General features: G+C 34.9%; 47 protein-coding genes and 1 riboswitch (2 of these 48 cut by a window edge). Of the genes, 17 read left to right on the top strand and 30 right to left on the bottom strand.

What is annotated here, in order from left to right; translation table 11 throughout:
• Positions 1-1,275: the 3' portion of an endonuclease gene (locus OMO38_RS05505; RefSeq protein WP_264749216.1), read on the top strand. It extends 519 nt beyond the left edge of the window; the window shows 1,275 of its 1,794 coding nt (coding positions 520-1,794); its start codon lies off the left edge, out of view; it ends in the stop codon at positions 1,273-1,275.
• Between the two features lie 180 nt (positions 1,276-1,455).
• Here the strand turns inward: OMO38_RS05505 and OMO38_RS05500 are convergent, their stop codons facing one another.
• The 3 genes from OMO38_RS05500 to namA are packed head-to-tail and all read right to left on the bottom strand — an operon-like array spanning position 1,456 to position 3,175.
• Positions 1,456-1,776: a CCC motif membrane protein gene (locus OMO38_RS05500; RefSeq protein WP_264749215.1), complete on the bottom strand. Its 321-nt coding sequence runs from the start codon at positions 1,774-1,776 to the stop codon at positions 1,456-1,458.
• Positions 1,777-1,808: 32 nt separating this feature from the next.
• Positions 1,809-2,090 (bottom strand): DUF2752 domain-containing protein, encoded by a 282-nt coding sequence (locus OMO38_RS05495; protein WP_264749214.1) that lies wholly within the window; start codon positions 2,088-2,090, stop codon positions 1,809-1,811.
• A gap of 32 nt (positions 2,091-2,122) precedes the next feature.
• Entirely contained in the window at positions 2,123-3,175 is a 1,053-nt protein-coding gene (namA, locus tag OMO38_RS05490) for an NADPH dehydrogenase NamA (RefSeq protein ID WP_264749213.1), read from the bottom strand.
• Positions 3,176-3,282: 107 nt separating this feature from the next.
• Between namA and OMO38_RS05485 the strand changes: the two genes are divergently transcribed.
• From OMO38_RS05485 to OMO38_RS05475, 3 genes are all read left to right on the top strand, one after another.
• Complete coding sequence (locus tag OMO38_RS05485; protein WP_264749212.1) at positions 3,283-3,765, top strand: cytidine deaminase; 483 nt, start codon at positions 3,283-3,285, stop codon at positions 3,763-3,765.
• 66 nt (positions 3,766-3,831) lie between these two features.
• Positions 3,832-4,009, top strand: a riboswitch (cobalamin riboswitch).
• A 33-nt stretch (positions 4,010-4,042) separates the two neighbouring features.
• Entirely contained in the window at positions 4,043-5,878 is a 1,836-nt protein-coding gene (locus tag OMO38_RS05480; RefSeq protein ID WP_264749211.1) for a TonB-dependent receptor plug domain-containing protein, read from the top strand.
• Between the two features lie 19 nt (positions 5,879-5,897).
• Positions 5,898-6,935, top strand: coding sequence for a DUF5074 domain-containing protein (locus OMO38_RS05475; protein ID WP_264749210.1), 1,038 nt, complete (start codon positions 5,898-5,900; stop codon positions 6,933-6,935).
• Positions 6,936-7,009: 74 nt separating this feature from the next.
• Here OMO38_RS05475 and OMO38_RS05470 read toward each other — a convergent pair whose 3' ends face one another.
• From OMO38_RS05470 to gldB, 9 genes are all read right to left on the bottom strand, one after another.
• Entirely contained in the window at positions 7,010-8,428 is a 1,419-nt protein-coding gene (locus tag OMO38_RS05470; protein ID WP_264749424.1) for a CCA tRNA nucleotidyltransferase, read from the bottom strand.
• 550 nt (positions 8,429-8,978) lie between these two features.
• Positions 8,979-9,527: an L-threonylcarbamoyladenylate synthase gene (locus OMO38_RS05465; RefSeq protein ID WP_264749209.1), complete on the bottom strand. Its 549-nt coding sequence runs from the start codon at positions 9,525-9,527 to the stop codon at positions 8,979-8,981.
• Positions 9,528-9,592: 65 nt separating this feature from the next.
• A complete protein-coding gene (tnpA, locus tag OMO38_RS05460; protein WP_264749208.1) occupies positions 9,593-10,021 on the bottom strand; it encodes an IS200/IS605 family transposase in 429 nt (142 codons plus the stop codon).
• Positions 10,022-10,265: 244 nt separating this feature from the next.
• Positions 10,266-10,769 carry a DinB family protein gene (locus OMO38_RS05455; RefSeq protein WP_264749207.1) on the bottom strand — a complete coding sequence of 168 codons (504 nt, stop codon included), beginning with the start codon at positions 10,767-10,769 and terminating at the stop codon, positions 10,266-10,268.
• Between the two features lie 68 nt (positions 10,770-10,837).
• A complete protein-coding gene (locus OMO38_RS05450; protein WP_264749206.1) occupies positions 10,838-11,287 on the bottom strand; it encodes a GNAT family N-acetyltransferase in 450 nt (149 codons plus the stop codon).
• Positions 11,288-11,512: 225 nt separating this feature from the next.
• Entirely contained in the window at positions 11,513-12,709 is a 1,197-nt protein-coding gene (locus OMO38_RS05445; protein ID WP_264749205.1) for a cystathionine gamma-synthase, read from the bottom strand.
• Between the two features lie 47 nt (positions 12,710-12,756).
• A complete protein-coding gene (locus tag OMO38_RS05440; RefSeq protein ID WP_264749204.1) occupies positions 12,757-13,278 on the bottom strand; it encodes a hypothetical protein in 522 nt (173 codons plus the stop codon).
• Between the two features lie 187 nt (positions 13,279-13,465).
• Complete coding sequence (gldC, locus tag OMO38_RS05435) at positions 13,466-13,792, bottom strand: gliding motility protein GldC (RefSeq protein WP_264749203.1); 327 nt, start codon at positions 13,790-13,792, stop codon at positions 13,466-13,468.
• A gap of 111 nt (positions 13,793-13,903) precedes the next feature.
• On the bottom strand, positions 13,904-14,890 hold the full coding sequence (gene gldB / locus OMO38_RS05430; protein WP_264749202.1) for a gliding motility lipoprotein GldB: 987 nt from the start codon (positions 14,888-14,890) through the stop codon (positions 13,904-13,906).
• A gap of 121 nt (positions 14,891-15,011) precedes the next feature.
• On the opposite strand from gldB, the gene OMO38_RS05425 reads away from it, so the two are divergent.
• From OMO38_RS05425 to OMO38_RS05410, 4 genes are all read left to right on the top strand, one after another.
• A complete protein-coding gene (locus OMO38_RS05425; protein WP_264749201.1) occupies positions 15,012-15,542 on the top strand; it encodes a GNAT family N-acetyltransferase in 531 nt (176 codons plus the stop codon).
• Between the two features lie 10 nt (positions 15,543-15,552).
• Positions 15,553-16,344 (top strand): NAD(+) synthase, encoded by a 792-nt coding sequence (nadE, locus tag OMO38_RS05420; RefSeq protein WP_264749200.1) that lies wholly within the window; start codon positions 15,553-15,555, stop codon positions 16,342-16,344.
• 107 nt (positions 16,345-16,451) lie between these two features.
• Positions 16,452-16,937, top strand: coding sequence for a ribonuclease domain-containing protein (locus OMO38_RS05415; RefSeq protein WP_264749199.1), 486 nt, complete (start codon positions 16,452-16,454; stop codon positions 16,935-16,937).
• A gap of 135 nt (positions 16,938-17,072) precedes the next feature.
• Positions 17,073-17,393 (top strand): barstar family protein, encoded by a 321-nt coding sequence (locus OMO38_RS05410; RefSeq protein WP_264749198.1) that lies wholly within the window; start codon positions 17,073-17,075, stop codon positions 17,391-17,393.
• A 73-nt stretch (positions 17,394-17,466) separates the two neighbouring features.
• Here OMO38_RS05410 and OMO38_RS05405 read toward each other — a convergent pair whose 3' ends face one another.
• The 3 genes from OMO38_RS05405 to pafA form a co-directional block, all read right to left on the bottom strand.
• Entirely contained in the window at positions 17,467-19,695 is a 2,229-nt protein-coding gene (locus tag OMO38_RS05405; RefSeq protein ID WP_264749197.1) for an ABC transporter permease, read from the bottom strand.
• Positions 19,696-19,698: 3 nt separating this feature from the next.
• Positions 19,699-20,604: an ABC transporter ATP-binding protein gene (locus tag OMO38_RS05400; RefSeq protein ID WP_264749196.1), complete on the bottom strand. Its 906-nt coding sequence runs from the start codon at positions 20,602-20,604 to the stop codon at positions 19,699-19,701.
• A 101-nt stretch (positions 20,605-20,705) separates the two neighbouring features.
• The gene (gene pafA / locus OMO38_RS05395; RefSeq protein ID WP_264749195.1) at positions 20,706-22,349 is read right to left on the bottom strand and encodes an alkaline phosphatase PafA; all 1,644 of its coding nucleotides are present in this window, start codon (positions 22,347-22,349) and stop codon (positions 20,706-20,708) included.
• Positions 22,350-22,598: 249 nt separating this feature from the next.
• On the opposite strand from pafA, the gene OMO38_RS05390 reads away from it, so the two are divergent.
• Entirely contained in the window at positions 22,599-23,669 is a 1,071-nt protein-coding gene (locus OMO38_RS05390; RefSeq protein ID WP_264749194.1) for a tetratricopeptide repeat protein, read from the top strand.
• A gap of 16 nt (positions 23,670-23,685) precedes the next feature.
• On the opposite strand, the gene OMO38_RS05385 is transcribed toward OMO38_RS05390, so the two are convergent.
• Complete coding sequence (locus tag OMO38_RS05385; protein ID WP_264749193.1) at positions 23,686-24,060, bottom strand: Fur family transcriptional regulator; 375 nt, start codon at positions 24,058-24,060, stop codon at positions 23,686-23,688.
• A gap of 85 nt (positions 24,061-24,145) precedes the next feature.
• Between OMO38_RS05385 and OMO38_RS05380 the strand changes: the two genes are divergently transcribed.
• The 4 genes from OMO38_RS05380 to OMO38_RS05365 all read left to right on the top strand — a co-directional run bounded on the left by OMO38_RS05380 (position 24,146) and on the right by OMO38_RS05365 (position 27,032).
• Positions 24,146-25,054, top strand: coding sequence for an NAD(P)/FAD-dependent oxidoreductase (locus OMO38_RS05380; protein WP_264749192.1), 909 nt, complete (start codon positions 24,146-24,148; stop codon positions 25,052-25,054).
• Between the two features lie 57 nt (positions 25,055-25,111).
• The gene (locus tag OMO38_RS05375; RefSeq protein ID WP_264749191.1) at positions 25,112-25,963 is read left to right on the top strand and encodes a GLPGLI family protein; all 852 of its coding nucleotides are present in this window, start codon (positions 25,112-25,114) and stop codon (positions 25,961-25,963) included.
• A gap of 30 nt (positions 25,964-25,993) precedes the next feature.
• A complete protein-coding gene (locus OMO38_RS05370) occupies positions 25,994-26,569 on the top strand; it encodes a Crp/Fnr family transcriptional regulator (RefSeq protein ID WP_264749190.1) in 576 nt (191 codons plus the stop codon).
• A gap of 73 nt (positions 26,570-26,642) precedes the next feature.
• Positions 26,643-27,032: a RidA family protein gene (locus OMO38_RS05365; RefSeq protein ID WP_264749189.1), complete on the top strand. Its 390-nt coding sequence runs from the start codon at positions 26,643-26,645 to the stop codon at positions 27,030-27,032.
• A gap of 495 nt (positions 27,033-27,527) precedes the next feature.
• Here the strand turns inward: OMO38_RS05365 and OMO38_RS05360 are convergent, their stop codons facing one another.
• The 4 genes from OMO38_RS05360 to OMO38_RS05345 all read right to left on the bottom strand — a co-directional run bounded on the left by OMO38_RS05360 (position 27,528) and on the right by OMO38_RS05345 (position 32,597).
• On the bottom strand, positions 27,528-28,454 hold the full coding sequence (locus OMO38_RS05360; RefSeq protein WP_229985640.1) for a malate dehydrogenase: 927 nt from the start codon (positions 28,452-28,454) through the stop codon (positions 27,528-27,530).
• A gap of 113 nt (positions 28,455-28,567) precedes the next feature.
• Complete coding sequence (locus tag OMO38_RS05355) at positions 28,568-29,119, bottom strand: biliverdin-producing heme oxygenase (RefSeq protein ID WP_264749188.1); 552 nt, start codon at positions 29,117-29,119, stop codon at positions 28,568-28,570.
• 14 nt (positions 29,120-29,133) lie between these two features.
• Positions 29,134-31,344, bottom strand: a complete 2,211-nt coding sequence (locus OMO38_RS05350; protein WP_264749187.1) for an ATP-binding protein — start codon at positions 31,342-31,344, stop codon at positions 29,134-29,136.
• 239 nt (positions 31,345-31,583) lie between these two features.
• A complete protein-coding gene (locus OMO38_RS05345) occupies positions 31,584-32,597 on the bottom strand; it encodes a nucleoid-associated protein (RefSeq protein WP_264749186.1) in 1,014 nt (337 codons plus the stop codon).
• A 672-nt stretch (positions 32,598-33,269) separates the two neighbouring features.
• Here OMO38_RS05345 and OMO38_RS05340 point away from each other — a divergent pair.
• Positions 33,270-33,668 (top strand): DUF7674 family protein, encoded by a 399-nt coding sequence (locus OMO38_RS05340; protein WP_264749185.1) that lies wholly within the window; start codon positions 33,270-33,272, stop codon positions 33,666-33,668.
• A 68-nt stretch (positions 33,669-33,736) separates the two neighbouring features.
• On the opposite strand, the gene OMO38_RS05335 is transcribed toward OMO38_RS05340, so the two are convergent.
• The 5 genes from OMO38_RS05335 to OMO38_RS05315 form a co-directional block, all read right to left on the bottom strand.
• Positions 33,737-34,228, bottom strand: coding sequence for a cupin domain-containing protein (locus OMO38_RS05335; protein WP_264749184.1), 492 nt, complete (start codon positions 34,226-34,228; stop codon positions 33,737-33,739).
• Between the two features lie 87 nt (positions 34,229-34,315).
• Positions 34,316-34,819 (bottom strand): SgcJ/EcaC family oxidoreductase, encoded by a 504-nt coding sequence (locus OMO38_RS05330; RefSeq protein ID WP_264749183.1) that lies wholly within the window; start codon positions 34,817-34,819, stop codon positions 34,316-34,318.
• Positions 34,820-34,942: 123 nt separating this feature from the next.
• On the bottom strand, positions 34,943-36,478 hold the full coding sequence (locus tag OMO38_RS05325; protein ID WP_264749182.1) for a RagB/SusD family nutrient uptake outer membrane protein: 1,536 nt from the start codon (positions 36,476-36,478) through the stop codon (positions 34,943-34,945).
• Between the two features lie 10 nt (positions 36,479-36,488).
• Positions 36,489-39,410: a SusC/RagA family TonB-linked outer membrane protein gene (locus tag OMO38_RS05320; protein WP_264749181.1), complete on the bottom strand. Its 2,922-nt coding sequence runs from the start codon at positions 39,408-39,410 to the stop codon at positions 36,489-36,491.
• Between the two features lie 403 nt (positions 39,411-39,813).
• On the bottom strand, positions 39,814-40,644 hold the full coding sequence (locus tag OMO38_RS05315) for an MBL fold metallo-hydrolase (RefSeq protein WP_264749180.1): 831 nt from the start codon (positions 40,642-40,644) through the stop codon (positions 39,814-39,816).
• A 270-nt stretch (positions 40,645-40,914) separates the two neighbouring features.
• On the opposite strand from OMO38_RS05315, the gene OMO38_RS05310 reads away from it, so the two are divergent.
• The gene (locus tag OMO38_RS05310; RefSeq protein WP_264749179.1) at positions 40,915-41,547 is read left to right on the top strand and encodes a class I SAM-dependent methyltransferase; all 633 of its coding nucleotides are present in this window, start codon (positions 40,915-40,917) and stop codon (positions 41,545-41,547) included.
• A 235-nt stretch (positions 41,548-41,782) separates the two neighbouring features.
• On the opposite strand, the gene OMO38_RS05305 is transcribed toward OMO38_RS05310, so the two are convergent.
• Positions 41,783-45,532, bottom strand: a complete 3,750-nt coding sequence (locus OMO38_RS05305; protein ID WP_264749178.1) for an nSTAND3 domain-containing NTPase — start codon at positions 45,530-45,532, stop codon at positions 41,783-41,785.
• A gap of 125 nt (positions 45,533-45,657) precedes the next feature.
• Here OMO38_RS05305 and OMO38_RS05300 point away from each other — a divergent pair, with 125 nt between their 5' ends.
• Together OMO38_RS05300 and OMO38_RS05295 are read left to right on the top strand one after the other, a co-directional pair.
• Positions 45,658-46,746 carry an AAA family ATPase gene (locus tag OMO38_RS05300; RefSeq protein WP_264749177.1) on the top strand — a complete coding sequence of 363 codons (1,089 nt, stop codon included), beginning with the start codon at positions 45,658-45,660 and terminating at the stop codon, positions 46,744-46,746.
• A 9-nt stretch (positions 46,747-46,755) separates the two neighbouring features.
• Entirely contained in the window at positions 46,756-49,122 is a 2,367-nt protein-coding gene (locus OMO38_RS05295) for a S8 family peptidase (RefSeq protein WP_264749176.1), read from the top strand.
• 79 nt (positions 49,123-49,201) lie between these two features.
• Here OMO38_RS05295 and OMO38_RS05290 read toward each other — a convergent pair whose 3' ends face one another.
• The 4 genes from OMO38_RS05290 to OMO38_RS05275 all read right to left on the bottom strand — a co-directional run.
• Entirely contained in the window at positions 49,202-54,070 is a 4,869-nt protein-coding gene (locus OMO38_RS05290; protein ID WP_264749175.1) for an NACHT domain-containing protein, read from the bottom strand.
• Between the two features lie 2 nt (positions 54,071-54,072).
• Positions 54,073-55,137: a ComEC/Rec2 family competence protein gene (locus OMO38_RS05285; RefSeq protein ID WP_264749174.1), complete on the bottom strand. Its 1,065-nt coding sequence runs from the start codon at positions 55,135-55,137 to the stop codon at positions 54,073-54,075.
• A 170-nt stretch (positions 55,138-55,307) separates the two neighbouring features.
• Entirely contained in the window at positions 55,308-55,601 is a 294-nt protein-coding gene (locus OMO38_RS05280) for a hypothetical protein (RefSeq protein WP_264749173.1), read from the bottom strand.
• 836 nt (positions 55,602-56,437) lie between these two features.
• On the bottom strand, positions 56,438-57,671 hold the 3' portion of the coding sequence (locus OMO38_RS05275; RefSeq protein WP_264749172.1) for an AAA family ATPase. Its footprint extends 1,094 nt past the window's final position; 1,234 of the gene's 2,328 nt are visible here — the last part of the coding sequence; its start codon lies beyond the right edge, outside the window; the stop codon is at positions 56,438-56,440.

The raw sequence follows: 57,671 nt of genomic DNA, 5'->3' as shown, positions 1-57,671 counted from the left end.
GTTTTCGAACCGATTGATGAGTTTAAGGGCGATGTTGCAAGAATGGTTTTCTACTTTGTGACAAGATATCAAAGTCAGCTATCATCATTCTCTTCCGGAAATATGCTTGGAGGTTCTGCTTTTCCAGGACTGCAAACCTGGGAACTTAATGTACTCTTAGCCTGGCATACACAAGATCCGGTTTCTCAGGCTGAAATCAACAGAAATAATGCTTCGTACACTTTCCAGGGAAACAGAAATCCGTTTATTGACAATCCAAATTATGTGAATCAGATTTGGGGCTCACAAACTCCGACTAATGACACCCAGGCTCCGACTGCGGTAACCAATCTTTCAATTCCGGCTAAGACATCCAGCAGTATTTCTTTGACCTGGAATGCGTCAACAGATAATGTTGCTGTAACTTCGTATGATGTTCACATGAATGGAAGTTTAAAATCTAATGTTAGTTCAACATCAACTATTGTAACAGGTTTAAATCCGTCAACAACTTACAGTTTTTATGTAAAAGCTAAAGATGCAGCAGGAAATGTTTCTGCTAACAGCTCCACGGTTTCAGCGACTACAAATGCAGGCACCACCAATCCTAATCCTACAAACTGTGTTAATGAAACCTTTGAAAATATCCCTACTTCAAGCGCATCATCGTACACTACAAAAACGTGGACCAACGGTGGAATTGCCTGGACGGCCACAGATTCAAGAAGCGACCAAACGATTTCAAATAAAGCCATTACGGTAAGGAACAGTTCATTAAAGTCAAGCAGTTTCAGTAACGGAATAACTTCTTTAACAGTGACTACACAATTAAAATTCAGCGGGAGTAACGGAACTTTTAATGTTCTTGTTAACGGTGTTAATGTGGGAATTATTCCTTACAGCACCACTGCAACAACCACTACGATAAGCAATATCAATGTTTCAGGAAATGTGGTGGTAAGTCTGGTGAATAACTCATCCAGCAACAGAGTGGCAATCGACAATCTAAACTGGACCTGTTCTGCGGGAACTGCAAAGCAGAGTATTGTGTCAACAGATTACAGTGAAACTAAAGAGCTGCAGGTCTACCCTAACCCTATTACCAATCAGGAAATTTTCGTAAAAGGAGAAACTGAAAATATCAACAAAGCTGTAATCTACAATCTTCAGGGTAAAGAAATGCAGACGATTGACCAACCTTTCAGAAGCGGAAAATCTATTAAACTCAGAAACCTTCAACAGGGAATTTATGTTTTAAAACTCGATGAAACGAGCCTTAAGTTTTTAATTAAATAAAATTAAAATATTATTAGATAGCGGCTTCTCAAATTTTGGGAAGTCGTTTTTTTTATTTAAATGAACACGATCTCCACAATTTCTATTAAAATCTACATCACTGTAAATAATTGCAACAATAACCTAAAAAACAAAAAACCGCATTGCTGCGGTTTTTTTTAGATATCGTTGACAAAGAAATTATCTTCCTATATTCTTAAATTGCTCATACTGCTGCATGTAACCATCTACACCTACTGTCGCAAGAATGAAGATAGTATAAAGAAGCTGAATTACTCCCAGAGCAAGCCCAATGATACATAAAATTCTTCCTGTATTCAAATTATTAAAATCTGAATATTCGGTTGGTTTTGCATCGTACAGCAATTTATCACTTTTGTACTTGTTTAATCCGATAAGTCCGCAAATAATACCAACCAAACCTGTACAACAACAGGTTCCTACAATTGATACGATTCCCAAGATAAGCACCGTCTGTGCATTTGGCAGTTTTTGATTCATAATTTGATTTTTTTAATGTTTAATATTTTGATTTAAAAATAATGTTTATAAAAATAAGAAAATACCATGATTAGTGAGTTAATAATTGCTAAAAATATTAAAATCTGACCATAATTTCTTTTTCGATCAATAAAATTGACAGCTACAAAACCAAAAAACAGAAGTAAAGTATATACTGCGGGAAACATATGAAATGCCTCGGTAAACTTCCCTTCGAAAACCAGCACAATTGCTCTCTGTGTTCCACAACCAAAGCATTCTATTCCGAATAGTTTCTTCGTTGGGCACGGCAGCATAAAATCTTCAATCTTCATAATTTAATCTTGTGAGTCTGATGATGCTAAAATTAAGAAGAAATTTTCGCTCTGAGATACTGATGTGGAAAAAAACTTTCTTCATTCATTTCAAAAGATCCCTGAACCGCTATGTACGGATTTCTTAGAATCTCTCTCGCCACAAAAATTAAGTCTGCTTCTTCTTTATTTAAAATATCTTCAGCCTGTTGGGTAGAGGTAATCAAACCTACCGCTCCGGTCTTCACTTCTGCTTCATTTCTTACCTGAGAAGAAAAAGGAACCTGATATCCATCAAATACAGAAATTTTTGCTCCGTGAATATTTCCGCCGCTTGAAACATCGGTTAAGTCAACAGAGTGCTCTTTTAGAATTTTAGCCAGTTCTACACTGTCACTGATGTCCCAGCCATTTTCAGCATATTCGGTCCCGGAAATTCTTACAAAAAGAGCAACGTTGTCATTCAACTCTTCATTCACTGCGTCAATGATCTCCAACAGAAATCTACTTCTGTTTTCGAAACTTCCTCCATATTCGTCAGTTCTAACGTTTGAGAGCGGTGACAGAAACTGATGCACCAAATATCCGTGGGCAGCATGAATTTCAATAACATCAAAACCTGCATTTACCGCTCTTTTCGCTGCATCCTTAAAGTTTTGAACTAAATCTTTAATTTCTTCTGCAGATAACTCATGCGGAATTCTTTCGGTCGGATGATAAGGTATTGGGCTTGGAGCGATGGTTTCCCAGCCTTCTTCTACAGAAATTTGTTTATTCTCCCATGTCGAACCTTTTCTTCCGGCGTGCGCCAGCTGAATTCCAATTTTCGAATCTGAGTTTTTATGTACAAATTCTACGATTTTCTGAAGTTTTTCCGCCTGCATGTCATTCCAGATTCCCATACAGTGATTGGTAATTCTGCCACGAGGTTCTACGCCTGTAGCTTCCACTACAATTAGACCCGTTCCGCCCTGAGCACGACTTCCATAATGTACATAATGAAAATCATTGGCTAAGCCGTCTTCGCAAGAGTACATACACATTGGCGACATTACCCAACGGTTTTTAAGTTCTACATTTCTAAATTTTATCGGAGTATATAACATTGAATCAAATTTTTTAAAGGTTAAAATTACAAATTTAGTAACGTAACAAAGATATTGCCAGCTTCCTTAAAAAGAAGTACTTTTATCGCCCTTTTTACGGCTACAAAATGAAAAAAGATATACAGATCGGTTACGAACATTTCACAAGCATCGGCGAACTGAATGAAACAGAAAAACTGCTTTTTGAAAAAGCAAAACAGGCTCGTGAAAATGGGTATGCACCCTACTCCAATTTTTTGGTAGGTTGCTCAGTTCTGTTGGAGAACGGAGAAATCTATACCGGTAACAATCAGGAAAACGCAGCGTACCCTTCAGGCCTGTGTGCCGAAAGAACTGCTCTCTTCTGGATTGGCGCCAATTTTCCGAATGAGATCATCAGCAAAATATTTATCATTGGCGGACCGAGAGAATTTTCAGAAAACACACCGCCTATTCCTCCGTGCGGCTCCTGTAGACAGAGTCTGATGGAGTATGAAACAAAACAGAATAAAAATATTGATGTTTATTTTTCAAATTTAAATGAGGAAGTCTTCAAAGTAAATTCGATTAAAGATCTGCTGCCGTTTTATTTCGATTCGACGTTTCTGTAATTTTATATTTGTTTTCTGCTTAATTTTCAAATTGTTAATTTAAATTCATATTTCTTTTTAAAATCTTATATTTGCAAAAATTTTGGTTTCCAAGGTATTGGAATTAATAGGGAATTGGGCGAAAATCCCAAGCTGTCCCCGCAACTGTAAATCGTATCAACATTTTCTACAAAAAAGCCACTGCCAACGCGGGAAGGTGTAGAAAAACGAAAGTCAGGAGACCTGCCAAGTTTTAACATAAATAAAATTATTGCTTTCGGAGGAAAAGCAAAATGATATGAGTATAAAAAGTTCTTTAGTCTTTGCCTGTGCCGTTTTCAATTTATCTCTGTACTTTGGTCAGGAGAAAATAATTGATACGGTCTATATTTTTGATAATCAAATGAATAAGGTAAAACTTTTTCATAAGATTTCTACATTGACTCCTGCTGATATTCAAAAAAACTCATCCAATCTTTCTGAAGTTTTACGTTTTCAGTCTCCGGTTTACATTAAAGAGAATGGTCGTGGTGCCGTTTCATCCCCATCATTTCGAGGAACGACGGCTCAGCAAACTGCTTTTGTCTGGAATGGAATCAACATCAATTCTCAGTTTTTAGGTCAGGGCGATGTCAATAATATTGCGCTTTTCGGTTACGATCAGATGGAAGTAAAATCGGGCGGCGGAAGCGTTATTTACGGAAGCAGTGCGATCGGAGGAAGTATTCATTTAAATAATGACTTAAGCTTTAATCAGGGTTTTAATGGCTTACTGAATTCTGAAGTTGCATCATTTGGAACCTTTAATAATTTTCTGAAAGCATCGTTCAGCAATGAGAAATTCAGTTTTAAAGTATCCGGGAATTATGTGATTAGTGAAAATGATTATGAAGTTCCTGAAGCCCAAAATTATATCAACAGAAACGGGAAATTCTACAACACCACTTATAATGTAGGAGTTTCTTACAAGATAGCTGACAGACAGACATTGTCTTGGCAAAGTCAGATTTATGATGCTTCACAAAACTATCCTATTTTTTCAGAAAATGGGAATAAAAGTAAATACGAGACACAGACCTTCAGAAGTTTGTTATCGTGGGATATTAATAGAAACAGATTTTCGAATACCCTAAAAACGGCTTATACAGAAGACAATTTTCAATATTTTGGAATCTATAAAGCTCCAAGCACAAGCGGCGGAATTAATAAAAATTATATTGTAAGAAATGACTTCAATTATTTCATCAGTCCAAAGTGGAATGTAAATGTAATCGGAGAATTTCAGCAAAATCAAGGTGAAGGACTGGGAGATTCGGGAATTCAAAAAGTAAGTAGAAATGTAGGTTCTGTTGCAGGACTACTGAGGTATTTTACCACACCAAATCTTCGTTTTGAAGCGGGAGTAAAGAAAGATTTTGTCGAAGATTTAAATTCGCCTCTGTTATATTCTTTTTCAGGAAAATGGAAAGCTTCAAATTGGTATAGTGTGAACTTAAATTTTTCAAAAAACTTCAGATTCCCTTCATTCAACGACCTGTACTGGACTCCGGGAGGAAATTTAAACCTACGACCAGAAACTTCCAATCAGGCAGATATGAACCATGAATTCAAAGTGCAGGATTTTAAATTAAGCATTACGCCTTATTATATGCGTATCACCGATATGATTCGCTGGCTGGACACCGGATTAGGCTATTGGGCTCCAACTAACACGAATAAAGTTGAGTCTTATGGTTTAGAATCGCAGTTGAGCTACGAGAAAAAGTTTAATACACATTTCATCAGGCTGAGTGCAGGATATATTTTAACAAAATCCATCAACTTAGAAAGCCAGAAACAGTTGACCTACGTTCCGTTACACAAAGTATTTATGAATGGAGATTATCAATTCAAATTCCTGAAAGTTTATGCTCAGGGAATGTTTAACGGATTGACATATACTACTACTGATGAGAGCAGACCAAAAGCATTACAACCCTACTTTGTGATGAATGCAGGGGCTTCTGCAACGATCTTTAAAAAGTACACTTTAGGATTTAAAGTCAACAATATTACAGATACTATTTATGAAACGGTAGCTTATTACCCTCTGCCGAAAAGAAATTACAGTATTACAGGAACAATAAATTTTTAAAATTAACTATATTATGAAAATGACTAGATTTTTACAACTTGTCTTAGGATTGGTCTTACTATTTAACATCTCGTGTTCGTCTGATTACGAAGAAATAGTTGCAAGCCCAACTTATGAAAACGGCTACTTTATAACGAATGAAGGGAACTTTGGAGTACCTAATGCTGATGTAAGTTTTATAACTAAAGATCTGAACTTTGTACAAAACGACATCTACAAGGCTAATAATGCAAATGAAAACTTAGGTGATGTACTTCAGACTATCGCTTACAACGGAGATCAGGCTTATCTTTTATTGAACAACTCAAACAAAATTCAGGTAGTAAACCGTTATACATTCAAAAAAACAGGAGAAATCACCAGCCAACTGAACAATCCTCGTTATATGGCAGTTGCTAACAATATGCTTTATGTATCTAATGATCAGTATAATGGGCCTAAGTCTGTAAATGTATACAAAACTTCAGATTTATCTTTCGTGAAAAAAATTACTTTTACTAATACAGCAGAAAGAGTTGTGGTAGCGGGAGGAAATGTTTTTGTACAGAATGCAACGTACAGCTTTGGAAATACGCTTACAAAAATCAATACGGTAACCAACGAAATTGAAGGTACACCAATTTCTTTACCAAGCGGAAATATCAACAAGACTATTGCTTACAATAATAACATTTATGTAATTGCGGAAGGATCTGCAGATTCTTATATCTATCAAATCTCTGCAGCGGGAGCGATTGTGAAGACAATTACTCTTAGTGGTATTGCTAACGGAACACACCTTCAAATTGATAACGGAAGATTCTTTTTCAGCTCTTACAATAAGATCTATTCTATGGACATTAATGCAACCGCTTCACCTACAGCTCCTATCATAACAGCTGTTGACGGTGGTCAGTATTTTACCCTTTACGGATTTTCTGTAGTAGACGGAAGAATTTTCACTTCTGACGTGAAATCATTTACTGAGGCAAGTGAAATGAGTGTTTACACCACATCTGGAACTTTCATTACAAAATTCAAAACAGGAATGGGATCTACAAGTGTTTATTCTAATTAATTAAATTTTTCATAAAAAAAACATCGGGGCGGTTTCTTGGAAACCGTCCCGATGTTTTTTTTATATTGATAAGATTAAATTGTTAATCCAAGCTTTTCAGCTTCTGCAATCACAAAATTTCTGGCTTCTTCACTGTCATTTCCTATTTCGCCTTCCAGAATGGCTTCCTTTACTTTTTCCTTTAAAATCCCGATTTCACGTCCAGGTTTCAGATTAAACATCTCCATAATTTCTTCTCCTGAAATTGGTGGCTGGAAATTTCTTACCTGATCTTTTTCCTCAACCTCTTTTATTTTTACTGCAACATACTGGAAATTTTTCTTAAATCTTTCCTGCTTTCTTGAATTTTTCGTCGTGATATCCGCTTTACAAAGAGTGAACAAATCTTCCATATCTTCTCCTGCATCAAACAATAGTCTTCTCAACGCCGAATCTGAAGCATCATCGGTTACCAATGCAATCGGACGTGAAGACAGTTTAACCATCTTCTGAACATATTTCATATCAGCATTCAATGGCAGTTTCAGTTTTTGAAATAAGGTTTTCACCATTTTTGAACCTAAAAACTCGTGCCCATGGAAAGTCCAGCCCGTTCCTTCAACGAATTTCTTTGTCGGAGCTTTCCCAATGTCGTGAAGAAGTGCTGCCCAACGAAGCCAAAGGTTATCTGTATTTTCAGAAATATTATCAACCACTTCCAATGTGTGGTAAAAATTGTCTTTGTGGGTTTGACCTTCCACTTCTTCCACGCCTTTCAAATCAATCAGTTCAGGAATAATTAATTTCATCAAACCTGTTTCTTCCATTAATTTCAAACCAACAGAAGGCTTTTTGGAAAGCATGATTTTATTAAATTCAACCATGATTCTTTCCATAGAAACAATTTTGATTCTTTCCGCTTCCTGTCTTATGGCTTCTAAAGAATTTTCTTCAATGGTAAAATTTAAAGTTGATGCAAAACGTACCGCCCTCATCATTCTTAACGGATCATCAGAATACGTTTGAGCAGGTTCTAAGGGTGTTCTCAGGATTTCTTTCTGAAGATCACCGATTCCGTCAAAAGGATCGATCAGTTCCCCGAAATTGTCTTTATTTAGAGAAATCGCCATCGCATTGATGGTAAAATCTCTTCTTTTCTGATCGTCTTCAATGGTTCCGCCTTCCACTTCCGGTTTTCGGCTTTCTTCGGTGTAGCTTTCTTTTCTGGCACCTACAAATTCCAGTTCGAGATCTTTGTATCTGATCATCGCCGTTCCATATGTTTTAAACACCGAGACTTTCATTTTGGGATCGATTTCCTTTCCAACATTTTGAGCCAATTCAATTCCACTCTGCTCGGTCACAAAATCAATATCCGTTGACGCTTTTCTTTTCATTAAAAGATCACGCACGAAACCACCAACGATGTACACCGATTGGTTATTGGCTGCAGCGACTTCAGAAATAATTTTGAAAAGTTTGAGGTTTTGATTTTGATTGAGGTTGATGAACATTGTTTTGATGCTGGATGAATTAATTTGCAAAGATAAATATTTACATTAAATGTATTTTTTTTAACCACAAAAGTCACAAAAGATTTTTTTGACACATCAGAGCACATAAGTTTAAGTTTAATACTTTGAAAATATTAGAGCACATAAGTTTGAAGGCTTAGACAGGCTCAGCCTGACACCGTTGATCGATAGATGTTCACAGCTTTAATCCTGAGTTTGTCTAAGGATTACGTAAGAATAAGTTTTAAGCGTAATACTTTAAAAATATTTGGAGCACATAAGTTTGAAGGCTTCGACGGGCTCAGCATGACACCGTTGATCAATAATTGTTTTTCATTAATGTCATTCTGAGTCTGTCTTAGGATTGTATAAGAATAAGTTTTAAGTGTAATACTTTAAAAATATTTAGAACACATGAGTTGAAGGCTTCGACAGGCTCAGCCTGACACTGCTGAGCCTGTCGAAGGGTTTTGTAGGAATTTAAAAAGTTTTTAAACACGTAAAATTTAAAAGAATCTGTGAAAATCCGTGCGATCTGTGGGACACAAAATCATTCTCTCAAGACTTTTATACGATTATCACTCCAGATTTTTATCACTGATGATCCTGAATATTCTGAAACTTTTTCTCTGTTTTCTTCCACTGCATAATCCACCAAATCAATAATTTCACGAGAGATATCAGAAAATTTCAACGGACTTTTTTCGCCACTGAAATTGGCTGAAGTAGATACCAAAGGCCTATTCAGTTTTGTGATCAGCTTTTTACAGTACAGATCTTTAACAAGACGAATTCCGATGCTTCCGTCTTCGGCTAATAACTCTTTCGGCAAACCTTTCGGGTTTTGATAAACCAACGTCACTGGTTTTTCACTTAAATCCATAATTTCCCACGCCATTTCCGGAACGTCAACCAAATCCTGCAATCTCTTCTCGGTTTCCACCAGAATAATCATGGATTTGTTTTTTTCGCGCTTCTTGATGTCGAAAATTTTATTGATCGCATCTATGTTTGTGGCATCACAACCGATTCCCCAGATGGTGTCTGTTGGGTAAAGGATGGTGCCACCGGATTTTAATATATTGATGATGTTTTCCATAATTCAATAGGGGCGGGCTTTAGCCCGCCTTCAAAATTAAGCATTCATTTGGCTTTAGCCAAAACTTACATTTTAAAGTTATACTTTTCAATAAATTCGTGAAACTCCTCGGCGAAATTTTTATGCTGATGATGTTTTTCCTGATTTTTAATATAATTTCTTACTAACTCTACTTTCGATTCTGAAACTGAAACCGCAAAATATTCATCCTGCCAGGAAAATCGTTCTCTCGTTAATTGATTTTTATTAATCCAATGAGAACTTTCACCTTTAATCAACTGAACAATTTTCTCTATATTCTGATCTGATCCTAAAGAAATAAGACAATGACAATGATCCGAGTAACCATTGACCATGTCAATAAAAATTCCCTTTGTAGAAGCATTTTCTTTGATATGTTTCCATATTTTGACTCTTAAATCTAATGTATTTAAAAATGGGATTCGTTCTGACGTAGAAAATACAAGATGAATATAAATTTTGATAAAAGGCATTTGTGTTGTTTTTATCAAAATTATAAAAATTTTAGGTTTTGGCTAAAGCCAATGAAATATTTACATATAAAACGGGCTAAAGCCCGTTCCTATTGATCCAATATTGAAAATACATTTTGACAAAACGCACTTATAAAATTTGAGATGATTCCGAAAAAAAAGGCTTAAGCCCATCGGTATTGATAGAATTGCTTAAAACAAATTCAAATCCTTCTATTCCTGAATATCAGAAAATATCTGCCCTTTACAATTCCGGCAAATACCTCTCCTCCACAACATTCAAATGATGAATATTATGTCCAACAATTAATTTACAAATCGTTTGTACAGAAATTTGGTTTCCATTGGCTGTTCCGACATTATTTAAAACTGAGGGGCTTAATGTTTCTACTAAAATCAGAGTAGAGTTTCTCACCAGTTGATATTCTTCCAACAAGGATTCTAAACTTCTCTCATTCGCAAAAGAATGGGCTGCGTAACTCTCTTCATCAAAGCCAGGCAATTCAGATTTGTCACCTCTAGCAAATGCCAGAATCCGATACTGAAAAACTCTTTCTGTGTCTGACAGATGCAGAAGCACTTCCTTTAAAGTCCATTTTCCTGTTGCATAGGCAAACTTTGACTGTTCTTCGGTCAAATAAGAATACAGGGAAACGGTTTTTTCACCAACCAGTTTCAATTCTTCGAGCCAATTCTCAGATGGAATTAAATCTAAATATCTCTGAATGTATTTTTCGAAATCTGTCATCTTAATATGGGTAATGAGTAATTGGTAATGAGTAAATTCACAATTGACGATTGACGATTGACAATTCACTAAACTTTATTTGTCCACTCGTAAAAATTCACCTCATCGTAGATTTCAAATCCGCAAGATGCGTAGAGTTTGTTTCCGATGTCGTTTGATTTTCCGGTTTCGAGGAGAATACCTGCAGAGTTTGTTGATTTTGCCAATTCTTTGGCTTCGTCGATCAGTTCTTTTGAAAAACCTTTCCCACGAGAATTTTCGTTAACGAACAGATCATTTAACAGCCAATACCGTTTCATTCTTGTTGAAGAAAACAATGGATACAGTTGTACAAAGCCAACTAACTGACCTCCACTTTCAGCAACAAAAATTTCAGAGTCTTTGTTCTTGATTCGTTCCTTTAAAAAATTTTCAGCAGCAGAAATATCTGAAGCTTTATGATAAAAAATTCTGTACTGATCAAACAGTTCGGCCAATTGAGGTAGATCCTGAAGGGTAGCCTTTCTTGTGTTTTTCATTTTAAAATTTAATTAAAAATAACTGATTGCCTAGATTATCATATCTACAAATCATTTGTCTTAGATATTTTACCACAAAGAGCACAAAGGTTTTTCACAAGGCTCACAAGGCTCACAAGGTAATTGTGATCTTTTTAAAATTCATATTTTCCTTGTAGTGAAAAGACAGTATAAAAATAGATACACAAACATCCGCTGTGAGACGGATGTTGATAATGTATTATTTTAAGAAAATGCTTTCTCCAAATCTGCAATCAAATCTACTGCATCTTCGATCCCAACGCTGAGACGAACCAGGTCGTCGGTAATTCCCAACTCTGCACGTTTTTCTGCAGGAATGGAAGCGTGAGTCATCAATGCCGGATGATTGGCCAAAGATTCCACTCCACCTAAAGATTCAGCCAGAGTAAAGACTCTAACTTTTTCTAAAAACTTAATCGCATCTTCTTTTTTCCCAGATTTGAAAGTGAAAGAAACCATTCCTCCAAAATCTTTCATTTGAGATTTTGCCAACTCGTATTGAGGGTGAGATTCCAATCCTGGGTAAATTACCTGCGCAACTGCCGGATGAGATTCCAGATATTTCGCTACTGCCATCCCGTTTTCTGAATGTCTCTGAACCCTCAATGCCAGTGTTTTAATTCCTCTTAAAACCAAATAAGAATCGTGAGGTCCCAAAATTCCACCGCTTGCAAACTGAATAAAGTGAAGTTTTTCTCCCAGTTCAGCATCTTTAGCAATCAGAGCTCCAGCAATTACATCTGAGTGACCACCTAAATATTTTGTCGCTGAGTGCATTACGATATCGGCTCCCAAATCGATAGGTCTTTGTAAATATGGCGTTGCGAATGTATTGTCAACGGCAACCAGAATATCTTTTCCTTTTGCAATTTCCACCACTGCTTTGATGTCAACCAGTTTCATCAATGGGTTGGTTGGAGTTTCCACCCAGATTAATTTGGTTTTATCTGTAATTACGTCTGTGATTTTTGAAGCATCATCAAAATTCACGAAAGTAAATTTCAACTGGTACTTTTCAAAAAGTCTGGTGAACATTCTGTAAGTCCCACCGTATAAATCGTCCACAGCAACCACTTCGTCGCCAGGATTTAATAATTTTAAAACACAGTCGATGGCAGCCAAGCCAGAACCGAAAGCCAAACCTCTCGCTCCGTTTTCGATGCTTGCCAAAGAGTCTTCCAAAGCCTGTCTTGTAGGGTTGGCCGCTCTTGAATATTCGTATCCTGAATGCACTCCTGGACTTTTCTGTGCGAAAGTGGATGTTAAAAAAACAGGAACATTCACAGAACCTGTTGCAGATTCGTGGTGTTGTCCTCCGTGTATAACTTTTGTATTGAAATTCATTGTATTATAATTTTGGTTGGAAGGATGATGGAAGCTGGATGTTTCGCCAACTTTCAATGACCTTTTCCAATGTTGTTTTCCATTTATTGTTTTATTTTTCTGTTTTAATCTTTTCCAAATACATCTATTTTAAAAGAACTTCTATGTTTTATGTAATAATCTCTGCGAAGAGATAATCTTTGTCCATATTTCAAATCATATATTACAAATAACAAAAAGAAATGAAATGAAGTTTTTTGCCTTATCCTTTCAGTAATAATTTCTTCTTTAATTTTCTCATTCCTTTCATTGACATATTCAATTTCTAAATATTCGTCGATACCATCGTTGTCCTGAAAAGAATATTTCCATAATAAAATTTTCCATGGGATTGTTCTTGTGTAATGTTTCAAATAATCCTTTTCAAAACTCAGTACGTTATAATTTTCATTTTTTACGGAAAAATATTTGGTTTGAATTTTATTTCTTAAAATAAATTCTTCACAATCTAAGTCATTTATAAATTCATCAATCTCCGCTTTTGAAAAATTTTTATGAATGTCATATTTTTCATTTCCAAAGTATTCCCTGTAAAATACATATCCGATAAGATTTTTCTTATTCTTGAAATATTTGTTTGCAAACATTTTTTCAAGCAGAGGAACCAATGCTAAATAAAAAATTATAACACTTACAAACCAAACAATTTTATTCGATGTGAGCTTAAACACAGCGAAAAAAATTACACTCAAAATAAAAGCAAGAATAAAAGAAAATGTATTGATTCTATTTTTTAATTTCAAATATTTGAAAAAATCTTGCAACAGAAACATCCTACATCTTAATTGCAGATTTCACTGCAAATTCTTCGGCAATCTGTTCAATCCATGCAGCTACATCATCTTCACCAGTGGCTCTTTGATAGGTATTTCCCATCGAAACCAAAATTTGGTGCATAAACATTTTCATTTGGTCTACCGGCATATCCTTAGTCCAAAGATCGATACGTAAAGCTTCTGAGGTTTTTTCGTCCCAAACTGAAATCATTACTGCTTTGGTTTCTTCCTTTTCCACTCCACCATCAGCTGCATTCCAAGTCATCAGTTCTGGGATGTGGTTTTCGTCCAGCTCTACATCTATTGTTATCTGAGTCTTTCTCATTTTTTCTATTTTTTCTAATATTTTTAATTTAGTTTTTAGGTTTCAGTTGTTAGTTGATAGAATCATAATATCAAAAGCGATCAACTAACAACCAATCCCCATCAACCATACTTATTCTTCCAATTTCGGTTTGTAACCTGCCTCGTTAAAAATTTGGGTAGCATCCATTTTCAGAAATTCTACCAATTTTGTTTCAGGTTTCTTTTTAAAATACTCTCTGCAAATCTGCCATCCGGTGAAAATTCCAACCATTGGTGATGAGCTGTTATCAATTTCTGTGTAAAATTTTGAGAACGGACCCGGCGCAATGAATCGCTCGGCCAACCGGTGATCGTCACCAAAAATCAAATTATTCTCTACAAAATAATTGTAAATATTGGCTTCATTTGCTTTCGACCAGTCATACTGTTCTTTCGTATAATCCATTTTCAAATAGTCAGGCGTTTCCGGTAAAAATGCATCCTGCAACAGCATGATTTTTCCATTATAAACCATCAAATCAATAAATTTCTGACTATTTCCCGTGTACGGAACAATATTTTCCGCAAACATTCTTGATACTTTCGGAACGATATTACTTGGGTTCATTGATTTTTGAAAGTACAGTTCTAAACCTTTGTAATTCGCATTTTTATCTCCCATAAATCCTGAAATATCGATAAATAGGAAATTGGTTTTCTCATCGTATATAAGAGGATCCTGAATCATCTGTAGAGCCGATGAAAAAAGAAAAACTTTGGGACTTTTAAACTGCGGAAAATAAAATTTTATGTGCGAAAACAAATCCTGAAGATCTTTTTGCAATTTCTGCTGATCAATTTTGGCAGCCGCTTCTTTGTAAATTTTTATTTCCTGAGCATCCGCTCTTCTTTTGCTAAAATCTTCATCTGAAACCGTTCCCTGAAACCATGGAAACTTTGCCGCAAATTGAGTTAACGGGATATTTTGATCGTAAAATTCGTTTGATATATCGGACACCTCTACCTTTTCGGCAGGATTTTTTATTTCAACTTTCCAATCAGTTTCCTGTTCTTTTTTACAGGAGTTTAAACTTACAACTAATAGGCATGAAAGTGCGGCAATTCTAAAAATCTTCATTATTTTTACATGAAATTAAAGTTTACAAAAATAAGGATATAAATATAAACTTATGCCGAAAAAGGATTTTTTGTGGCTATAAGATGTATACAAAATCTTAAAAATTAAGACTTACCCAACGATGAATATCTATCTTGAAACAAAGAGACTGATCTTAAGAGAAATAATTCCGGAAGACGCCGATGCGTTTTTTGCGATGGACAGCAATCCTGACGTGGTAAAATATGTGGGAATAAAGCCTCTCACCGACATCAGCCAAAGTATCGCAATGATTGAAAGCATCCGGAAACAATATACAGAAAACGGAATAGGGCGCTGGGCGGTCATCAGAAAAAAAGATGGAAAACTGGTCGGCTGGAGCGGTCTTAAACTCATTAAGGAAATCAACAATCACCAGAATATTCACGATCTTGGCTATCGTTTTACCCCTGAATATTGGGGAAAAGGTTATGCCACGGAAACTTCGATCGCAGTTTTGAACTATGGTTTTAATGAAATGAAACTCAATACCATTTTTGCATACGCCGATGTGGAGAACGATGCATCCAATCACGTTCTGAGCAAGCTGGGTTTTGAAGAAAAAGAAACGTTCACCGATGAAGGCGACCAGTGCTTCTGGTATGAACTTACAAAAGAAAATTTTAAATATTAAAAAATATACAATGCAGACACAAAAAGTAATTGATCATATTGTACAGTGGCTAAAAGATTATGCCGAAAAATCAGGAGTAAAAGGTTATGTTTTGGGAGTTTCCGGAGGTGTAGATTCCGGAGTGGTTTCTACTTTGGCGGCAATGACCGGCTTAAAGACTCTGTTGATCGAAATGCCGATCCGTCAGAAAGAAGATCAGGTCAACCGTGCCTGGGAACACATGAATGATTTAAAATCTAAATTCCCCAATGTTGAAGCGATGTCGGTGAATCTTACCCCTGCCTTTGAGGAACTGTACAAAACTTTTGACGTGCATGATGATGAATTTCCAAACGAAAAACTGGCTTTTGCCAACACAAGATCCCGTTTGAGGATGCTGACTTTATATTATTACGGTCAAATCAACGGACTTTTGGTGTGCGGAACAGGAAATAAAGTTGAAGATTTCGGAATCGGTTTTTATACAAAATATGGCGACGGCGGGGTCGATATCTCTCCTATCGCTGACCTTTATAAAACTGAAGTTTATGTATTGGCAAAAGCTTTAAATTTAGTTAAAAACATTCAGGAAGCTATTCCTACAGACGGACTTTGGGATGCTGAAAGAACCGACGAAATGCAGATTGGCGCAACCTATCCTGAACTGGAAAAAATTCAGAAAGAATGGGGAACGAAAACAGAAAACGACTACAGCGGAAGAGATCTGGAAGTTTTTAAAATTTTCAGCAGAATGAACCGAGCTGCACAGCATAAAATCAACCCGATTCCAGTATGTGATATTCCGGAAGAATGGAGACTGTAAAAGTGAATTTTGCTATGCAAGTGAATTGTCAGTTGTGAATTTTTGCAATTAGGACTATTACTTGACCATTGACTAACGAAGTTAGATTAACTATTGACATATAAACAATGAATTCCAAAACACGTTCGGTACTTTTTGCCTGCATGGGACTTCTTTTCGGGATGTCTGCGATGTACATTTATAATACATTTATCGCAGAGAAGAAAGCTCCGGTTCAAACTGAAAATGCCGGACAAAATTTAGGTAATAAAGTTGACAAAACACTTTCAATTGGTCAATTGACGGCTGAAAACACCGTTATTGATTTTGTCAAAAAAAATCATCAGCTTCCAGATTATTATTTAACTAAAAACGAAGCAAAGAAACAGGGTTGGAATCCTTCGCAGGGAAATCTCTGTGACGTTCTGCCGGGAAAAGCCATTGGCGGAGATCACTTTGGAAACCGTGAAGGAAAACTTCCTAAAGGTAAAAAATATTTTGAAGCCGACGTGAATTACCACTGCCGAAACAGAAACGGCGACCGGATTGTTTTCACCAAAAACGGTGAAGTATATTTAACGAAGGATCATTATAAAAGTTTTGAGGAGAAATAAAACAGTATTGCGAGAAGTGTAGCAATAAATTTTAGTGACTTGAAAGCGTTAACTAAGATCGTGAGATGCGCTGCAAGATGCTCGCTTCTTCAGAAAGACTTTTAAAACCCATACATTTGCAATTAAATTTAAATTATGAACACAATATACATCGACTTCGCAGACCTAGGGGATTACGAAGATTTTTACACTCAGCTTAAAGAAAAGCTAGAACTTCCAGCACATTTCGGGGATAATCTGGATGCACTTTCGGATGTTATTTCGGGCGAACTGAAACTGCCTCTCCACTTAGAATTTGTCAATATGAGCGTCGATCAGCTTGAAATTTTTGAAGATTTATTAACTACTTTAGAAGATGTGGAAGATAAAGTGGAAGATTTCTCTTTTGCCTACTATCTGGAGCAGTACGACGATGAAGAAGGAGAAGGAGAAGCTGACGAAGAAACCGAGCAGTAATTAAAATATTTAAAATTGAAAAAGCCGTCACTACATCAAAGTGAGACGGCTTTTAATTTAACTGAGATTTCGATTAAAAATTAATCATTACATCATCGTTTTCAGAAATTTCATCAATGATATTCTGGAAATTCGTTTCGTCCGGTCTCGGTAGATTGGCATTATACATTTTTCCCTGAGGATCAATCATCATAAAGCGCGGAATTCCTGCTACTCCTAAGTTATTCAGAACATTCGGATCCGAAATCCACCATTGTACAACAGCAGATTTTTTATTCTTCAGATCAAGTTTCCATTTATTTTTATCGGCATCGATACTCGCAGAAAGAAATACGATTTTATCATTATAAGAATATTTATTAGCCTGATATTCGAAAACCGGAGATGTTTCACGACACGGTCCACACCAGGTTGCCCAAAGATCCAGAATCACATATTTGCCTTTAAATTTATCTAAGCTAACTTTCTTCCCTGACTGATCTTCAAAAGCTATCACCGGAAAAGGTTTTCCTTTCTGCTGGTTGTTGATAATCTGCAGTTCACTGCCCAAATACCTCCCATATTTTGGATTCTGAAATTCAGAAAATTTGTTCTTAAAAAGTTCAACGCGTTGATTTTCATCTTTTATAAGATTCATCATCTTCAACATCTGAAACGACAGCAGCTGATCTTTTTCAAGACTTTTAGGCATCTGTGAAAGTTTTACAAAAACAATGCTGTCAGGATTTTTAGATCCTTCTTTCGGAAGAAATCCTTTGATCTTCCAGTTTTTATATTCTTCGCTAGACAGCAACATAGAAACTGGTTTTTTCACAATCTGCTGAAGCTCGTTCATTAAATCTGCAGGCGGTGTAAATTTTTTATCTGCAAAAGATGTCATCTTCTGATAATCATATATGGCATTCAGAAGTTTAACTGCATTTATCTGCTCCTGAAATTTTCTGAAGTCATCTGAAAAATAAATATTTTCTTTTGTTCTGTACTTTCTTAAATACTTCTCGCCGTCTTCCCATTCTTCCTGAGCTGCATCATAAAATTTATCCGGTTCATTGGTATATTGCTTATCTGCCACCACAAATGAATAAAACATTGAGAATTTCTGAGCTGTTGAAATAATATACTGATCTTCGGCTTTTCGCGTTCCTTTCAGGGTGACTACAAAATGTTTCGGATCTGTCTTAATATTAAAAAAGATATCATCACCTTTTGATAGAACAAACGGATACTGCTTTTTGTCCACAATTAAAATATAAGAAGCCAGGTCCACATTTTTTTTAGATTTCCATGAGAATTTTCCGTCTCTTACAGGGATTTCCGCTAAGGGCTCGTGGAGTTCTTTAGAAATAATTTTAACCGTTTTAATGGTATTTGGAGCAGCAATACTTCCTTCGATTGAAGTTAAATCCGAATTTTTCTGCGGATAAAATGGCTTGGTAATCAGAAAGTAAATTACAGCAAATACGGCAATTCCTACGATTGTTTTTATAATCGTGGTCTTATTTCTTAAAAAAGCATTTTTATAACCTCTTCTGCTGTACCAAATATATCCTGTCACGAAAAACAAAACTGTCCAGAACAGGCTCAGGTATTCAGTATAATTAAAAAAGTGATTCAGTTGATAAGAATCATTATATGACAGCGCAGTATCTAAATTATTATAGGGAGAATAATCATAGGTTTCTTTTCTGATTCTAGCCACTACATTTACAACGAAGCCTACAAAGCCGATGACAAAAGGCCATACAAAACCTGGTATAATGACCGACAACATCATCTGCAGAGAAATAATTCCCAAACTCAGCACAAACACCCTAGCAAAAGTCTGAAACACCCAGTACAAATCGATAGAATATTTTAAGTTTTCCTGTGGAAATAACGCTTGAGCAAGATAACCTTCCAAAATTGTTGCCACGAAAAATACCACTAGAGATATTGTTGTAAGAGCTACAAGCACCAGAAATTTCCCTGTGTAAATACTCAATTTGCTTAAAGGCTGGGTTTCTAAAAATGTCCACCCATTATTCTTATGATCGGTCTGTGCAATTCTGGTCGCGGCAATAATGATGAAAAGCAGCATAAAGAAAGTTCCGAAAGGTCCTACGCTGTCTCCCAGAGAATCCTGCGTGGTTGTAGTAACCACTCCATCATATTTTCTTGAAGCTTCATTAAAAATCTGTAATAAAATACTCAGAGCCGGAAGTAAAACGGCAAAGATTACTGCCAAAATGAGCAGTCCCAGATTTTTTGTTTTGAGCCATTCTGCGGCAAATGCAGTTTTTATATATTTAAATTCTGTATTCATGTTTTAGTTTTGTTTTGTAATTTCCATAAACCATTCTTCAAGACCTCCTGCTGCTGAAATTTGAAAAATCTGAGCACCGCTGTTGACTAAGAGCGTATTGATCGCTGCGATTTCCATTTGCGAATTGGTAACGATAGCAATTTCGTTCTCAGATTTGAGTTCGGTTTCGTATTTTGTTTTTAAAATTTCGTTAAATTTCTCAGCGTCATTCAATTGGAATTTTGTTTTTTGGAATTTATAAAGGTCATTCAGTTCTTCTTTACTTCCTTCGAATTTTATTTCGCCATTTGAAATAATTCCGAGATGAGTTACCATTTTATCAATTTCCAACAATAGATGACTTGAAATAAAAATGGTCACGCCCTGTTCACGATTGAGTTTGATAAGAAGTTCCCGCACTTCCAGCATTCCATTGGGATCAAGTCCGTTTACAGGCTCATCCAATACCAGAAGTTCAGGATTACTGATCAACGCCAAAGCAATGGCGAGTCTCTGCTTCATGCCCAGAGAATACTTTTTCATTTTAATATTTCGGGCATGAGAAAGGCCGACAGTTTCTAAAACTTCATCAATCGTTTTAGGATTCAGTTTTTTGATGATGCATACGATTTTCAGATTATCGTAGCCCGAAAGGTGATCATAGAAAGCCGGATAATCGATGAGTGAGCCAATATTCTGTAAAGCTCTGGGATAGATGTCAGAAACATTCTCATTAAATACTTTTACTGCATTGTTTTCATCATTAAAAAGTCCCATAATCAGGCGCATTGTGGTTGATTTACCAGCACCATTTGCACCTAAAAATCCGTAGATTGATCCTCTTGGAACTTTTAAATTGACATTTTTCAGAATAAGTTTCTGACTGTCGAAACCAAAATTGAGATTCTTGATTTCTATAATGTTGTCCATAGTTTTTTTTGGATAGGTATTAAATTTCACTGAGATGTTACATAGCAAACAAAAAAATGCGCATACAATGTAAGCGCATCTCAATTTTATTTTTAAAAAATTTATTTTCCTAAAACTTCCGTCAAAGGTTGTCCGACATTACCACTCGGGTTTTCAATTCTTAAAAACTGTGCAATGGTTGGGGCAATATCTGTCATAAAATGTGAAGCATTGCTTTCACCGTGAGGAACTTTCCAACCCATAAAAATTAGAGGAATATGAGCATCATAAGAATTCCAGACACTGTGTGTGGTTCCTTTTTTAGCATAATTCGGAAGCATTCCGTCGTGGGAAACAATCTGAATATCACCGCTTCGCTGCCAGTTGTAACCATTAATCACTCTTGTTTTAATAGGCTCAGGAATCGATGCGTTGGCAACATCTTTCAGATCCACCGCATATAAAACACGGGGATCTTTGTTTAAATTTTCGATGATGCTTTTTTTAATGGCAGCTTCATCCAGTTTCTTATCTTTGATCAACTGATGATCAAGATAAATCTGATAATTATCAATTCCTAAAATCAGTTTGCTGGCTGCATATTTTGTTTCCAGTTCGGCACCCAGGTTTTTTTCCATACCGTCATCAAAAAAGCCGGTCAGCATTTTATTTTCTTTCATATAGCCTTCAGCATGAGCGCCACCGTGGTCTGCCGAAAGGAACACAAGATATTCGCCCTTCCCTACTTTTTGATCAAGCATTTTAAAGAAATTTGCCAGTTCGATATCCAGTCTCAGATACGTATCTTCTACTTCAATCGCATTCGGTCCGTAAGCGTGACCAACATAATCGGTAGATGCCACGTTGATGGCAAGAAAATCTGTGATCTGATCTGCACCCAGCTGATAGCCGTCGATAGCAGCTTCAGCAAATTTTAAAGTATAGGTATTTCCGAAAGGTGTTGTTCTTAAAACCCCTTTATTTACGGCATAATCTGCTGCAAGATTATTGTAAGGGAAAGTTGGAGATTTGGCTGTTCCAACAGGCTTTTCCCAGGGAACATCATCTCTCGTACTTTCTGTGTATTCACTGATTGGTAATAGCGTATTCCATCCGTTGGCAACCAGTTTTTCGGCTAATTTCTGTTCATTAAACTTGTTCACCCAATCCGGCAAACTGTTCATGTAATAAGTACTTGTCACAAAGTTCCCGTTGGTTTCATCAAACCAGAAAGCACCGGTAGGGTTATGACCAGCAGGCAGAATGGAAGCTCTGTCTTTCAGCGAAACACCAACTACTTTTGACTGAAAATTACTGGCAATTCTCAACTGATCTGTAATGGTTGTACTCCAGAGATTTTTCGGGGAATGACCACCGATTTTATCATTGGTTCCCACACCTTTTACTTCGGTATCGGCTGTACAGTAAACATTTTTTCCGGTTGCTTTGTCTGTCCAGTCATTTCCGGCAATACCGTGAATTGAAGGTACAGAACCTGTGTAAATAGTAGTATGTCCAATCGCAGTTACCGTCGGAACGTAAGGTATCATTACATTGTTAAAAGAAAAACCTTTGTTCAGCAATCTTTTGAAACCGTCATTTCCATATTTTTCGTAAAAACGGTAAAGATAATCCCACCTCATTTGATCAATCACCAAACCCACCACCAATTTTGGTCTCTCTAACTGTGATTTTTTGTTTTTCTGCGCGTTTACCGTCATTAAAGAAATGAAAGTAACCGCTGCAATCGTAATTTTCCTTAGCATTTGAATAACTTTTTTTGTGACGACAAATTTAAGGGTTTTCAAGGTTTTGGTATGTGAAATTCCGATGAATTTTTTTAATGAAAATTCAATATGATTATTGCTGAAAATTTTACATAATGTTTAAATTGCCTCCTATTATTCAAAAATCCTTCAGTTGAAAGAAAAAATATTATCAATAAATTCAGGTAAAATATTAAAAGTTCAAAGAATAATTTAGATATTTACCTAAAACTAAATCCATTTATTTCCATGAAAAAAGAACTTATCTACTGCATTCTGATTTTCAGTTTCGGTCACATCCATGCTCAAAAGAAGACCTTTAAATGTGAAAAAGTTTTTGATGCTATAAAACTGATTGATGAACAAAAATATGATGAAGCCACCGGCATGCTTAGAGAATGCGAGAAAATTGACCCAAAAGAATATACCTATTCATATGAAATTGCTTTAGCTTACACCTATAATAAACAGTACGACAAAGCAATAGATCAACTCCTAAAAATAAAAAATTACGAAAACCTCCGCGCCGATTACTATCAGCTGCTGGGAAACAATTATGATTATCTTGAAAAACCTGAGAAGGCCATTGCCACCTATGATGAAGCTTTAAAAAAATTTCCGGATGCGGGAAGACTTTATCTTGAGCGGGGCGTTGTTTTCGAGTTTGAAAAAAAATACGATGAGGCAATCGCATCTTATGAGAAAGGAATGCGTGTGGAGCCAAATTATCCGTCAAATTATTACAGAGCAGGAAGACTTTTTATGAATTCTCAAAACACTATGAAAGGACTTATTTATGGTGAAATCTTCGTAAATCTCGAGAGAACAACAGAGCGCACTAGAGAAATTAGTAAAATGCTTTTTGATACATATAAAGCAGCCATAAAATTTACAAACAACAATGAAATACAGGTGGCTCTATGTAAATCGGTACAAATAGATCTATCTGAACTGGATAACAAGAAGTTGCCTTACTGCATGATTTTTGAGAAAAATCTATTTCTCTCTGTCATAGGTCACGATAGTTTTAACCTTGCATCTTTTGCTAAAATTAGAGAGAGATTTCTTAAAGAATATTATGTACGAGATATTAAAATCTATCCGAACGTTCTGATTGAATATCATAAACAGATGCAAGATAACAGAGTCTTTAATGCATATAATCACTATCTCTTTCAAATTGGAGATGAGCAGGGATTTGATGCATGGCAAACCGCAAATAATGCAGAATACAAGAAATTTGTCGATTGGTACACTGAGCCGGAAAACAGTTTAGAAATGAATCAAAAAGGTGTTTTTATCTCTGAGCAAATCAGGTAGCATTTTGGAGTATATATCACGCACAATCTTTGCAAACTCCCGTCAACACACAATTAACACTTTTAACCGCATACCCTTTTTCCAGAGAAAACTGTACAGCAACTGGCAAACATTCTATCGTTTCACATTTTATGCATCTGAAATGAAAATGATGGTCTGCCAGTTTCTTTTCCTCACATTTAATACAGACCGCAAAATATTGTTTTCCGTCTTCGGCAACAATTCTGTGAAGAATTCCGTCTTCGCAGAACCGGTTTAGTACACGGTACACTGTAGCTCTGTCCATATCCAGAGAAACTTTTTTAAGTATAGCATCCTGACTCATTGCCTTTTTTGAATCTGTCAACACATTCAGAATGGCTTCTTTGCTGGGTGTACTTCTTCTTTTCATTTTTTATTAATGCGATTATGTTGCAATAATAAAAATTTATTTTAACTTTGACAAGAATATAAACAAGAAATTACAACTATTAAATATGAAACAGCCTGATTTATTAGACGTTATTATCCTTGGCGGAAGCTATGCCGGACTTTCTGCAGCAATGGCTTTGGGACGTTCGCTCCGAAACGTTTTGGTGATTGACAGCGGAAAACCGTGTAACGAACAGACTCCACATTCTCAAAATTTCCTGACTCAGGATGGAAAAACACCTAAAGAAATTTCAACTTTAGCGAAAAGTCAGGTTCAGGAATATGAAACAGTGCAGTTCTATAACGGAAAAGCTATTTCAGCTCAAAAGACAGATCTTGGATTTGAAATTACGGCAGATGATGGTCAAAAATTTAATTCTAAAAAACTGATCGTTGCTACCGGAATTATTGATGAAGTACCGGACATTAAAGGTTTCAAAGAATCCTGGGGAGTATCACTGATTCACTGTCCATATTGCCATGGTTATGAATACAGAGGCAGGAAAACAGCTATTATTGCCAATGGAGACAAAGCCTTTCACATCTCTTCTCTGGTAAAAAACTTAACGGAGGAGGTTACAATTATTACAAGAGGAAAAGCCCAGTTCACGGACGAACAGTTAGAAAAACTTAAAAATAATCAAATTGAAATTATCGAAACTGAAATTTCGGAATTGAAAAATGAAAATGGATATGTAAAAAGCCTGGTTTTTGAAGACGGAAAAGAAATCGATTTTGAAGCAGTTTACGGAGCTTTTCCTTTCAGACAGCATTCTGAAATTCCAAAAAATTTAGGATGTGAGTTCACAGAAATGGGGCACATTAAAACAGATCTATTTCAGAAAACCAATGTTGCCGGGCTCTTTGTCTGTGGAGATAACTCTGCAATGATGCGTTCGGTTTCTAATGCAGTGATGACCGGAAATGTTGCGGGAGCAATGGTGAATATGGAATTGGTGACAGAATGTTTCTAAAACAGAGACCTTTTATTCGCTCAATTTTGTAGTTTTGAATACCTATATCAAATCTCAATGAATAAAATTTTCCTGTTTGCAATTTTCGTCATCGCTTTTCTAAAGCTGAATGCGCAGAATCACCGATTTATCTATGAGTACAAATATGTTCCAGATTCTTCAAAGGTTGACAGTGTTTTAACCGAAAATATGCGTCTCACCATTTTTAAAAACCATTCTGAGTTTTTAAGCGAAATGAAAGCGAAAAGAGATTCTGCCATTCAAAAATCTTCTCAAAAAGGAGGGGAAATCGGAACTAATCTTTCGCCCGGAAATATACGATCTGTCTTCTGGAAGAATAAAAATGATATTAAAAATTATTCGACAGAATTCATCGGTATGGAATCTTATAAAGTGACGGAAGAAGGCAGTCTGAAATGGGAACTCATCAATGAAACTCAAAAAATTCAGAATTACAATTGTCAGAAAGCTGTTTTAAAATTTGGTGGCCGCAAATGGACAGCTTGGTTTACTCCTGATTTACCTTTTCAGGACGGTCCAAATATATTCAGAAAACTTCCAGGTTTGATTGTTTCCGTGGAAGACTCCAAGAAGCACCATTCATTCCGATTGATTGCCAATTACCAAACCAAAGATGCTCCTACAAATATGGAACAGAAACTTAAAATTCTTAAAACGTATGAAGTAACGCGGAAACAATTCAACAAAAAGTGGAACGAATTCAGAAAAAACCCGATCGGACTGAATGAACAGTTTGCTTTAATGAATCCTGACATTACCGGATTTAAAATTCATGATGCTGAAGGTAAAGAAGTGGACATAAATGAATACCGTAAGAAAGAGAGAGAAATTGCGAAGAAAAAAATTATAAAAAACAATAACTTTCTTGATCTTGAACTTTATCAATAATTAGCAAAACTGATTATTAAATCAAACTAAATGAATGTCCTAAAAGATCATATCAACAAAACAGTTTCATTAACCGACGAAGAGTTTTTGATCGTTGAATCATTTTTCCAAGAACAACATTTCAAAAAACGTGAAATGATCATCAGTGAAAATGATCAGGTTGATTACGTGTATTTCATTATTTCAGGTCTTCTGAAGCTTTTTTATACTGATGCTGAAGCTAAAGAACACATCATTTCGTTTTCCATGGAAGATTGGTGGGAAAGCGACTACGCAGCTTTTTATACTCAAACAAAAGCTACTCAGTCCCTACAATGTCTGGAAGATACATTTGTTTTAAAACTTTCCTTTGAAGATTATCAGCAACTTCTTAATCAGGTTCCCAAAATGACCGATTTCTTTCTAAAAAAAGCCATAGGAGGGCATATTTCAAACCAAAGGAGAATACTTTCTCTGATGACGATGAGTGCAAAAGAGAGATACGAACAGTTTCTTAAATACTACCCTACCCTTAAACAACGTTTACCTAAAACCGTGCTGGCCGCCTATCTTGGCGTTTCCAGAGAGACATTGAGCAGACTGTACTTAGAATCCGGTTTAAAATAGTGATGTAGGTCACAGCATATATTTTCTTACACTGCCGAACTTTGTTCCATTAATAAAATTTAAATATTTCAACATGGAAAAAAGAATCATCAACCCGTGGACATGGCAGAACGACAGAAATTATGCACAGGCTGTGGAAGTCAAAAATGTTCAGAGCACGCTTTACGTATCCGGGCAAACCGCCATCGACGAAAACGGTATTTCAAGCGATGCTGATATGAAAACACAAATCACAAAAACCATAGAAAATCTTGAAAAGGTTATTTTACAAGCAGATTTCGAATTGAAAAATATTGTACGGTTAAATGTTTTCACAACAGATCATCCTGCATTTTTTGAAAACTTCGACATTTTACAGAGTTGGATTACAAAACATGGTATTCAGCAGGCGACTACCGTAATCGAAGTTAAAACATTATTTGAAACGCTGACAGTGGAAATGGAAGCTACGGTTGTAAAGTAATTTTCACTTTAAGAGAGAATTTCAATATTCATTCATTTCGGGTAGCGCAGGGTATCGAGAACTTTTGTGACTTTCCTGATCATCTTGATTTCTTCAATCTTAAAATAAGTTTTGGCTAAAGCCAAATTTGAAAATCTTTAATTGTGGTCGGGCTAAAGCCCGACTCTATTGATGAATACGCATTCTATAATCTGTCAATGCAGTAACTCAATCAGGGAAAAGATCACGCTACTCTTTCAAACTATCAACAGCCACTTATTAAAGAGTCTGCATGCATTAGCATAAGTCCTTTAGGATACTTCATAAGCACATATGGCCAGTAAATAAAGGGGGTGAAGCTAGTATCATGATGGGGTTATACCCCCTTCGGAAGTGTGTACAACCCTGTAGTGAAAGGGCTGTACACACTTAATATAAGTGGCTACAACCACTGACTGAAATGAAAAAAGGTCTGAAATAAATTCCAGACCTTTTATTTATTATGGTTTTAATCAATTAAAACTTCAAATCACCATTTACTTCTCTTACCGCCTGCGCAGCTTCGGCAAATTTAGCTTTCTCTTCTTCAGTTAAAGAAATGTTCACGATGCTTTCAACACCGTTTTTCCCGATGATTGCAGGGACACCTAAGCAGATATCGCTTTCGCCATATTCTCCGTCAAGCATTAATGAACAAGGGATCATTTTCTTTTGGTCACAAGCGATAGCCTGAACCATTACAGAAACTGCTGCACCCGGTGCATACCAAGCTGAAGTACCTAACAGTTTAGTTAGCGTAGCTCCACCCACTTTCGTTTCTTCAATTACATATTTTTGTTTTGCATCGTCAAGGAACTCAGTTACAGGAACTCCGTTTCTTGTTGCTTTGCTTAATAACGGAAGCATTCCTGTATCACTGTGAGCAGCGATTACCATTCCGTCTACGTCTGAGATTGGAGCTTCTAAAGCTTCAGCCAATCTGTATTTGAATCTTGCAGAATCTAAAGCACCACCCATACCGATGATTTTGTGCTTAGGAAGACCTGAAGTTTTGTGTACTAAATAAGCCATAGTATCCATTGGGTTAGAAACCACGATGATAATTACTTCAGGAGAATTTTTTACTAAATTTTCAGTAACTTCTTTCACGATTCCCGCGTTGATACCGATTAATTCCTCTCTTGTCATTCCCGGTTTTCTTGGGATACCAGAGGTGATAACTGCTACATGAGAACCTGCTGTTTTGCTGTAATCTCCTGTTGTACCTGTAATTTTAGTATCAAATCCGTTCAGAGATGCTGTCTGCATCAAGTCCATTGCTTTTCCTTCAGCAAAACCTTCTTTGATATCTACTAAAACTACCTCTGAACAGAAGTCTTTCATTGCGATGTATTCTGCACAACTTGCTCCTACAGCACCTGCACCTACTACGGTTACTTTCATAATATTTACTTTTTTATTATTTATTTTGTTAGTTTTAATTTTTGCTTCCCAAATGTACAAATTCCCGAAAAATTGAGCAATCTTTCGGGAATTTTAATTATTATTTAAGGAAATTAATTAACGTTTAGTAAAAACGTATATAATTTTTTAGCTCCTGACAATACTTCGTTGTAGTTTTCCTCAGTAACTTCAGTATCTAACACCTCTTTGAAGTTCTTCCACATCGGTCCTGTATTTTCCTGATAACATCCGAAAAAGTTGAAAGTTACATTATCAAAACCTTCCGTTTTAGAAAGCTGTTTTGCGATAACATTTCCACCCAAAGTAGAACCTTCTATCACATACATAGCTCCCAAAGCTTCGTGTTCGTTTGCAAATTCAAGATCGTGAGTTGCCGTTTGGTTTTTTAAAGCTAAACTCGCCAGGTCTTTTTCAATTAAAGGAAGTTTTACTCTTTGATCTAAATGAAGTTTATCAGAAAATTTATCAGATAGGCTGCTGAATATTTTATCTTCACTGTGAAGAAGCATCAGATAGTTGGTATTGATGATTTTTTTATAATCTTCTAAAGTGAAAGTTTTGCTGAAAATTTTATCAGAACTAAATAATTTTTCAGCTGCATCATGAAACTCAGCCGTGTTTTGTTTTAGATATTCAGATACCATTGTTTTGTTTTAAATTATAGTTGTTTCACAAATTTAGGGTTTTGAAACGTTAAAATAAAACATGTACCGTTATTATTGCTTTCGTAATCAACATTTCCGCCAATTCTATTCATAATTCGGTGAACAATTGAAAGTCCGATCCCGTTTCCTTTGAATTTTCTGGCATTATCCATCCTGTTAAAAATCTTAAACATTCTGTGCTTTTCAGATTCGGGAATTCCGATACCGTTGTCAGTGATTTTATAGATGATATTTTCTCCATCTTCCATCCCTTCTATTAGAACCTTCGGATGATCCTGTTTAGATGAATATTTAATCGCGTTGTTGATGATATTTAAAAATACCTGATGCAGCAGAGTTTTATCAGCCAAAACACTCGGACAGTCTTTAACAACTACTTCACTTTTCTGCGTGTCAAAAGTCAACTTCGCATTCTCCGTAATTTTTTCTATGGTTTGCTGGGTATCTAATTTTTCAAGTTCGATTTCGCTGTGCTTGGCTCTGCTTAACTGCAGTACATCGTTCATCATTTCAGCCATATTGTCGATTTCGTCAATAATAGAACTGATTTTATTTTTGTTTTTATCTGAAGTATCAGAAAGACTTTTCAGCAGCATCTGCGCATTCAGTTTCATTACCGTCAGCGGTGTTCCCAAATCATGCGAAATGGTGTAAGAAAAACTGTCTAATTCTTCATTAACTTTTTTAAGTTGCTCATTCAGCCTTTTAATGGTGACGTACTGTCTGTGAGAAGTCTCCAAAATCACATCACGGATTGCCTGTATAGCGATTTCATTTCTACTGCTCCATCTTCTGGAATTGCCTTTGATCTCTTCTTTAAAAGCTTCAAAAGACGTTCTTGGCGAAACGATATTTCGCTCTTCGCCATTCTGAGAAAAGACCCCAATTTTCTTTTCAGGATTTCCTGCCCAGTTGATATGGTCGTCAAATTCTTTTCTGAACCATATCAGCATTTCGTTTTTGCTTTTTTCAACAAAATAAATAACGATTCCGCCTGTTGTTGCATCAAGCCCCAGTTCATCCCCAAAGTCTTTAAGAAAACTTCGGCTCATAAATACGGTTTCTTCGGTATTTCGGTACGCCCAATCAACGATTTTGTGAATAACATCACGCTGCGGTGTAACACCGTCAGTCACGACATAATTTTCTGAAATCACGGCCAAACCGTCTGCTTCAGGAAGATTTCTGATTTCAGACTTATTTTCTACAAGCGATTCAAATAAAGTATTGTATTTTAGAAATTCAGATTTCAGCTGTGATGCTTTCAAGCTAAGATCCAGACGGTATTCTAATTCTTTTTTTGATTTGAAAGACGAATAGGCATTGGATGCCAACACTGTGAAAATCCCTGCCTGCACACGGTCCTCAAGGTCGATATGTTTCGGTTCAGAATTCTGACAGGTTACCAATCCCCAAAGTTTGTCGTCAATAATGATTGAGACACTGAAACTTGAAGAAGCACCGGAGTTCTTAATGTACTGCCCATGAATAGGCGACATCGCACGCAGTGACGAGAAACTCAGGTCAATATAATCAATTGCTTTACTGATCAGTTTTACGGGCTCTGCGTGTACATTACTGAAAATTCTTTTTCGTTTCTTTTTGTACAGTTCACGCGCCTGTCTCGGAATATCAGATTCAGGGTAATGAAGTCCCAGATAACTTTCAAGATTATCATTGGTTTTCTCGGCGATCACTTTCCCAGAACCGTCTTCCATGAATTTATAGACCATGATACGGTCATAGTTGATGATATTGAAAAGCGTGCTCAGAAGCTGATCCCAAATTTCCTGATCATTATCAATGATGTAGAAATTATCGTATTTATTGGTAATTCTTTTGTGAGGATTTGCTAGAAGAGATTCAAACTCAAGAAAAATCTGATTCTGACTGCGAAAAACAGAAAAATGATACTGCTTTGCTCCGATAAAAATCTTGTCAAAATAAGTTTCGTTTTCTCTTCTTGTCAGATTTTCCAGTGATTGAAAAATATCAGCAGTCATAACAGTCTGAAAAAGCTCAGGAAAGTCTGTTAATTTCTTTCCAAAGAAGATTTCAGTATTGTCAATATTAAAAATATCCGCAATATTTTCACTGAAAAAAGTTATGGTATGAGATGTTGCATCTATGCCAATCAAATAACCAAAACTCTGTATGTAACCCGGAATATGGATGGGCTCTTCATGACATTCAACAAAATTCATAATAACACTTAAAGAAATCAAAGTTAGTGATTTTTTTGCGTACAATTTACTTTGTGGTATCTCATGTCAATTTTACACCTATAATTAATAATAATTGTATTTTTTTAGTATTTCTTTAACACTATTTCAAGCATAACGATACTAATCAACAATAATTGAAAAATTAATTTGAGAGGACTTTGCCAGAAATTTTACGCTTATTTCACAAACTGATACTGAATTTGTCGGTTGACTGTTAATTAAACTTCTTTATCAAAATAAAGCATGTAAAATTTCCCTTTCTCATCCTGACCCTGTTCAAGCATTTTTCTGTCTCCGTGAATGTAGATATGGAAGTTTTTATCTAATTTAATAATACTTTTGAAATGTCTCTGCGTTTTCTTAACCGCCGCTTCACTGATCGGAAATTCTTCTGAGATGTTGATCTGCATCTCCTGCTCATAATCGGTTTTAAAATTATTAAAACTCTCAATCACGTGCTCATCTTTCAGAACCTCAGCTGCAAACTCGTCCAGTTTAAATTCTTCTTTTTCTTTAAAGAAATTAATCGACTGATTCAGAAAGTCTGCCTGGTCTACCTTTGAAACCTCAAATTCCTGCGGCAGCTGCTTGGTGATATAATCTTTGTACACCATCAAAGCTTCCTGGGTGTGAAAATATTCGTCATCACGCTGTTTTACTTTCAGGAAATCTTCAAACCAATAATACATATCACCGTTTTTGTTGTTATCAACCACAGAAAGTACGTATCCGCTTTCTTTACTGCTGTTGTAAATCAACGCGGCTTTATCTATTTTAGTGAGGCTGATTCCCTGATCTTTGTCCAGTTCAAAAGATTCATTTTTAGGAAAGATTTTCAGGAAAGATTCTCTTTTTTCTGTTTTAAAAATTCCTATTTTATCCACTTTCTCATCCCCTTCGCGATCGTCTTCAAAATACACAACGAACAATTCTCCGCCCTGCACTCTTGGGTTTTCAGCAGCTTCAAAAAGATGTTTTGCTAAATTTTCAGATTCCCAAAGAAATTTGGCTTTGTCTTCAAAAATTTCTGAAACAGAACTGTAAACAGGATTATTTACCAAATAAGAATCGCTGTAAAACTGATAGGTTTCTTCGGTTTTAAATGAACCTAAAAAATAGTTCTCCAGCATTTCTACGGTTCCTTCGTCCAGCTCAAGTTCTTCCTGAGAAAGCAATAGAGATTCTCCGTTGATTTTATTTCCTACTCTGTGTACTGCAATTTTTGAAAACATCTTTGATTTTTTGTGGACTGCAAATATATTCAATCTTGAGATTAAAAAACGACAAAAAATAACTTTTCAAAATTTTGAATTAAAAATACAAAACCTGGTGAACCACAAAAGATTAAACAGCTGATTTCCAGTACTAAAAAAAACACGATGAGAGAATAGGAAAATTAAAAACCGATAAATACTTTTTAATCCAAACCTTAGAACAACAGTTTTCAATGTCCTTTTTACGAAAAATATCAGCGATCATTATTGATAAAAAATTTTATGAAATTTGACGGTCAAATTATCCTTAAAAAAATAATCCCATTAACAATCAAAGAAATTCTGTTGAATTATTTCGAAGCTGACGCATTACAACCCGAAGAAGCACTGACTTATAGAAATTGTAATTTGGAAAAAATAATACTCTGCTCGTCAGTTTTCCGTTTCATTACAGATTTTAAAGGTTTGATTACATATTTGATTGATCTAATCTAAAATAATAGACTTAAAAATCAAACACTTACAAAAACAACATTTCACTTAAAAGCTTTAGAACACTGATTGACAAAGGATTTTGATTAAATTAATCTTTCAAATTTTCAAGTCAAACAAAGTCAGTTTAATTTAAATTTTTGATGGGTTTTGGTACAGTTTTAGTAAGTGTTAGTATGTTTTAAAAATATTTAGACAATGAAGAATTTTGAAGCGGATACTATTAATGAAACTCAGGCAATCGAGCATTTGAAAATATTTTATCCATCAATTCAGAACGAAATTTCGCAGTTATCTGCACAAAACAATTTTCCAGCCATTATTCAGTCGACGGTTGATTACCTAAAAGTTCTTTTACAGGAATCTAAAATTAATATCGTTAACAGGAACATCAAAATGATGGAATGGCTTTACAAAAACGGAACATTCAGTGTAAAACACATCATTGAAAATCTGTTTATCAGATCGTTTGGAAGTCTTAAGAAGCATACTGACATCCAGCAATGGAATATTCTTTACCAGTATATGCCCATTGAATTTCAACAGATCTATCTTAACCAGACAAGACTGGATGAGATCATGTTTAAGAAGAATTAAATTTTGCAATAGACGGCGCCCAAGCTTTTAGCTTGGGCGCCGTCGTTTTATATCGGTAGATATTCAATCTATTTCTTGGAGATTTCTTTAGTAAACTGTTCGTCAGTTACGGGCTCAAACCATTGTGAAGGATTTTTCTCATGATCGATGCTCACGGCAATATGCGTCATTGCCTGATTCTCGCTTCCTCCATGCCAATGTTTAACATTTTTGCCGATTTTAATCACATCACCTTTTTTTATTTTCTGAACAGGCTTCCCTTCTTCCTGATGATAACCCACACCGTCAGTCACTAAAAGTGTCTGTCCGCCCGGATGATTATGCCAATTTGTACGTCCATTTGCTTCAAAAGTAACATTGCTGACTCGTGTTCCGTCATCACTTAAAATTGCCTGATACACGTTTCCTACGAATTTGTCATTGGCCACTTTATCACCTTTTGGAAACAGCATTTCCTGTTTTTCGGATGTTTCAATCTCTGCTTTTCTGTCATTTTTTTCGTTGCAGGAAAAAATAACGGTACTTATCATTCCTAAAATCACGGCTCTTGCTTTCGTCATATTAATTGTATTGAACGGTTTAAATACACAATTTAGACATTTCATCATTAAAAAAGGTGTAGAATATGATAAAATAAGATTGAAATGTTATCTTTTTGCCGGATTGTTTCCTGCCGCGCGAGCATCTACTACAGTATTCTGTCCGGAAGAGATTAGCCATTTTCCATTCTTTTTAACAAAAACCAAAGTAAGAATATCGTCACTTGCCGGCATTCTGTTATTTCCATGATCGATTCCATCCGGCGGAAAAAATTCCCCTACGCTGCTAACCAATGTTGCAACGGCTACGTCTTTTGTTAAGAAACGGGTCTTTAAACTTTTCTGCGTAAATGGAACTCCTTTAAAAAAAGCGCCAAAATTTCCCTTATGCGCGGCTTTTACCTCATCCCTGCCTTTCCACCACATACCGACAATGTTGATCCATTCTACATCTTCGGTCATGTAAGAATCCATATTTTTGAATTCATGGGTATTCCAGTCGGAAACCATTTGGCTAACCTGCGCCTGAATTGCCTTTTCATCATTTTGAGAATAACAGAAGATGCTCATCACTAAAAGAACACCTGTACATAAAACTTTTAGATTTTTCATTTTAATTTGTTTTGTGGTTATTTACACAAAGCTAATTAATTTAAAATGATTGCGTTAAATAAAAAAATCCCCAAGCTTAATGCGTGGGGACTCATAATAAAAAATTAAAAAAAAAAGATATTTCTATGGATTCTGATCATATCCCGCAACCTGAATCTGGGATAACGGCACCTGATACAGATAATCATTTGTGGTAATGGTGTAATTGTAGTTTAAAGCAGCAGCAGCCTGATTGATCACCGTTACACCTGTATTCCAGCGTACTAAATCATGCCAGTAAACACCTTCACCGGCAAATTCCACTCTTCTCTCTTTACGAAGTGCGGTTGTAAAATCTGCTGCAGAAATTGAGGTGGAAAGCGGAGCTAAACCTGCTCTCTGACGGATTCGGTTTAAATGACCAACTGCCATGCTGGTAGATCCCTCACTATTTAAAATCTCAGCATACATCAGGAGTACATCTTCGTATCTTATAATTGGGAAATTAATAGGCCAGTCGTAACGGTTGGTTAAAACAATTCCCTTTTCTCTGAATTTTACAAAAAATTTCGCCTGATCGGGTTGTCCGTTTGTCGCGATAAAACTTGTTCTGATGGTTAAAGGAAGCCTTAAATCTCCCGGCTCGTAAGTATCAATCAAAGACTGAGAGACTCCTAACTCAGCTGAAGAAAATAAACTTCCCTGTGGATTATAGTATGGATCGGCAGTACCAAAGTTTGGTGAAACATAACTTGGCAAATAAGAGCCCTGAGACAGACCTCCACTGATATGCTGGATCTCAAAGATATGATACTTGTTGTCATTGACACTTTTGAATAAGTCTGCATAGTTTGGTGCGAAAGTCACAAACTGACCTTCGCCCTGAATCACTGCAGAAAGATGATCTTTCGCTTTAGAAACATAAGAACTGTTGTTTAAAGGAAAACCTGATCCTGTAAGATAAATTCTTCCCAACATCGCATGGGCTGCAGATTTAGTGATCCTTCCTTTGTTTGCTGCGTCGTATACATTTTTCAAGCCTGCAACCGATGCTTCAATCTCAGAAGTAATGAAAGTGTACAGCGTCGCCAAATCTGTTCTCGGTATCTTGGCTGCTTCTTCCGGACTGACCGGCTTCTCGATTAAAGGAACTTTTCCAAAACTTCTCATTAATTCAAAATAGGCATATGATCTTAGAAAACGGGCTTCGGAACGGTATTGTTCTCTTGTCGCCGGATCAGCAAAAGGTACCGCATCAATTCTTGACAGAAGCTGATTCGCATACGAAATCTGTTGATAAGCATCTTCCCAGAGAATTTCCATTTCATCTGTTGAAGAGGTGTCCTGAAAACGGTTGATAGCGTAATAATCTCTGTTACCATTCTGTGAAATCGCATTGAAATTATTAGAACGGACTTCTGATGCCAGTAAATAAAAATTCACATCATATCCACCTCGCGATGAAGCGTTTACCATTGCAGAATATACTCCAGACAACGCCTGCTGGATCTGTAGTTCGGTGGTGTAGAATGAATTTTGGGTAATATTGTTTTCTGGCTCAAGCATCAAATCGTCTTCACAGCTGACCATTCCCAACATTATGGTTCCGCATATTATTGCTTTAGTAAGAGATTTCATTTTTACCTGTAGAAAAGATTTATGTATTGTATTAATTTTCATTTTTTTTGATTTAAAAGTTAAAGTTTAGACCCATCATATAGACTTTCGCATTCGGATAGGCTCCATAATCGGTACCGTCAGACTGTACAGATTCCGGGTTGTAACCACCGTAGTAATTGTCTTTTCGCCAGACATTTTCTAAGCTGACATACACTCTCAGGTTGGAAATTTTTAATTTATTTACCAATTCCTGTTCAAAATTATATCCCAGAGTAATGTTTTTCAACTGAATATATGTTGCATCATACAGCCATCTTGTATCTAAAAGACTTCCTGTAGTTCCGTCTAATCTCGGTGTTTTTCCGTCACCCGGATCTGCATCTGAACGCCAGCGGTTTGCCCAGTTCCCCATTACATTGGTGGTAGTTCCCATACCGGTACGGTCGATTGCGCGGCCAAGCAGTGCATAACTGTATCCACCTTTCTGACCCTGAAAAAATACAGAAAGATCAAAACCTTTATAAGAAAAAGTATTGGTGAAACCCCAGTAATAATCCGGAGTGGGACTGCCTATGATGTGACGGTCATTTTCGTTAATGATTCCATCTCCATTCACATCTTTGTATTTTACGTCACCTGCAATGGCTCCCGCTGTTTTTGCAACTGCTGCATTGCTTAGATCTGCTGTAGAAAGTACTCCTATCGCTTCATACAGGTAAAAAGAATTAAGCTCCTCACCAACCTGAATAATGTTGGTGCTACTACTGAATCCTGTATAAATCGGTGCATTGTCAGCGCCCAATTGCAAGACTTTATTGTTATTAAAAGCAATATTCGCGGAGGTATTCCATTTAAATGCTCCTGTTAAATTTTTTGTGCTTAAATCCAATTCCAAACCGGTATTCTGAACCGATCCTACATTTTTCCACATAATGTTGTAACCTGTAGCCAGCGGAATGGGTTGCTGCAAAAGCAGGTCATTGGTTTTTTTAATATAATAATCTGCTGTAAAGTCGATTCTGTTAAATAGTCCAAGTTCGAAACCGAAATCTGAAGACTGCGTTTTTTCCCAGGTCAAATTCGGATTTTCAATTGTGTTGGGTATTAAACCGTTGGATAAATTACCTCCGAAAGAATAGTTTCCGCCGGAAAGCGTACCAAATGCTCTGTAATCGCCAATGTTATTATTTCCGTTTTCTCCCCAGCTGTATCTCAGTTTTAAGTTGCTCAGCCAAGATCTATCTTTCAGGAATTCTTCTTCATCCATTTTCCAGGCTCCACCAAATGCAGAGAAAACTCCATAAAGATTATTCCATCCGAATCTGGAAGAACCATCTCTACGAGTACTTGCAAACAACATATATTTCTTTTTGTAATCATAGTTTACACGGCCAAACATTGAAATCAACATCCACTCTGAAGCGGTATATTCTGAATTGAGCACTGATGCAGACTGAGTGAAGTTAAATGTTTTTAAATCATCATTAGGAAAACCTTTATTCCGGTTATACTGGCTTGTCGTTCTGTAATTTTCTGCGCTGTATCCCGCAAGTGCTGCTACACTGTGATTACCGAAAGTCTTTTTATAATTCAGCAATGCCTCACCTAAATATCGGTTATAATTAATCGTTCTACGGCTTGCAATACTTACCTGACCCGGAATATTGGTGATCAAATTGAAAGTCGGCGTATAGCTGTTATTCAGATTAAAATTATTGGTTGCACCCCCTGAGATTTTAAAATTTAAACCCGGTAAAATATCGTAGGACATATATAAGCTCGACAGTAATCTGAATTCATTGGTATTATTGGTTGTATTTTCTAAAACACCAATTGAACTTTGTGAAGAACTTGCCCACCGGTACCGTTCATTTTTCCAAAAATTGCTGTAAAGACCCGCTGACAGTTCTGCTACAGGAACCATAGACAGCATTTTATGAGCTTCATTGTCTTTTCCGTCGACTGCAGCTCCGTAACTCTGTGAGTAACTCGGTCTCAAAGTAATTCCGGCTTTCCATTTGTCAGAGATATTAATGTCAACAACTGCACTTAGATTATACCTGTTGAAACCTGTATTGAGAGCCAAACCTTCCTGATCAAAATATGCAGCTGAGATTGCATACTTTACATCTTTGCTGCCTCCCCGCACTGACAACTGATAATTCTGAATCGATGCCGGACGGTAGAACGCATCCTGCCAGTCAATGTAAGCAACCTGATCAGTTCCCCACCGAGGATCGATCATATAGTTGACATTGGCCAGATTATAATTGGTGGTGTTAGCGAGATTAAAATAATTCGCTCTCACTGCATAACTGTCTGAAGCAGAATTTCCCGGAGCCAAAGCTACCCATCTTTTATTAATCGATTCGGTGGCATAATTAATCCATTCTGAACTAGTCATGATGTCTAACTTTTTTTCAATAGTCTGCACACCGTAATATTGAGAAAATGAAAATGACGGCTTTCCCGACACTCCTTTTTTGGTTGTTACAATGACGATACCGTTAGAACCTCTGGATCCGTACATCGCCGTGGATGCAGCATCCTTAAGTACTTCAATCGATTGCACATCATCCGGAGAAACGTTGGCCATATCGTCCGCGACCATTCCGTCTATTACATAGAGAGGTGAATTGCTCGCTGAGATTGATGCTGTACCACGTACTCTGATTTCTAAAGGCTCTCCGGGTTTTCCTGAAGTTGCCCTTGTCTTTACACCCGCAATCTGACCTGTTAACGCCTGATCAATTCTTGCGATAGGACGGTCTTTGAAACTTTCGGCATTTACCCTGCCTACAGAACCGGTGACTTCTCCCTTCTTTTGAGTACCGTAAGCGATGATGACCACTTCTTCGATGTCTTTCGTTTTATTCTTAGGATTCTGGATACTATCCTGAGACTTGACCGGATCGGCCGTTTGTTTTTCCTGTGAGAAGATCAAACTTGAGGTACTCAATAGAATACCCAGAGCTACTATGGATTTCTTCATTCTGTGATTGGTGATTATTTAATAATTACTTTCTATAAAATCAAAACATAAGAAACGGCCGAACTCAACCGACATGATATTTCTCATATTTTTTATTTCCCTAAAAGTATACTTATCATAAATTTCTGCTATCCTGCAGTTACCTGCTCACTTCTCCCAACATAGAATTACATTTAACCATTTCATTGTTAGCCCTATAATTTTGTCAATTGTTTTCTCACCACTAAAAAAGAAGTTAAAGATGCTTCAGTTAGAAACAAAAAAATCCCCAAACATTAGTCTGGAGATTTTAGAATCGCTTGATCTATTTTTGTTAATCCTGTTTATTTTAAATAAAATATATTACAAATCAACATCATGTAGTAAACACTGCTATGTTTTTGTGATAAATTAATTAAGCCATCTACTGTCCGATTGTTTTTTCCATCAAAATCCTCCAGACATTCATATGCAGCCATTCATCATAGTTTTGTAAATGTTGATATTGCGGTAATTTTACGGTCTTAGGAATATCAAATAAGTTCGTCCCCTTTTTCATTTCCAATTCAGTCGCTTTATAAAGATCTTCAAAGTACCCGATTTGCAGATCTAAGTCTTTACGGCTGCCAATCGGTCTCACATGAGCCATCAGTAACTGGTCAAAGTCCAGTCTTTTGATATCATAAAGATTTTCGAGCCACTGCTGAGGTTTGGCGTCAGGCAGATATGCGTAAAGAACGCGATCCGGCACAACGAGGTCTACGGTGAAAACGGTATTTTTCTCCGGAAATCTAAAAACAATCATTCCATCACCATGATTTTTACCATAGTAGAACAGTTCAATTTTCTTGCCTCCTAAACTAAAAACAGTCTTATTACCTTTCCATGTAGAATCAACAGCAACGACCTGATCATTTGGCGACATATTTTCAGCGGCTTTTGCGTGTGAAATGAATTTTGCACCAAGCTTTTTATAGATCTTGCCACCAGCATTATGATCCCAGTGATTATGGCTGTAAATGACATATTTTACGGGAAGATCTGTGTGCTTTTTAATAGACTTTAAGGTTTCGGTTGCAATCTGATCATTAATAGGATCAATGACCACGACACCTTCTGGAGTGATGTAATACAGTGAAAACACACGGTCACCAACCAAATAAATATTGTCCTGAGCTTTATATTCTTTAATTTCTGTTTGTGCAGATAACAGGTGAATAATAAATAAAAATATAATACTTAACGCGTGTTTCATAAATTAGATATTTTATTGAACAACAATTTATCCTGTTGAATACAATTAATATGCTACCAAAGGAAGAATTTTCTTTTTTAAACTTGCATTTGTATAGAGTAAATTAAAATGTCTGAAAAAATTGCAGTTTCATGAATTTGTTTAATTAAGATCAATTTCAAGAATCTATACGTAAGTTGTTTGATATAGAAATGATCAAGCTCAATGAAGCAGAATCAACGTAGGACAATATTACGTAACTTTCAAAAACGAAAATATGAAACAAGAAAGATGAAGCACACCAATCCCTGGAATAACATTCCTTTGGAGGACTATGAAAAGCATATGCAGCATGAGGATGATGTTGCACAGGCACAATTACTCAACGCTCTCATCTACAAATACCTGAAGAAATATAATCCTGAAAACATATTATTCTTAGGGATCAGTGGTGGAAATGGCTTAGAGCACATGGATGCAGATAAAGTTCAAAGGGTTTGCGGTATCGACATCAATCAAACTTATCTCGACGAAACTAAAAAAAGATACAGTAACAAACTCGGACAATTGGAACTTTTCAATTTAGATATTGGCAATTCTACGCAATCAATCATCAGCGCAGATTTTATTTGGGCTGCTTTGATTTTTGAATATGTCGACCTTCAAAAGGCGTTTTTGTTTATTGAAAATAATATCAACAAATCTGCAAATATTATCATTACCATACAATCCAATAATGGTGCAGGTTCCGTAAGCCAAACCGGTGTTGAAAGTATTAAATCTGTTAAAGATATTTTTAAAACTGTAAGCAGGCATGCATTAGAGGAAACAGCATCGAAGTTTGGATTTAAACTCTCCGGATCTGAAGAAAACGTCTTACCGAATGGCAAGTCATTCATAACCTTGGAGTTTCTTAAAGGTTAATGCTCTGTAAAGTTCTACAATGCAATTAATGAACTGAAAGTGAGTAATAAAAAAACCGCTTTAGAATTTAATCTAAAGCGGTTGGTATTATTAAGCTTATACAGCTATTAATTATTTTACTTCTTCAAAAATAACTTACGCTGAAAACCAATTAATTATAATCTCAAGGTACAAATAAGATACAGAATATCCACAACATTTCAACACACATAAGGAGCAAAAAGAATTGCAAAAATTACCAATAAATGGGGTTTCTAAACCTTCGAAGACGTTCATATTCAGCATATTCAAGTGAGTTATCAATTTTTTGTTTAACATAATTCTTAATTGGAATTAAGTGAAGTTGAGACTTACCCTTATTTAAAATCTCAAATATACTACGCCACTCGTTTGCTCGAACATTTCCTACGATGACATTTCCAGAGTACGACCCTCCAATTCCATTCCATGATATTGATGAAAAATCTTCAATGTCTTTATTATTTTCAAGAAACAAAAACAAAAACGTTTCAAATTGATCTGAAAAGTATTTTCTAACCAGTTGTATAACACAATTCACAGAACTGATATTTTTTGGCCATTTTACAATCATATTTTTTAAGAATTGTAAGGCTAAGTCTTTTTTAGTTCCAGATAGGTCTTGGAAAAACATATCAAACTCATCGTCACCAATTCCAATTTGTACTGAATTAGAAATAATATCAAAGAATAATTTTTCCATATCATTCTCGTCAAGGAAATTCCAGATAAAATTTAGATTCTCCATATTTACGTTCATCAGCCTACCGTTAAAATAAAATAGAGTAACAAATTCAAAAATGAAATTTTTATTAAAACTTAAAATTAATTTCAACCCTTTTCTTTCATAGTCAAAATCTGTCCGCTGTTTTGATGAAGCTTCTTGCATATATAGTTTCTCCACCAAATCTCTATCTGTCTCTAGATGAGTTATACAATGTTCAAAAAAATCATCGTCTATATAAATACCAATACCCTGAAGTTTTTTATCGTAAATAATCTTAAGAAAATCCGAGAAAATGGTTTGTGAATATGGACCGAACTTATGAAGCCAACTAAAATTAAAATATTCTGGAGAATCTAAATATTTGGTCGTATTGTAAAATTCTTTAGTATAATAATCATTAACAGATTCATCATTCAATTGTTCAAAAAAAGACAACTTAAACCGATTTGAATTCTTATGCTGCAAACGTTTTAAAAATTTCCACAGAATCAAACCATAATCTGAATCATTAGCAATTAGTGAAAATACATTATAAGGCACTGGTGTATTTGTGTAAGATTTATTACGGATAAAATACTTTAACATTTCAAATCCTAAAACCTTATCCCATTTAAATGTGTTTTCCATTATAATACAAAGGGAGTTAAAATTACTATGATTATGAGGTGACACAAGTAAAGTATTTTTGATCAGCTTACCAAACCTTCCAAATTCAGATTTATTTTTGAAAACAAAATGCTGACTAATTTCTTTTATTTTTAATTTTCTATATTCATTATGATCAATCTTTCGATTTTTAGTTCGAAATCTCCTTGTCCACTCTACTTTTGAATAATCAACAAACTCATCATTTATAAAACGATTATATAAATGTTGATACTTTATATTTCTTGGTTTAATAAATCTTAATGAATCCAGGAATTGTTGCACGAAATATACATCTTCGAATTTCTTTGGTTTCAATTTTTTTTCTATAAATCCCAGAATTAAAGGAAGATCTAAAGCCAACGTTTTTTTATTTACCTCAGTATAATGCGGTTTCCAATCATTGATAATTTTTAAGACTCTCTGTGGAAATTTTGCAAACAGTTCAAACAAATAATTCCATACTTCTATCTTCATACATTTAACCTTTTCGTTTAACGGAACCATATAGTTGTAATGAATAAATGCATTATTTTTACGTGAAGTTTTAAAAACTCTGTTCGTATGCTTTAAAAAAAGTGTTGCTAATCCTAAAAACGCTTCCTGATAATGTGGAAGTTCTTCTTTTGATTTAGCAATAAGTAATTTCGATAATTCCCTTTGTTTTTCAAAATTATTATTGAATTCATCGTCGTCCTCAAAACTTGTATTTTCTTTAAGTCTTCTTATCAGTTCAGGAAATACACTTGGGCTTTTTCTGGTATATTCAAAAGAAAGTTCTACTGCTAAATTAAAGCTATCTTCAGTGTAAGATCTGAAGAAGGGTGTCATTATCGCCAATAGTTTATCATCCGCAAACACAAAATCATTAGTCGCATAGATAGAATTATATATAGGGTTCTCAGCTTCTTCTATTTGACTCACTTTTTTATAAATGTATGCCAGAGTTTCATCACGCTTATAAAACCAAAACAACTTAATAAATCTTACAATCCTCTCGTCATCATTTTGATAGAAAGAAAAATATTGGTTGAGATCATCTTTAATATGATCAAATACTTCTGTATAACCGAAGGTATTGTTTGAAATTATAACAGTATCTGTAAATCGATGGCTGAAATCATCAAGATATCCAAACAATAATTTGTTGAATGATAACTTCTTGTCTTTTATAAAAATCTTATAAAAGAAATAAGTCGACATGACCTGCTCTGAAATTCTGACATTGGGACCACTAATCTCGATAAGCTCACGCCTTGAAAGCTCATCCAGAGATTCTTGAAAATCGTAATAGTTTAAATCGAAATTTTTTAGTAATTGTTCTAAGAATAACTTGTCATCTCTTCTAAGTGTAAAGAAAAAGGAGACTATTCCTATTGTCTTTAGCATTGCAGTGTTATCAAACAGGCTAAAATCTTTTACAAATGTTTTGAAATAAATATCATAAAGTTGATAAACCCCTCCTTTTAAAAATTCATAATGTTTTTCCCTTGCAAGTTTTGCTGCCATAACAGCTAAACGGCTATTGCCATCTGCAAGAGCTATGATTTTATCTTGATATTTGGAGTGCTTAACTTGAAAGTAGTCATTACTAATTATACTTTTGATTTCATCGTCGGAAAACTTAGAAAGCTCTACAAGCTCAGGCTCGAAATTATCATATATTGTGTTAATGTCAGGGAGAGCATGGTTTCTGACAGTTATAACTAATTTAATATTTCCTTTTCTCTTTTCTCTAAAGACTCCCATTATTTGCGAAAAACTGAGCACCTGTCTATTGGCATCATCAATTAAAAGGATGTAATTTTTTTTGGAATTTAATTGAATAATAAGGTCTTCCCAGATATCAATATCTTTTTTAACAATAACATATGATGTATAATCAGGGTTTTTACTTAAAAATTCCTTAATTACTTCAAGTCCAAATTTTGTTTTACCAACTCCGGCAGATCCAGATAGCACCACAAGATCTTTTGATTCTAGAGATATTCTGACTTGCTCTAACTCTGTAATTCTTCCTAAAAATGGATTATCCAAAGGAGTGGAAAGATTACCAGCTTTATTATTGTATTCATCTATAAAATTATCAACAGGTAAAATTTGGCCAGTCTCAAACGGAATACCTAAAATGTCTTTTGCTATAATATGATGTTCCGTAAAAATATCTAAGGCGAGCCTATCAAGTCCAATAAGTTCGATATCAATATTGTGTGTTCTACTAAATTCAATCACGCTTTCTTCCTGATCAACCTTTAGTTTACAATTAAAAAATAAAATTATTTTATCTATTTTTTCCTTATCAATTTTTACCACCTTAGAATCCAGACAGACTAAAATATCATCTTTTAATTTCTTAACAATCCCTTTATTAGCAACAGTAGTAAATTCCACGAAATACAAATGCCCCAATTCACTTCTAAAAAAAGTATCTGGAGTTCCCTTCACCGTTTTCTTTTTACCAATTTGGCTCCCTGTTCTGTTAATGCTTTGAACTTGATTATCTCTTAAATTCAAATAAACATCACATAGGTTTTGAAATTCAGCATCATTGATACTTACCAATTTTTGTTCTATCAATTGTAATCTACCACTCATTTGCATAATATTTACCACAAATATAACAACTTAACTCAAAATAATAACACTAAATATAAAATATTTTACATTTATTATGTTTTATATTACAATAAACATTAAATTTGTAACACTAAAACTAAAAAATGTACACTGAGATTTTAAGGATAATAGAAGGAGGTTTAAACAGGGATATTAAAAAAATAACAAATTATTCAAAGATTCTTGCTGAAAAATTAGAAAAAGATGGAGATGGGAAATTGGCAAAATTAATTATTAATACACTGGATAATAAACCTTCTTCAATGGTATCAATGGATTCTTTGCTTTCGAGTCCGGTCGATCAGGAAAGCCGTATGAGTATTGTTGATATTTCAATGCCAATTAAAAACAATGGAGAGGTTATTCTTCCGCCAAGCATTGCTAATAAAGTTGAAGACTATGTTAACTTATATCGCCATCAAAATGAGCTTATCAAGAATGGGCTTGAAATTTCGAATTCTCTATTACTGTATGGAATTCCGGGAGGTGGAAAAACGACGATTGCTAAATATATTTCATATAAAACAGGGCTTCCTTTGATCACTGCTCGTTTTGATGCTATCGTATCATCTCTCTTGGGTAATACCTCCAAAAACATTCGTAAAATATTTGAATATGCAGATGAAAAACCGTGCATTCTATTTTTGGATGAATTTGATGCAATAGCTAAAGCAAGAGATGACCAATATGAATTAGGAGAATTAAAAAGAGTAATAAATAGTCTACTTCAGAACATTGATACTTTTTCTAAATCTAATCTGCTAATTGCTGCTACAAACCATTCAGAACTTTTAGATAAAGCAATTTGGAGAAGATTCAATACAATTATAGAAGTTGGGCTTCCGAATCAAAATGAAATACAGGGGCTTATAGAAAAGTTCATTCAAGGATCGGCAAACGATTTTTTGAACGACGAAAAAAAACTGGGTAGGATTCTACAAAACTTGGAAGGGAAAACACCGTCGTTTATCAAAACTTTATTCAATAATATTCTTGCTCAAAAAATCATTAGAAACAAAGAAATTCTTTCGTACGAAGATGTTCTTGTAGAAATTTTCGAAACTAATAACAAAGATTATAAGCCTGAAGACCTTATCATATTTTTAAATGAAAGTGGTATAACTCAGGAGCGCATAACACAAATAATGAACATATCGATCAGACAAGTTAGAAATAATTTAAAAACAAAATAGACATAAATCATGGAAAGGAATTTACCAATAAAATTTTTTCAAAAACGAATTAATGACGAAAGAAACACTGAAGGCGGTGGAAACCAAGATCCACCAAAATGGTTTGATGAAACTGTCGTTCCCGGCAAGGCACAGCAATTTATTGATACACTAAGTGATGTATCTCAGAAAATATCAGCAAAACAACGCAATGACAATTACATTCCTAATGTTATCAAGTTAAAAGTTAATCAAGATGCATTAGCAAAAACTTACCGTAAAGAAATTCGTCAGATATTTAATACTCAAAAAATGAATGTGATTGGCTTGAGTCAAAATGACGAAGTTTTAGTAAAAATTGAGAGTGCAGAAGAAGTAAATAAAATCACAAAAAAACTAGCACAAGGTTTAAAACAATCAGCAAAGCAAGGAGTAAAATTAGGTATTGCTGCTATTGATGATGTTGAAGAGCATTATCCAGAAATCAGTATTGATATTGAGACATTTGAAGAAGCTGAAGAGCTTAAAGTAAAATTATTCAACTATGGTGATCCGGAACTAAACACAATAGCCATAAGAGCTTTTGAAAAATTCTGTAGAGATAGAGGTATTGATTATAGCAGAACATTATATTCTGCAGATTTAAATATTTTCAAAATCAGCCACGCAACGCTTGATACTGTTGAGGAGTTAAAAGATTTTGACGGTGTTCAACTTATTTCGGAAATGCCAAGATATTATGTTACTTTGGACGAGTTAGATGGCGACGGCCAGATAAATATTAAAATGCCAGAAGCAGGAAAGGACTATCCTACTATAGGAATTCTTGATAGTGGTATTGCAAAAATACCCCATTTATCTCCGTGGTTACTGGAGGATAATTTCACAAAATATCATGGAGATGACGTTGATAAAGGTCACGGAACCGCTGTATCAGGAGTTCTGCTATATGGTGATGAGCTAGAGGAAGAAAATTATACAGGTTTTCAAGGTGCAAAGCTTTTTGAAGCCATTGTATTTCCAAACAATACTACTCAAGGAGTTTCAGAAGAAGAATTGATAGAAAATATACGTGAAGCGATTAGCGAAAATGACCACATTAACATATGGAATTTATCATTAGGAACTAACAAAGAGGCCGACGAAATTGAATTTTCAGACTTTGGAAAAGCTTTGGATGAAATTCAGGAACAGCACAATGTTTTGATTTGCAAATCAGCTGGTAATTGCGGAAATTTTCAAAAAAATAGTCCAAGAAGCAGAATATCACAATCTGCAGATACAATCAGAGGTCTGGTTGTGGGATCTATTGCAAAAAGTAAAAACTCAACAGATTTATCAGAAAAAAATCATTCATCACCATTTTCCAGAATTGGACCTGGTCCATCTTTTTTAATAAAACCTGAAATTTCGCATTTCGGAGGCAACGTAGGACTAGATCAAAATAATAAATTAATACTGAATCCTGTTTACACTTTTTCAAAAACTGGTGACAGAAAAGGTGTTGTGGGAACAAGTTTTTCAACGCCAAGAATTTCTTCAATTGTCTCAGGCCTTGATCATTTGTTAAATGAAGGTTTTAACCCTCTTCTATTAAAAGCTTTAACAATTCACTCTGCCAAGTATCCTGCTGAATTAAAAATTGCTATTGATGAGAAGTTAAAACATGTTGGGTTTGGTGTACCCTCTAATATTCAGGATATACTTTTCAACCAGCCAAATGAAATTACTTTAATACTTCAGGATAATTTAGAAAAAGGTAATTTTATAGAAATTCTTGATTTCCCGTATCCTCAGTCGATGGTTGACGAAGATGGTTATTTTCACGGAGAAATTTGTGTAACCCTCGTAACCTCTCCAATTCTTGATTCGGCAAATGGCGCAGAATATTGCCAATCAAATATTGAAGTTTTGCTGGGAACATATGATGAAAAGACTGACAGAGACACATCAAAACGTGGAATTATAAATCCTATAGGCAAAGATGGCGCAAAGAATCTTTTATCTCATAGCCTCTATAGTAAATCGGCAATCAAGAATACTGAAAGCCCGTACACCAAAGAACGAGTTTTGGTAGCTTATGGAGATAAATTCCAACCTGTAAAAAAATGGTCGGTTAATTTGGACGAATTTACAGGATCAAATAAGGAAAAATTCCTGAAGAACCCTAAAAATTGGTATCTTAAAGTGGAAGGTCTTTTTAGAGATTTTATCGAAACAAAAGCCGATATGCAGAGAATAACTCCAAGCCAAGAGTTCTGTCTTATTATCACAATAAAGGATACAAGAAATGAAAGTCATATTTACAATGAAGTTACACAACTTTTAGATAGCTATAATTTTGTTCATCAAAATGTAAGACTAAAAGAAAATGTAAGAGTACAGCTCAGAAGCTAAAATATTTTAACCTTAAAAAAAGAGGGCTATCAATTGTTTTTAATAGCTCTCTTTTTTAATTAGTCCAGCAATCAAAGCCTTAAATTTTAACTTTATACTGAAGAAGTTCATCTTTTAACATATAAGCCCTCGGGGATTCCCTGCGAATTAGAAATTCAAGGATGAAAAGAAAGTATAACAAAATCTCTTGATTTTGTTTTATTTTACCACCATATTTATGAAAAGCATTCTCAACAAACTTTTCTAAAAGATCAGTATCAATGTCTTCACCTTTCGAATACAATAAAATTGCTATCCACGATATGGAATCAGGCATAAAATTATGAAATGCAATGCCACTGATAAATCTGATAGACTCATTAACCATATTGCTTCCCCAGTTTTCTATGAATTCTTTGTAATATAAATTCTTGCCTTCCAAGACATTCCATTGATCCATATTAGCAGACCACTTGATATCCATCAGGAATGGAGGTATAAAAAATATTTTCTTATTACTAACAGTCCAAGTTCTTAAACATTCCCAGAAAAACCAAAAATTACCAACATCAGCACCTTGATAAACTGCAACAATAAATTCTTCCACCATATCTTTAATAAATATAAGAAATTGTGCACTGTACTCTTTTTCATTAAAATCCAGTACCAAGTTGAGCAGTTTATTGAAAAGTGGATCAGCAATTATCCGTGGTTGATTTAATAAATATCTGGGGTAGAAAACTATGAAAGCAGCTCTGCTCTCAAAAAAATCAGGATAATTTCTTAAATGTGGATTTTTTAAAAAGTCCAAATGCATTTCTAAAATATCTTGTATAAATTGCTGCTGCGATGCCGATTCTGTTTTCCATGAAATAATACGCAAAGCATATTCAAGAACTCTGTAAGTTGATTTTTCTAATACGACAGAAATTTGCGCTGGTTCTTGAATGGTACCGTTAACTACAGAGGTTACTAATTCGTCTGTCCAATCCTCCTGAATATTTTGTAATTCATCTGCGGTCAATTTTCCTTGATGATACAATTCTTTTCTTCTCTTATATTCATCATTTAACCCTTTCGTGCGTCGAAAATTTTCCATTAACCCGAACCAGCAATTCATTACAAATTGAGGTTGATAAGTAGATAAATACTGGGATAGTCCCTGTTGAAAAGCAATACTTTCGTTGTCATCCAATTTTGCCAACAGAAGATTGAAAATTAATTTTTTTGCTTCAAGCTCTAAGGTCAAATCTAATTTGGTTTTAAAGAGAAAAGATAAACCTGTTAATGTGGGTCCATTATCTAATGCATCAAAATCAATAAAATCGGGATCTGCATCTCCCAACTTCCTACAAGCAAAATTAAGTAAGGTATTTTGACACCATATTAACTCTTCTGGTGTAAGATCTTCCAAAAAATCCCGTAGAGCTACAGCGGCCATAGTTCCTGGTGCAACCATAGGGTTAGACCGGCCATTTAGTCCAATAATAAAATTATATCCAACTTTCCAAGTTGCATAATTATGATTAGGCATAACTTTATTGTCAAATGCATCTCGTGCCCAAATAAGAGTGACTTTAGGATATTCCTCTGGGTTTTTTATCATTTTCTGAATATCCTCATCGTAATCAGGAGTTAATTGAATATAATATTCATAACCTTGCTGATCTATCGGTTTAAATTCGTACTTACGAACGTCCATATCAAATAAGAACTTTTTAGATATTAAATCACCAGATGTACTCTGCCACATTTTGTCAATCTGCTTAAAGATTAATTTATTATGATTTCGTTGGTAGAACAAATACTCAACTACAAATCCAATCAAACCTAAGTTGTATTTTGTACGGTGTTTTCTTGCAATAGCTTGAATCCTTTCTTTTCTTTCAAAAGGATCAGTATTAAACACTGTTCTGTCAATCATTTCATGGGTACTTCTAGAGGAATCCCATTTAAAAAATGATGGTACTCCTAATAAAGATGCTGATAATTCATCAAGTAAACTGGGGTCAGCCTGCAAAACACTAGATACAACACCTAGAACAGCAACGTTGTTAGATTCCTTAATAATCCTGGCCAAATATTGATTTAGTGAATTAGGCTTATTGCCATCTATAATGTCTAGTAACGATTTTTCAAGTCCCATCAACAATGATGACACAACATCATTAAGCACTCTAGACCCTCTATACATTGTCCAATAATCGTAATTTCCATAGTACTGACGATGAGTGCCATCTTCAAAAACAATATTTATATTTTCAATCTCACGATTTAAATGATTTAATACTTCCTGATTGTGGTTAAAAGCAGTGTTCAAAAACGGTATAATAAAATCAAGAGCTTTTTCAGGATAATACAAAAACATCCAGTAGAAGAATGTTTGATATCCACTAGGGTTTTTATAGTGATGATCTATGTTCTCATTCAGTCCAAAATCATCAAATTTTGGCTGTCGAACAATCATACTGTTTAAACTTCCTGGCTGATGCCTTTCCTCTTTTTTAGCCCAATTTTCCCTCGCCATTTGAAAAACTGCATCCGGAAAAAAGCGGCAAATTTGATCAGCATTCACCCCATCAACAACCAAATCCCTTACAGCGAATAATATAGCGGTATTAGTCCACCTTGCATTACCAATTCCCGGGTTCTGAATAGCTTCTACAAGAAGTCTAACAAGCTCGGGATCCGCTGCCGTAAGCTTAAAGAATATCGCCACATATTTTTTCAGAAATGTAAATCCTGAACGATTTAATCTGTTTTCTGTAGTTCTGGATTGGGCATGATAAATAAAATCTTCTAAAAGAAATGCTGCGCTTTTAGCTGATGGTGGGAGTAATTTTTGATTAAAATTCGGCAATTGCTGACTCCAGGCTTCAATAAGATTTAAATACCTGGCTTGAAAACCTTCAATACTTTTAATTTCAGCAGAATTCTCTTTAATATAATCAATAATATAATCCCAACCACTTCCTACAGGAAGTAAATGATTAAAATCTTTTGTTGCTGGATTTATTTTTTTACATCCAGTCTGAAGGAGAAACATTATATCCTTTAATAATTGTCCAGAATTAATCAAAAATTGATTTTTTAAACTGTCCAGCAATATATTAGAGTGATTTGAACGAAGAGAAACAATTAAAAGTTCATTTTTCCATGATTGCTTTAGCGCACTGTCATTTAATAGCTTATGCACAAAATTTACTGAATCTACAGGTTCGTTTGTATAATAATCTTCCAACCAAAGCCGGAATGCTCTTTTCATTGCAGGAGAGGATTCAATTGATAAGATAAAATCTTTTGCTTCTGCTGCCTCAGTTTTCTGCTGCCTTATAAAACGAACTAAAGCCCAATCTTCTAAAATGTCATGAGATGGACTAAATGTGTTTCCATTAGAAAATTTGTCAATCTGAAGTATATTATCTTTAACGAGATCAGCTGTAATTTTAGCATCTTTAACATAAGCTGTGAAAAGCGACATTTCTTCTGATCGTTTTAGGCAAATATCTAAAAATACTGTTCCCCGTTTTGGATTGTTATTTTCTACAATATGTTCCCACATTAACCTTTTAAACTGTAATTCATCTAAAAGTTCTTCACGAAGTAGTTGGGGTATAATTCTAACAGCTTTATCTAGATAATAAGGATTTCTCAACAAATGCTCAATCTTAGGGTTATCAAGTAAATCCCGAAGCTCTGGGAATTCTGTGCGTATTAATTCAATCTCTTGATCATTAAATTCATTTACCTGAAAATAAGATATACTTTCAGGAAGTTCAAACTGGTAGTTAATTTTAAATTTCTGTAAAATGTAATCCCTGATCGTTAAAATTATTGAGACATTTTTATTTCCAGAAAGTAATTGAAGTAATTCATTAAATGCTCCTGAAAAATTGGATTCAATTAATTTTTCAAAACTTTCTATCCAAATTAATAAGTACTTATTTAAAAGAGGACTTGCCATCAACTGCGGAATACTTGCTTCACTGCCTACATTTGCTAAAGCTTCAGCCAAAGTCTCACAATAAAGATTTTCTGCAGTAAAAGTTAATATCGAATATTCACGTGATGCTTTCATATCTGCAACAACAAATTTTGTCAATGCAGATTTACCTACACCAGGATTACCATGAACTACAGTTACACTATTATTTTTTACAGACTTTAAAAGATCCGTTGCATCACGTGGAACATTAAAATTCCCTATTTTTTCACGTGTTCTTGCATTAACAGTATGCTCATTAGTTTCAATTTTTTCGTAACTAGAGAGAACTTGCTGATCAGTTTCTGGTTTAACTGTTTTTATTAAATTAAAACCTTGGGGAATCAGTTTATTATATGCTAGAGCTTTTGTCGCTAAAAAGATTCCATTATTTTCATAAGAATGTACAATCCCTGTAAAATAAGAACTTCCAAATAAAACAGAATATGCACCGCTGCCTGATAGCCCTTCCACATTTTCAAGAGCCTGCTGGTAAAAAGTATCTAATGAGGATTCGGAACGGAGGATAAATCTACTACGGTTATCTTTTTGATCTTCATCAAATTTGAGTTTAAAAGATCGATCCGCTTCCTGATCATTAAATCCGGCAAACCCTCTTATTTCATATTCTAGTATCGTTTCATCGGTATCGATAACCTGACAGAAAAATTGTTTTCCGGTCAGTGGAAGAATATTCTTTTTTAGAAGAATAAGTAATGCTATATCCTCATTATTTTCTGAAATGTGGACAATGTCCGAATCAGTTAAATTATAAGAATAATATTGTGATTGCTCTTCATTAAAAATATTTTCCAAGATGATATCTGTCTTTTCAAAATCTTTATCGAAATTTTTTCCAGTTAAACAATGTTTGGCAGTTAGTACATAAACATAATCTACATTCGGATCAGGAAAGTAAATTACTGCTGTTCCAACTTCATTACAACTAATTTTAACTGTTGCTAACTGAGGTATATTTTTATACATACTTAATCTTTTAAAGGTAAATAGGCCAATGTGTAGCTTTCTACGCCTAATTTTGAATATTCACAATTAAACTTATGATTGTTAAAGGGATTTTGATCCACTCCAAAAATATCTCTTAATTCCGGAGTGTCACAGACAAAGTAGATATTCAATATTTCTGATCCTTTGTTTTCACGAGTAATCAATCGAACAAGAGTCTCTTTATCAGGATGTCTGTTATGAATACCATTACCCGTTACTACGTAATTTTTTGTTTTTACTATTTCTAAAATTTTAGGATTTGTGTTGCCCTTACTTCCGTGATGTGCGAGTTGCATAAAATTGACTGCTAACGGTGCATCTTTTGAATATGTCAAATGATCAAGACTATCTATAATATCCGATGGATGACTGTCAGCAAGCAGCAAAGCTTTAATACTTTGGAATTCTGCCAAAATAGCAATACTACTTCCATTAATGGGATCGTCATCTTCGTTAAATTTTATACCCTCCAGATCCTTGATATTTTTTTTGTGATCAGATTCAGAAGCTTTTCGTCCAATTCTTCCGCTGAATTCTTTTTTTCTCCATAGCTCCGTCGCTATAGCTTCCTTTTCAGGATTCGGTGAGAGAATTGTAATTTTTAAACCAAAAACATCCAATGATTCTGTAGATGTATTTATAGGACTGATGGCGGGAATATCATTGATTTTAAGAAAATTACGAAGATCAATTCCCTCTTTAACAGAAATTTTTCCGTTAGGAATATTAATTTTTTCAGGTGAATAGTTGAAAATAAAATTTTGTACTATTTCCTTTTTGTTTTCAATTTTTTTATCTTTAAAAAAACCTAGTACCGCTCCAATATGATCTTGATCAATATGGCTGACAATCCAATAATCGATGATTTCACCAACTTCTACGATTTCTCTGATCAATGGTCCAAAAGCATTTTTATATTCTTTAGCATATCCACCATCTATTAAAATGTTATGCCATTTGCCATCTGTTCCTAAAAATCTAATATGAATGGCATCTCCACCATTTACATCTAAAAAATGAAAACTGACTTGATGTGTTTTTTGCATGACTTAAATAAGAGTTGATTTGTTAAAAAAAAAATAAATCACCGATTAAACCTAATATAATTATCAGGAAATTGCGATAGTTTTTAATTTAGTAGTAATAGATAAAAACGAGACCATAACATACTGATGATCTCGTTCTAAATGAATGTAAGAAATTAAATTATCGTGGGTTAATCCTTCTTTAATTCCCTCAAGTAGCTCCAATATGCCAAAACGTCCTGTGTGGGCCCACCCCAATCTCTATCTAGTTGTCCCAAAATAGTTTTTTTTGCCAATTCGGAAGTTAATTTAAGCGCGATATTACTGGTGGTATTTTCAATTAAAATATCATCTCCTCTTTCCGCATATTTAAACGGACCATGATTGACTTTTGAAGCGATTGTCTCATATAGCTGATTGACATCATCAAATTCAATATCAAGAATATGCTCTAAAAATTTTTGAAAATTTGTTGTTTCTACCATGATTAATAGTCGTTTTTAAATTGTTTATAATAATCAGAATCTTTCCAGTAAGAGTCGCATTCTTTCATTTTATTTAGTTCAAAATCTTTCTCTTCTTTAAGTATAACTCTCCACATAATTTATAAAAACCATCACCCTGCTCTCTATCTTGTGATTTATGAATAATTAATGTACTTAATTGAGGTCTACCCTTTTAAATTCATGTAGGGAAACTTCGCCAAGCCATTATCCTATCAAATCTCTATCGTAAGCACTATTGAAGTTCAATCCAAGCTGGAGTTGACTATTCAATTGAGAATAACTCCCAGATGTTTTTGCTCTTGCTAGTTCTATCAACTGGAATCTGATTTCTTTGATCATCTCAATATTAAGTGTCAGATTATAACGTTTTTTTTTTGCAGTTTAAAGCATTAGAAAAAGATTTTAATAATCAATTCTATAAAGGTAAAGGTTTTTAACGATTTTTAGTAAGGGAAAAAGTAAAGAGATTAAAAATTCACTTAAGTTTTAGTAACTTAAAATCTTCTAAAATTCTTAGCAATGTATAAGATTTGAATAATCGACAAGATGTCTTATCAATTCTATACTCCGTCATAATAAATTTTCTTAAACTAACTCATTGTTTTTAAGCCTTCATCAGTGATCAACTTTATGAATTTTTTTTATAAATACTGAAAATATTATTCACTACCTACCCAGAAAAAATTTGGATCAAAAGGCTACTGATATTTTTTAATACAAAAACGACAAAAGTTTAAACTCTGACTAAAAATCCCAAGCCAAAATTGGCTTGGGATTTTTTTTAACTTTTTTGTTATAATCGAAAAGAAATCAAATTATTTTCTCTCATTAGTTAAACTTTCTAAAAATTCCTGAACATCGACCAAATAAGTCTCCGCATCTTGTTTGTTATGAATAGTACCTGAATGCGCTGCATCATTTCTGCCAACACGAATATTCTCAATCAAATTAGTTCTTAAATTTTCAGGATGATGGAATCTGCTGTTCAAAGCTATCTCAAGTGCCGATGTTCCGTTACGAGCAGCGTATTCACCTTGTTGATTTGTAAAGCGTAATAAATGGCTTTGCATTGCTCCTATAGTGTGACGAAGTGGATCTAAAATGCCCGGGAATAATTGTTTGAGTTCATACTCTACAGCCCTCCCAAATTGTAGCATTGCAGGTGAAAAATCACTACCATCCTCAATTAGTCCTAGCAATAATTGTCCTGACACCAAATAATCGACAGTCTTTACTTCAAGCTTTGAAGTGTTGAACAGGAAACCAATTTCTCTTCTGGAAAACTGCGAATCAAACTTATTAGTATATTCATCAATTCTTGATTCTAATTCCGTGATTTTATTTTCATTTTCCTCTTCACTAATCTTCAGCTTTTTAAAATCATCAAAAAATTGGTCACGCTGAATATTTAAAAGACTTAATTCTAGATTATTAGATTCATCAAAAAATCCACTATCGAAAACCTTATAGTCAATACTTCCATCCTGATCGATATTTAAACTTGACATCTGCGGTAAATCGCCGGCGTTTCGTTTATTTCGCAGATAAAAGATTTTCACTTTGTTACCATCCAATTTTTTTTCTGCAACTAAGGTTTGGAATTTACGAATAAGATATTCACTGTGTGTTTCGATCACCAATTGTATTTTAAAATTTTGATTAGCTCTTTCAAACATCTCAGCTAACAAGGATTGCCATTTAGGGTGAAGGTTTGCCTCCGGTTCTTCTATAATTAGAAGACTTGGGTTATAGTAATCAACCATAACCGAACCATGTTCATCATGATATTCCTCTCTCGTAATCTTATTTCTTTCTGCCAAAATGCTGATTTGGATAAGAATTAAAATTAGTTGCTTAATACCGTAACCAAAATCAACCAAATCACGCTCAAAATCATCGAATGTTGTAATAGAAATTGAAATCATTTGATACTTTAACTGATAGTTAACATTGATTCTTTTACCTATGTCAAATTTTTGGAGGTATTCATTCAGAAACCTGGAATGATAAACTTCATATTTATCATACTCCTTCAGTAAGTTTACAAAC

The organism is Chryseobacterium kimseyorum (genome assembly GCF_025971945.1).
Classification (GTDB): Bacteria; Bacteroidota; Bacteroidia; order Flavobacteriales; family Weeksellaceae; genus Chryseobacterium; species Chryseobacterium kimseyorum.
This window is presented reverse-complemented; position numbering and strand designations above follow the sequence as displayed.

Bases quoted from the DNA above. Each gene is read 5' to 3' on its own strand.
- OMO38_RS05425 (WP_264749201.1), top strand. From the start codon at position 15,012: ATGAATATCTATCTTGAAACAAAGAGACTGATCTTAAGAGAAATAATT.
- OMO38_RS05355 (WP_264749188.1), bottom strand. From the start codon at position 29,119: ATGGTATCTGAATATCTAAAACAAAACACGGCTGAGTTTCATGATGCA.
- pafA (WP_264749195.1), bottom strand. From the start codon at position 22,349: ATGCTAAGGAAAATTACGATTGCAGCGGTTACTTTCATTTCTTTAATG.
- OMO38_RS05370 (WP_264749190.1), top strand. From the start codon at position 25,994: ATGAATGTCCTAAAAGATCATATCAACAAAACAGTTTCATTAACCGAC.
- OMO38_RS05410 (WP_264749198.1), top strand. From the start codon at position 17,073: ATGAACACAATATACATCGACTTCGCAGACCTAGGGGATTACGAAGAT.
- OMO38_RS05310 (WP_264749179.1), top strand. From the start codon at position 40,915: ATGAAGCACACCAATCCCTGGAATAACATTCCTTTGGAGGACTATGAA.
- OMO38_RS05380 (WP_264749192.1), top strand. From the start codon at position 24,146: ATGAAACAGCCTGATTTATTAGACGTTATTATCCTTGGCGGAAGCTAT.
- OMO38_RS05455 (WP_264749207.1), bottom strand. From the start codon at position 10,769: ATGACAGATTTCGAAAAATACATTCAGAGATATTTAGATTTAATTCCA.
- OMO38_RS05325 (WP_264749182.1), bottom strand. From the start codon at position 36,478: ATGAAAATTAATACAATACATAAATCTTTTCTACAGGTAAAAATGAAA.
- OMO38_RS05375 (WP_264749191.1), top strand. From the start codon at position 25,112: ATGAATAAAATTTTCCTGTTTGCAATTTTCGTCATCGCTTTTCTAAAG.
- OMO38_RS05480 (WP_264749211.1), top strand. From the start codon at position 4,043: ATGAGTATAAAAAGTTCTTTAGTCTTTGCCTGTGCCGTTTTCAATTTA.
- OMO38_RS05400 (WP_264749196.1), bottom strand. From the start codon at position 20,604: ATGGACAACATTATAGAAATCAAGAATCTCAATTTTGGTTTCGACAGT.
- OMO38_RS05500 (WP_264749215.1), bottom strand. From the start codon at position 1,776: ATGAATCAAAAACTGCCAAATGCACAGACGGTGCTTATCTTGGGAATC.
- tnpA (WP_264749208.1), bottom strand. From the start codon at position 10,021: ATGCCTTTTATCAAAATTTATATTCATCTTGTATTTTCTACGTCAGAA.
- OMO38_RS05450 (WP_264749206.1), bottom strand. From the start codon at position 11,287: ATGAAAAACACAAGAAAGGCTACCCTTCAGGATCTACCTCAATTGGCC.
- OMO38_RS05290 (WP_264749175.1), bottom strand. From the start codon at position 54,070: ATGTATAAAAATATACCTCAGTTAGCAACAGTTAAAATTAGTTGTAAT.
- gldC (WP_264749203.1), bottom strand. From the start codon at position 13,792: ATGAGAAAGACTCAGATAACAATAGATGTAGAGCTGGACGAAAACCAC.
- OMO38_RS05440 (WP_264749204.1), bottom strand. From the start codon at position 13,278: ATGTTTGCAAACAAATATTTCAAGAATAAGAAAAATCTTATCGGATAT.
- OMO38_RS05360 (WP_229985640.1), bottom strand. From the start codon at position 28,454: ATGAAAGTAACCGTAGTAGGTGCAGGTGCTGTAGGAGCAAGTTGTGCA.
- OMO38_RS05330 (WP_264749183.1), bottom strand. From the start codon at position 34,819: ATGAAAAATCTAAAAGTTTTATGTACAGGTGTTCTTTTAGTGATGAGC.
- OMO38_RS05475 (WP_264749210.1), top strand. From the start codon at position 5,898: ATGACTAGATTTTTACAACTTGTCTTAGGATTGGTCTTACTATTTAAC.
- OMO38_RS05405 (WP_264749197.1), bottom strand. From the start codon at position 19,695: ATGAATACAGAATTTAAATATATAAAAACTGCATTTGCCGCAGAATGG.
- OMO38_RS05305 (WP_264749178.1), bottom strand. From the start codon at position 45,532: ATGAGTGGTAGATTACAATTGATAGAACAAAAATTGGTAAGTATCAAT.
- OMO38_RS05365 (WP_264749189.1), top strand. From the start codon at position 26,643: ATGGAAAAAAGAATCATCAACCCGTGGACATGGCAGAACGACAGAAAT.
- OMO38_RS05315 (WP_264749180.1), bottom strand. From the start codon at position 40,644: ATGAAACACGCGTTAAGTATTATATTTTTATTTATTATTCACCTGTTA.
- OMO38_RS05300 (WP_264749177.1), top strand. From the start codon at position 45,658: ATGTACACTGAGATTTTAAGGATAATAGAAGGAGGTTTAAACAGGGAT.
- OMO38_RS05390 (WP_264749194.1), top strand. From the start codon at position 22,599: ATGAAAAAAGAACTTATCTACTGCATTCTGATTTTCAGTTTCGGTCAC.
- OMO38_RS05465 (WP_264749209.1), bottom strand. From the start codon at position 9,527: ATGGAAAACATCATCAATATATTAAAATCCGGTGGCACCATCCTTTAC.
- OMO38_RS05385 (WP_264749193.1), bottom strand. From the start codon at position 24,060: ATGAAAAGAAGAAGTACACCCAGCAAAGAAGCCATTCTGAATGTGTTG.
- OMO38_RS05350 (WP_264749187.1), bottom strand. From the start codon at position 31,344: ATGAATTTTGTTGAATGTCATGAAGAGCCCATCCATATTCCGGGTTAC.
- OMO38_RS05285 (WP_264749174.1), bottom strand. From the start codon at position 55,137: ATGCAAAAAACACATCAAGTCAGTTTTCATTTTTTAGATGTAAATGGT.
- nadE (WP_264749200.1), top strand. From the start codon at position 15,553: ATGCAGACACAAAAAGTAATTGATCATATTGTACAGTGGCTAAAAGAT.
- gldB (WP_264749202.1), bottom strand. From the start codon at position 14,890: ATGAAGATTTTTAGAATTGCCGCACTTTCATGCCTATTAGTTGTAAGT.
- OMO38_RS05485 (WP_264749212.1), top strand. From the start codon at position 3,283: ATGAAAAAAGATATACAGATCGGTTACGAACATTTCACAAGCATCGGC.
- OMO38_RS05320 (WP_264749181.1), bottom strand. From the start codon at position 39,410: ATGAAGAAATCCATAGTAGCTCTGGGTATTCTATTGAGTACCTCAAGT.
- OMO38_RS05340 (WP_264749185.1), top strand. From the start codon at position 33,270: ATGAAGAATTTTGAAGCGGATACTATTAATGAAACTCAGGCAATCGAG.
- namA (WP_264749213.1), bottom strand. From the start codon at position 3,175: ATGTTATATACTCCGATAAAATTTAGAAATGTAGAACTTAAAAACCGT.
- OMO38_RS05280 (WP_264749173.1), bottom strand. From the start codon at position 55,601: ATGGTAGAAACAACAAATTTTCAAAAATTTTTAGAGCATATTCTTGAT.
- OMO38_RS05335 (WP_264749184.1), bottom strand. From the start codon at position 34,228: ATGACGAAAGCAAGAGCCGTGATTTTAGGAATGATAAGTACCGTTATT.
- OMO38_RS05415 (WP_264749199.1), top strand. From the start codon at position 16,452: ATGAATTCCAAAACACGTTCGGTACTTTTTGCCTGCATGGGACTTCTT.
- OMO38_RS05470 (WP_264749424.1), bottom strand. From the start codon at position 8,428: ATGTTCATCAACCTCAATCAAAATCAAAACCTCAAACTTTTCAAAATT.
- OMO38_RS05295 (WP_264749176.1), top strand. From the start codon at position 46,756: ATGGAAAGGAATTTACCAATAAAATTTTTTCAAAAACGAATTAATGAC.
- OMO38_RS05345 (WP_264749186.1), bottom strand. From the start codon at position 32,597: ATGTTTTCAAAAATTGCAGTACACAGAGTAGGAAATAAAATCAACGGA.
- OMO38_RS05495 (WP_264749214.1), bottom strand. From the start codon at position 2,090: ATGAAGATTGAAGATTTTATGCTGCCGTGCCCAACGAAGAAACTATTC.